The 57,671-nt window shown below is 47.5% G+C and carries 47 protein-coding genes and 2 tRNA genes (1 of these 49 running past the window's edge); 23 read left to right on the top strand and 26 right to left on the bottom strand.

Translation table 11 applies throughout. From position 1 onward, the window contains the following. The 11 genes from OXH00_05225 to OXH00_05175 form a co-directional block, all read left to right on the top strand. Nucleotides 1–1,169 carry the 3' portion of an NADH-quinone oxidoreductase subunit M gene (locus OXH00_05225; GenBank protein MCY3740400.1) on the top strand. 361 nt of this gene lie to the left of the window's left edge, so 1,169 of the gene's 1,530 nt are visible here — the last part of the coding sequence; its start codon lies off the left edge, out of view; its stop codon occupies nt 1,167–1,169. Between the two features lie 20 nt (nt 1,170–1,189). Next, nucleotides 1,190–2,680, top strand: coding sequence for an NADH-quinone oxidoreductase subunit N (locus OXH00_05220; protein MCY3740399.1), 1,491 nt, complete (start codon nt 1,190–1,192; stop codon nt 2,678–2,680). A 215-nt stretch (nt 2,681–2,895) separates the two neighbouring features. Next, nucleotides 2,896–3,501 (top strand): hypothetical protein, encoded by a 606-nt coding sequence (locus tag OXH00_05215; GenBank protein MCY3740398.1) that lies wholly within the window; start codon nt 2,896–2,898, stop codon nt 3,499–3,501. 32 nt (nt 3,502–3,533) lie between these two features. After that, nucleotides 3,534–3,604 (top strand) — tRNA-Gln (locus OXH00_05210). 43 nt (nt 3,605–3,647) lie between these two features. Beyond that, the gene (locus OXH00_05205; protein MCY3740397.1) at nt 3,648–4,082 is read left to right on the top strand and encodes a DUF1801 domain-containing protein; all 435 of its coding nucleotides are present in this window, start codon (nt 3,648–3,650) and stop codon (nt 4,080–4,082) included. Between the two features lie 45 nt (nt 4,083–4,127). Next, nucleotides 4,128–4,199: transfer RNA gene (locus OXH00_05200), tRNA-Glu, on the top strand. Between the two features lie 98 nt (nt 4,200–4,297). Next, nucleotides 4,298–6,361 carry a thioredoxin domain-containing protein gene (locus OXH00_05195; protein MCY3740396.1) on the top strand — a complete coding sequence of 688 codons (2,064 nt, stop codon included), beginning with the start codon at nt 4,298–4,300 and terminating at the stop codon, nt 6,359–6,361. A gap of 15 nt (nt 6,362–6,376) precedes the next feature. Beyond that, entirely contained in the window at nt 6,377–7,426 is a 1,050-nt protein-coding gene (locus OXH00_05190; GenBank protein ID MCY3740395.1) for a hypothetical protein, read from the top strand. Nucleotides 7,427–7,543: 117 nt separating this feature from the next. Next, nucleotides 7,544–8,902 (top strand): ATP-binding protein, encoded by a 1,359-nt coding sequence (locus OXH00_05185; GenBank protein MCY3740394.1) that lies wholly within the window; start codon nt 7,544–7,546, stop codon nt 8,900–8,902. 5 nt (nt 8,903–8,907) lie between these two features. After that, a complete protein-coding gene (locus OXH00_05180; GenBank protein ID MCY3740393.1) occupies nt 8,908–9,477 on the top strand; it encodes a hypothetical protein in 570 nt (189 codons plus the stop codon). A gap of 27 nt (nt 9,478–9,504) precedes the next feature. Beyond that, nucleotides 9,505–10,380 carry a phytanoyl-CoA dioxygenase family protein gene (locus OXH00_05175; GenBank protein ID MCY3740392.1) on the top strand — a complete coding sequence of 292 codons (876 nt, stop codon included), beginning with the start codon at nt 9,505–9,507 and terminating at the stop codon, nt 10,378–10,380. Between the two features lie 28 nt (nt 10,381–10,408). Here the strand turns inward: OXH00_05175 and OXH00_05170 are convergent, their stop codons facing one another. The 5 genes from OXH00_05170 to OXH00_05150 form a co-directional block, all read right to left on the bottom strand. After that, a complete protein-coding gene (locus OXH00_05170; protein MCY3740391.1) occupies nt 10,409–11,218 on the bottom strand; it encodes a phytanoyl-CoA dioxygenase family protein in 810 nt (269 codons plus the stop codon). 142 nt (nt 11,219–11,360) lie between these two features. Continuing rightward, nucleotides 11,361–12,626 carry a mandelate racemase/muconate lactonizing enzyme family protein gene (locus OXH00_05165; protein MCY3740390.1) on the bottom strand — a complete coding sequence of 422 codons (1,266 nt, stop codon included), beginning with the start codon at nt 12,624–12,626 and terminating at the stop codon, nt 11,361–11,363. Between the two features lie 12 nt (nt 12,627–12,638). Then, entirely contained in the window at nt 12,639–13,712 is a 1,074-nt protein-coding gene (locus tag OXH00_05160) for an alcohol dehydrogenase catalytic domain-containing protein (GenBank protein ID MCY3740389.1), read from the bottom strand. Nucleotides 13,713–14,028: 316 nt separating this feature from the next. Next, nucleotides 14,029–14,541, bottom strand: coding sequence for a tRNA methyltransferase (locus tag OXH00_05155; protein MCY3740388.1), 513 nt, complete (start codon nt 14,539–14,541; stop codon nt 14,029–14,031). A 47-nt stretch (nt 14,542–14,588) separates the two neighbouring features. Beyond that, nucleotides 14,589–15,365, bottom strand: a complete 777-nt coding sequence (locus OXH00_05150; GenBank protein MCY3740387.1) for an aldo/keto reductase — start codon at nt 15,363–15,365, stop codon at nt 14,589–14,591. A gap of 233 nt (nt 15,366–15,598) precedes the next feature. Between OXH00_05150 and OXH00_05145 the strand changes: the two genes are divergently transcribed. The 3 genes from OXH00_05145 to OXH00_05135 are packed head-to-tail and all read left to right on the top strand — an operon-like array spanning nt 15,599 to nt 17,979. Then, nucleotides 15,599–16,744 (top strand): amidohydrolase family protein, encoded by a 1,146-nt coding sequence (locus OXH00_05145; GenBank protein MCY3740386.1) that lies wholly within the window; start codon nt 15,599–15,601, stop codon nt 16,742–16,744. A 23-nt stretch (nt 16,745–16,767) separates the two neighbouring features. After that, entirely contained in the window at nt 16,768–17,154 is a 387-nt protein-coding gene (locus OXH00_05140) for a VOC family protein (GenBank protein MCY3740385.1), read from the top strand. A gap of 30 nt (nt 17,155–17,184) precedes the next feature. Continuing rightward, nucleotides 17,185–17,979 carry a phytanoyl-CoA dioxygenase family protein gene (locus tag OXH00_05135; protein MCY3740384.1) on the top strand — a complete coding sequence of 265 codons (795 nt, stop codon included), beginning with the start codon at nt 17,185–17,187 and terminating at the stop codon, nt 17,977–17,979. Between the two features lie 17 nt (nt 17,980–17,996). On the opposite strand, the gene OXH00_05130 is transcribed toward OXH00_05135, so the two are convergent. From OXH00_05130 to OXH00_05100, 7 genes are all read right to left on the bottom strand, one after another. After that, complete coding sequence (locus tag OXH00_05130) at nt 17,997–18,722, bottom strand: class I SAM-dependent methyltransferase (GenBank protein MCY3740383.1); 726 nt, start codon at nt 18,720–18,722, stop codon at nt 17,997–17,999. A gap of 2 nt (nt 18,723–18,724) precedes the next feature. Next, nucleotides 18,725–19,483 carry a sugar phosphate isomerase/epimerase gene (locus tag OXH00_05125; protein MCY3740382.1) on the bottom strand — a complete coding sequence of 253 codons (759 nt, stop codon included), beginning with the start codon at nt 19,481–19,483 and terminating at the stop codon, nt 18,725–18,727. Nucleotides 19,484–19,506: 23 nt separating this feature from the next. Next, on the bottom strand, nt 19,507–20,526 hold the full coding sequence (locus OXH00_05120) for a Gfo/Idh/MocA family oxidoreductase (protein MCY3740381.1): 1,020 nt from the start codon (nt 20,524–20,526) through the stop codon (nt 19,507–19,509). An 81-nt stretch (nt 20,527–20,607) separates the two neighbouring features. Continuing rightward, complete coding sequence (locus OXH00_05115) at nt 20,608–21,660, bottom strand: zinc-binding dehydrogenase (protein MCY3740380.1); 1,053 nt, start codon at nt 21,658–21,660, stop codon at nt 20,608–20,610. A gap of 65 nt (nt 21,661–21,725) precedes the next feature. After that, on the bottom strand, nt 21,726–22,013 hold the full coding sequence (locus tag OXH00_05110; protein ID MCY3740379.1) for a hypothetical protein: 288 nt from the start codon (nt 22,011–22,013) through the stop codon (nt 21,726–21,728). Between the two features lie 90 nt (nt 22,014–22,103). Continuing rightward, entirely contained in the window at nt 22,104–22,943 is an 840-nt protein-coding gene (gene fdhD / locus OXH00_05105; protein ID MCY3740378.1) for a formate dehydrogenase accessory sulfurtransferase FdhD, read from the bottom strand. 34 nt (nt 22,944–22,977) lie between these two features. After that, on the bottom strand, nt 22,978–25,044 hold the full coding sequence (locus OXH00_05100) for a tetratricopeptide repeat protein (protein ID MCY3740377.1): 2,067 nt from the start codon (nt 25,042–25,044) through the stop codon (nt 22,978–22,980). A 232-nt stretch (nt 25,045–25,276) separates the two neighbouring features. Here OXH00_05100 and OXH00_05095 point away from each other — a divergent pair, with 232 nt between their 5' ends. Then, on the top strand, nt 25,277–27,667 hold the full coding sequence (locus OXH00_05095) for a helicase-related protein (protein ID MCY3740376.1): 2,391 nt from the start codon (nt 25,277–25,279) through the stop codon (nt 27,665–27,667). Here OXH00_05095 and OXH00_05090 read toward each other — a convergent pair. The 14 genes from OXH00_05090 to OXH00_05025 all read right to left on the bottom strand — a co-directional run bounded on the left by OXH00_05090 (nt 27,664) and on the right by OXH00_05025 (nt 45,824). Continuing rightward, complete coding sequence (locus tag OXH00_05090; GenBank protein ID MCY3740375.1) at nt 27,664–28,623, bottom strand: hypothetical protein; 960 nt, start codon at nt 28,621–28,623, stop codon at nt 27,664–27,666. The genes OXH00_05095 and OXH00_05090 overlap by 4 nt on opposite strands. Nucleotides 28,624–28,651: 28 nt before the next feature. Next, a complete protein-coding gene (locus OXH00_05085; GenBank protein ID MCY3740374.1) occupies nt 28,652–29,026 on the bottom strand; it encodes a hypothetical protein in 375 nt (124 codons plus the stop codon). Nucleotides 29,027–29,203: 177 nt separating this feature from the next. Beyond that, the gene (locus OXH00_05080) at nt 29,204–30,193 is read right to left on the bottom strand and encodes a hypothetical protein (protein MCY3740373.1); all 990 of its coding nucleotides are present in this window, start codon (nt 30,191–30,193) and stop codon (nt 29,204–29,206) included. A gap of 71 nt (nt 30,194–30,264) precedes the next feature. After that, nucleotides 30,265–30,894 carry a hypothetical protein gene (locus OXH00_05075; GenBank protein ID MCY3740372.1) on the bottom strand — a complete coding sequence of 210 codons (630 nt, stop codon included), beginning with the start codon at nt 30,892–30,894 and terminating at the stop codon, nt 30,265–30,267. A 14-nt stretch (nt 30,895–30,908) separates the two neighbouring features. After that, nucleotides 30,909–31,820, bottom strand: a complete 912-nt coding sequence (locus OXH00_05070) for a hypothetical protein (protein ID MCY3740371.1) — start codon at nt 31,818–31,820, stop codon at nt 30,909–30,911. 56 nt (nt 31,821–31,876) lie between these two features. After that, complete coding sequence (locus tag OXH00_05065) at nt 31,877–32,761, bottom strand: hypothetical protein (protein MCY3740370.1); 885 nt, start codon at nt 32,759–32,761, stop codon at nt 31,877–31,879. A 133-nt stretch (nt 32,762–32,894) separates the two neighbouring features. Further along, the gene (locus OXH00_05060) at nt 32,895–33,503 is read right to left on the bottom strand and encodes a hypothetical protein (protein ID MCY3740369.1); all 609 of its coding nucleotides are present in this window, start codon (nt 33,501–33,503) and stop codon (nt 32,895–32,897) included. After that, nucleotides 33,500–34,129 (bottom strand): hypothetical protein, encoded by a 630-nt coding sequence (locus OXH00_05055; protein ID MCY3740368.1) that lies wholly within the window; start codon nt 34,127–34,129, stop codon nt 33,500–33,502. Before OXH00_05055 ends, OXH00_05060 begins: the two co-directional genes overlap by 4 nt. A 110-nt stretch (nt 34,130–34,239) precedes the next feature. Beyond that, entirely contained in the window at nt 34,240–36,696 is a 2,457-nt protein-coding gene (locus OXH00_05050; GenBank protein ID MCY3740367.1) for a carboxypeptidase-like regulatory domain-containing protein, read from the bottom strand. A gap of 197 nt (nt 36,697–36,893) precedes the next feature. After that, nucleotides 36,894–39,311 (bottom strand): TonB-dependent receptor, encoded by a 2,418-nt coding sequence (locus OXH00_05045; GenBank protein ID MCY3740366.1) that lies wholly within the window; start codon nt 39,309–39,311, stop codon nt 36,894–36,896. A gap of 315 nt (nt 39,312–39,626) precedes the next feature. After that, a complete protein-coding gene (locus tag OXH00_05040; protein ID MCY3740365.1) occupies nt 39,627–41,978 on the bottom strand; it encodes a TonB-dependent receptor in 2,352 nt (783 codons plus the stop codon). Nucleotides 41,979–42,178: 200 nt separating this feature from the next. Beyond that, nucleotides 42,179–43,192 (bottom strand): NHL repeat-containing protein, encoded by a 1,014-nt coding sequence (locus tag OXH00_05035; GenBank protein ID MCY3740364.1) that lies wholly within the window; start codon nt 43,190–43,192, stop codon nt 42,179–42,181. A 66-nt stretch (nt 43,193–43,258) separates the two neighbouring features. Continuing rightward, nucleotides 43,259–44,401 carry a DUF1501 domain-containing protein gene (locus OXH00_05030; GenBank protein ID MCY3740363.1) on the bottom strand — a complete coding sequence of 381 codons (1,143 nt, stop codon included), beginning with the start codon at nt 44,399–44,401 and terminating at the stop codon, nt 43,259–43,261. A gap of 37 nt (nt 44,402–44,438) precedes the next feature. Next, on the bottom strand, nt 44,439–45,824 hold the full coding sequence (locus OXH00_05025) for a DUF1800 domain-containing protein (protein MCY3740362.1): 1,386 nt from the start codon (nt 45,822–45,824) through the stop codon (nt 44,439–44,441). A 389-nt stretch (nt 45,825–46,213) separates the two neighbouring features. Here OXH00_05025 and OXH00_05020 point away from each other — a divergent pair, with 389 nt between their 5' ends. The 8 genes from OXH00_05020 to OXH00_04985 form a co-directional block, all read left to right on the top strand. Further along, the gene (locus tag OXH00_05020) at nt 46,214–46,798 is read left to right on the top strand and encodes a hypothetical protein (GenBank protein ID MCY3740361.1); all 585 of its coding nucleotides are present in this window, start codon (nt 46,214–46,216) and stop codon (nt 46,796–46,798) included. Between the two features lie 282 nt (nt 46,799–47,080). After that, on the top strand, nt 47,081–48,568 hold the full coding sequence (locus OXH00_05015) for an ABC transporter permease (GenBank protein ID MCY3740360.1): 1,488 nt from the start codon (nt 47,081–47,083) through the stop codon (nt 48,566–48,568). A gap of 74 nt (nt 48,569–48,642) precedes the next feature. Beyond that, nucleotides 48,643–49,386, top strand: a complete 744-nt coding sequence (locus OXH00_05010) for a DUF1080 domain-containing protein (GenBank protein MCY3740359.1) — start codon at nt 48,643–48,645, stop codon at nt 49,384–49,386. A 35-nt stretch (nt 49,387–49,421) separates the two neighbouring features. After that, a complete protein-coding gene (locus OXH00_05005; GenBank protein MCY3740358.1) occupies nt 49,422–50,153 on the top strand; it encodes a DUF1080 domain-containing protein in 732 nt (243 codons plus the stop codon). 134 nt (nt 50,154–50,287) lie between these two features. Next, nucleotides 50,288–53,194, top strand: a complete 2,907-nt coding sequence (locus tag OXH00_05000) for a sigma-70 family RNA polymerase sigma factor (protein MCY3740357.1) — start codon at nt 50,288–50,290, stop codon at nt 53,192–53,194. 564 nt (nt 53,195–53,758) lie between these two features. Then, a complete protein-coding gene (locus tag OXH00_04995) occupies nt 53,759–54,640 on the top strand; it encodes a hypothetical protein (GenBank protein MCY3740356.1) in 882 nt (293 codons plus the stop codon). 38 nt (nt 54,641–54,678) lie between these two features. Next, entirely contained in the window at nt 54,679–57,219 is a 2,541-nt protein-coding gene (locus OXH00_04990; GenBank protein ID MCY3740355.1) for a T9SS type A sorting domain-containing protein, read from the top strand. Between the two features lie 124 nt (nt 57,220–57,343). After that, nucleotides 57,344–57,671, top strand: a 328-nt coding sequence (locus OXH00_04985) for a hypothetical protein (protein ID MCY3740354.1), incomplete at its 3' end; no start/stop codon positions are given.

Raw genomic sequence — 57,671 nt, 5'->3', positions numbered from 1 at the left:
GGATGCTCGGTTTCTTCGCTGCGTTAGACCTGTTCCTGTTCTACGTCTTCTTTGAACTCACACTGTTGCCGATGTATTTCCTGATCGGTGTCTGGGGCGGACCGCGCCGAGAATATGCTGCCATTAAGTTTTTCCTCTACACTCTCTTCGGCAGTGTGCTGATGTTAGTAGCGATGATAGCGGTCTATCTCAACAGTAATATTGTGAACGGAGTGGCTGAAGGTGCTCGAACATTCGATATTCCTACGCTCATTACTTTAGCCGCCACACAAGGACATGCACTCGCCGATTCGGGCTTCCAAATGTGGGTATTTGTCGGTTTCTTTATCGGGTTTGCCGTTAAGGTACCCATCTTTCCCTTCCATACATGGCTCCCCGATGCACACGTCGAAGCCCCCACAGCCATCAGCGTTATCCTCGCAGGTATCCTCCTAAAGATGGGGACTTACGGGTTGGTTCGAGTGAACATGGCAATGTTCCCACAAGGCTTAGATCATTTTACCAACGGGATAGGTTTCTGGGGTAATAGTCTCGCACTACTTGGGTTCATTAACATCGTCTACGGTTCCTTCTGCGCACTGGCACAAACCGACTTTAAGAAACTCGTCGCGTATTCCAGTATCGGACACATGGGTTTCGTTATCTTGGGGCTTGCTGCTCGAAACGATAGCGGTATCACTGGCGCGATCCTCCAGATGTTCAACCACGGTGTCATCAGTGCAATGCTCTTCCTACTCGTCGGCGTTCTCTACGACAGGGCACACCACCGTGAAATCGAAGGGTTTGGTGGTTTGGGAACCAGAATGCCCATCTATACTGGCATCACAACGCTCGCTTTCATGGCTTCTTTGGGATTACCCGGCTTGAGCGGATTCGTCGGAGAGGCACTCTCCTTACTCGGTGCCTACGACAAATTCAAATTCTTGACCATCTTATCCACAATCGGCATTGTTGTCGGCGCTGCATATTTCCTCTGGACACTTCAACGCGTCTTCTTAGGAACACTCAATCCCAAATACGAAGAACTCCCAGAAATCAACGGACGTGAAATTCTGACACTTGTACCTCTCGGAATCTTAACGATCGTGCTCGGTGTCTGGCCCAACTTCGCCATTGACATGTTCAGAGAATCGGTTACCAATCTCATAGATGTCCTGAACGCGATATAGGAGGTTCGAGTAAAGAAAGTATGCAACCCTTAAGCAACATTGAAAGCCTCCTCTATTTCAGCCCGGAAATCCTACTTGTAATTTTTGCTGCTGCCGTTATTATCCTTGACCTCGTTGTGAAAAACAGGGAAAGTGTCGCTGTTGCACACCTCTCCCTTGTTGGGTGTCTTTGTACATTTGCCGCTGTCCTTTTCACACACTTCTCATTCGGTGATGAAGGTCCTGTTTCCCTCTTTTTGGGGATGATCCGACTTGATGTATTTTCCACCTTTTTCAAGATTCTGCTCCTACTTGCGACCACTGCAACGATCCTCTTCTCCCTCCGTTCTGAGGAACTCGACGCACGCTTGAAAGGTGAATACTACGCACTTTTGTTAGCCATCACCCTCGGTATGTTCCTCATGGCATCGTCAACGAATCTGTTGATGATATTCATCTCGCTGGAGACGGTAAGCCTTACCTCTTATATTCTCGCTGGGTTCTTGACGCATAGCCCCCGTTCAAGTGAAGCGGCGTTCAAATACATCACGTATGGTGCAGTTGCATCTGGAACAATGCTTTTCGGGCTTTCTCTCTTGTTTGGGATGACAGGTACAGGGGACCTGGCACAAATTAGCGGACAACTTACGGAACTCCTTGCCTCTGGAGAAGTAGCCCCCCTTGCTGTATTGATTGCAATAACTTTTGTCCTCGCAGGTGTTGGCTATAAGATAGCCTCCGTGCCATTTCATATGTGGTCTCCCGATGTCTACGAAGGTGCCCCTATCCCGATAACCGCCTTTTTGTCCGTGGCTTCAAAATCCGCAGGGTTTGCACTGTTCATCCGGTTCTTCTATGCCGGGTTCGGCAGCACCGAACTGATGCAAGCAGTTGATTGGCCCTTTATGCTGGCAATAGTCTCCGCATTGACGATGACTGTTGGAAATCTCGCAGCCCTTCCCCAACAAAATGTGAAACGTCTATTGGCGTATTCAAGCATCGCACACGGTGGTTACCTCTTGATGGGCGGCGTTCTGCTCTCCGCCGAAGGGGTCGGGGCGATTCTCTTCTACCTTGTCGTCTACCTCTTTATGAACCTGGGGGCATTTTATGTTGTTGTCCTCATCGCGAATGAGGTGGGTAGTGAAATGGTTGAAGGTTACCGTGGACTCTCCTCACGCGCCCCCTTAGTTGCTTGGGCAATGGTTATTTTCCTCGTCTCTCTGGCCGGGATTCCGCCAGTCGCTGGGTTCTTCGGAAAATGGATCCTCTTCACCGCCGTCCTTGAACAGGGATATTATTGGCTCGCACTTGTCGGTTTACTAAATAGTGTCGTTTCGCTCTACTACTATGCGCGTATTGTGAAAGCGATGTTTTTTGAAGAGGCAGGCGAGGAAACCGATCGCGTCTCCTTCTCTACCGGCACCTTTGCATTGCTGAGCGTATTCGTTATCCCAACGATTTTTATCGGATTCCTGAATATCTTCTATACTTTCTCCAATATCTCAGTCTCTGTGATGCCAATGCAGTAGACTGTCAACTCTCTATAGGCATTTAGTTTTACATATTTACTTGATGGATGTGTCTATCTTGCTGCTGTAGGAGCGAGTGTTTTTGCTTGGGGTGTTTCTTGTCGCTCGCGATATTGCGAACTCTCAAAAAAAGTTGACAACGCAACGCACTTAAGGTATACTTAAAAGTGGACAATACGCATTAGTTGCAAGCGCGAATTGAGGATTTTGCCATAATGAGTTATAGCAATTTCACCTTGGAATCAGTCGTAACAAAATTTGAATTGGAGAAGACTGAATCCATAGGCCTCTTTTCTGAAATAGAACCAATTACCCCGAGTGATTATCTCACAACAGGGCTAGCGAAAAAGGTGCCCTTGGCGGCCGCAATCGGGACTGAGAAGGCACGTTCTGAACTTATTGTCGCTGATATCCTTGTTGAACTCTGTGAAAAGTTCGATTATCGGATCAGTTTTTTTTCGGGAATCGACTTTAATGTTGATTTTGAAAATGATTTAACAGGCGTTTGCGATTTTTTAATCAGCCTGTCACCGGGACAACTTTTTTTGGAAGAACCTGTCATCGCCCTTGTTGAAGCAAAAAATACGGATATGAAGCTTGGACTCGGGCAATGTGTTGCCGAAATGATCGCCGCACAACGTTTCAATCAGGAAAAAGGGAACGATATCCCGTGCGTATATGGTGCCACGACAACAGGAGTCGATTGGCAGTTCCTCAAATTGGAGGAAAAGAATTTACAGATCGATATTGCAATCTATCCAATCCAGCAAAGCGATAAAATTCTTGGTATCCTCTCCGGTATGGTAAACCAAAGTGCCTAAGAATAGCACACGGCTACCATACTTTGTATTAATGCCCGGTCGTCTAATGGTAGGACGCATGGCTCTGGACCATGTAGTGAAGGTTCGAGTCCTTCCCGGGCAGTCATTTTGTTAAAAGGTCTTTCTGCAACCGAACAGGAGACACAGTGGAACGGGTAGAATCTTCACCTGATCATTATATAGCGAGCCAAGACCCAGATATTCGCGCAGTTTTAGAGGAACTTCATACACTGATTCAGACAGCGTTACCGGGTCGTGATTCCTGTATGTGGGAAGGTGTTTTCTGGGGTGGTAGCGAACAGCAGATCATCGGTTACGGTAATTATTCCTACCAGCGTTCTGATAAGAAGCAAGTCGAATGGTTCACCGCTGGGTTGACACGGCAGAAAAATTACTTCAGTCTGTATGTCAACGCTGTCGAAGGGAAAAAGTATCTCGCTGAGATTTACGGACCCCGGCTTGGTAAAGTCAAGACTGGGAAAAGTAGCATCAGTTTCCACAATCTGTCGAACGTGAATCTTGATGTATTAAGTGAGATGATCGAACACGCTGGCAGAATAACAGATGAAACTGAATCGTGAACATCAAGCAGCAGAACTGTCTCTGTAAGAATTTCCAATATATAAGCCGCTATCGTCTAGGGGTTAGGACGGATGGTTCTCAGCCATCAAACCGGGGTTCGAATCCCCGTAGCGGTATCTCTTCACTGGTAAGGGCGGGCGTGCATACAACCCGCCTATTGTCTTAAGCGCGCGAATGCTTCCGATATAGAATCCTATACATTGGAGAAACACGAATGCACGATACCCCCGCACACACCAACCGCCTTATCCATGAAACAAGCCCCTACTTACTCCAGCACGCACACAACCCCGTTGACTGGTATCCGTGGGGCGAAGAAGCAATAGCGCGCGCCAAACAAGAGCAGAAGCCTATTCTCCTGAGTATTGGCTACTCCGCATGCCACTGGTGCCACGTCATGGAGCGCGAATCCTTTGAAAACGAGGAAATCGCCGCTGTCATGAACGAACTCTTCATCAACATCAAAGTTGACCGAGAAGAACGTCCCGACTTAGACGAAATCTACATGAATGCCGTCCAAGTCATGACACGTCAAGGCGGATGGCCCATGACCGTTTTCCTCACACCGGATCTCAAACCCTTCTACGGCGGCACCTATTATCCACCCACTGATCGGTACGGCAGACCCGGATTCCCAAAGGTGATGGAAGCTGTAGCAGAGGCATTTAATGATAAGAAAGTACAGGTACTGCAACAGGCAGATCAACTCACGATACAACTCAATCAGATGAGCAATGTCGTCGATCCACATGAACGCGAACTCACGGAAGAACTGATGACGCACGCGTTCCAACAATACCGCTCGCAATTCGATGCCCAACACGGCGGATTCGGCAACGCTCCCAAATTTCCACCGAGTATGGGATTACCCTTCCTCTTGCGCTATTGGCATCATAGCGGCAACGCTAACGCCTTAGAGATGGTGGAACTCACCTTAGAAAAAATGGCACGTGGCGGTCTGTACGACCAACTCGGCGGCGGTTTCCATCGGTACTCCACTGATGCACACTGGCTTGTCCCACACTTCGAGAAGATGTTATATGACAACGCGCAGCTCGTCGTCGCCTATTTCGAGGCGTATCAAGCCACGCAAAAACCGTTCTATCGGGATATAGCCGTTGAGACGCTCGATTACGTCCTCCGCGAGATGTACGACGCAGAGAACGGCGGTTTCTATTCCACACAGGACGCAGATAGTGAAGGCGTAGAAGGCAAATTCTTCGTCTGGGAACCGAACGATGTCGAAGATGCCATCGGCGAGGAGAATGCCGAAATCTTCTGTGAGTATTACGACATCACGCCACAAGGTAACTTTGAAGGGGAAAACATCCTCCACGTCCAAGTGCCACCGGACATCTTTGCTCGAAAGCTGCAAATGGATCCCGGAGAACTGGAGACTCTCCTTACAAACAGCAAGCAGAAACTCTTTGAAGCGAGGGAAAAGCGGATTAAACCCGGACTTGACGATAAAATCCTGACGAGTTGGAACGGCATCATGATCCGCGGCATGGCGATGGGGTATCAACTTACTGGGAAACCTGAATACCTTGAGGCGTGTGAAAAGTCCGCAGAATTCGTCTTGACGACACTATCCCAAGACAACGGACTCCTCTTGCGTACCTACCGTGCGGGTAAAAGCCATCTCAACGCCTATCTTGAGGATTACGCCTATTTCATCGCCGGATTAGTCGCACTCTACGAAGCCAGTTTTGAACCGCGCTGGCTCACGGAGGCAGAACGTCTCGCACAGATCATGATTGACCAATTCGGAGATGACGCAGGCGACGGATTCTTCTTCACCGGTAAAGCACACGAAACATTGATCGTCCAATCCAAATCCGCTTACGACGGTGCCACACCTTCCGGTGCATCCATGGCGATCCATAGCCTCTTACGACTCGCCAAACACCTCGACAACCCCGAATTCCACGATAAAGCCGTTGCAACCTTGAAACTCTACTTCCACCAGATGGAAGGGATGCCAACAGGGTCAGGGCAGCTGCTTTGTGAGTTAGCGTTCCTACTATCAACACCAAAAGAGATCGCGATTGTCGGTGAAAAAGGCGATGCAAAAACAGAGGCAATGTTAGCAGTATTACACGGCACGTATCAACCCAATAAAATCGTCGCCTCAAGTGAATCACCAGACGGACAGACGTTACCCCTTCTCACCGGCAAAACCCAAGTTGATGACACCGCAACAGCATACGTCTGCGAAAACTACGCCTGCCAAGCCCCCACAACAAATGTTGAGGCATTCGTGGAGCTGCTAAGATAAAAGGAAATTCATCTTATGAATTTATCGGAAAATCAATCAATCGTGAATGCCCTTAAGCAGATTCTGGAATATTACGATTATCTTGAATATGATGAAAATCATTCTGCAGGTACGAATCAACTATGCCTTAAAGTTTCCGACTCGGACGCTAATTGTCATCTCGGAGTTATTAAGAATATTTGCGCGCAATTAGGATCGGAATATACTTGTGAACCTGAAAGGCCCACAAGATTCCACATCAGGATAATGGATCATCGTGATTATGCGAATATGCCGATTAGTCCATATCAAGATGAGGCACCCAGTGAGAAATGTGTTGATCCAGAGCCAGAGCCCGATTCTGCAATTGCCTACTACTATCGCGGGCAGATGAAGTGTCTCCTTAATCAATACGAGGCGGGCATTGCTGATTATAAAAAGGCACATAGCTTAAATCCAAATATTGTAGTACCTAACGTAAATAGCATTCAATTCGCTTCAATCCAATTCAATTTGATGGTCACAGAACAAAAAATTCGCTCTGACAGGGAACGATTCTATTGGGAACATCACAGTAAATTCCTTGAACGAGAAGCAAATCGGGCAGAAGTGAGGAAACGTCACGGCACTCCGGAATGGTTAGAAAAACAAGCAGAAGTGTTAAAACGTGACGGAATGCTTTGTGTCTGCGGAGATAGTGCAACCGAAGTTCACCATAAAACTTATGAGAATCTTGGTCAGGAACCCCTTTCTGATCTTGTAGCACTGTGTAGATACTGCTACAGAGGTATCCATTCGGGAGAAAAGATAAAGTTGTGGCAAGGTTCAAACCCGATGACCAACAAGGAGTATAGGGAAAAGTATCTTGAATCCCGTAATTGGAAAGAGAAACGGGAAAGGGTGTTAGATCGTGACCGTAATCTTTGTATCTGTGGGGAACGAGCGACGTACGTGCACCACAAAACTTATAAAAATCTCGGGGCGGAACCACTTTCTGACCTTATCGCTTTGTGTAGAAATTGTCACGATGGTTACCACCGTCGCCTTCCTGCCAAGTCTGAGTCTTTCTGGCACATGCGGGCATAAGAGATTTCTCAAACTAATCGAAATACGTTGTCTATGAATGTCTTTCAGTCGCCGTAGACTTGCCTTAAGGTCGTGGCCATTGTCGGCAATAACAATCTTAGAGGTGTCAGTATGAGTCTGACAATAAAGTTAAAAAACATTGGAATCCTAAAGCAGGCAGAATTTCTACTGGGTGATTTGACGATCATTTGTGGTGAGAATAACACTGGCAAAACTTATGCCGCTGCTGCACTGTACGGTTTCTTAAGTTCTTGGCGCAATTTTCTCCGATTCCCAATTAGCAACGCACAGATCCAACAGGCACGGACAGAACAAGTTAAGATTGAGTTGTCGGAAGCAACCGATGACATGCTTACGAAAGCATGCAAGAAATATACTGAGCAATTGTATAAAATTTTTGCAGCACCTGAAGACTCATTTCAGGATAGTGAATTTCACTTTGCGACAGATGAGATTGACATACAAAATAAAAAATTCAACAGCATAATCACAAGCCTCCAAAACCCAGCTTTTATATTTTCAAAAAGCAAGGGGAGCAAAGAGGCGATACTTACTTCGCGGATAAAAGAAAAACAAGAAGAGGAAATTGATACCGATAGTGTAAAAAGTGCCATTGATTTTATTATTATTGACGATATTTTCTTCGATGCCTTCCCCAGACCCTTTATTGCTTCAGCTGAGCGCACTGGTATCTCAACTTTTCGCAAAGAACTCAACTTTGCCCGAAGCCGACTGCTTGAGGAAATGTGGCATGCGGATCGAAATATTGATCTGTGGGAGTTGCGCTATTCTTCTCCAATCCGAGATAACGCGGAATTTATAGAAAAATTTGAGGATAGTGCTAAAATCAAGAGTTTTATCGCCAAAGAACATCCTGAAATCTTGGAAGATTTTGCAGACATTGTAGGGGGTGAATATGTCATTACACAAAACGACCAACTCTACTATATCCCCAAAGGTACGCGACGCAAATTGACAATGGTTGAAAGCTCAAGTGCTGTCCGTTCACTCTTGGATATTGGTTTTTATCTGCGGCACGTCGCTGAAAAAGGCGATTTGCTGATGGTAGACGAACCCGAATTAAGCCTGCATCCAGAAAACCAGCGTCGTATCGCCAGACTCTTTGCTCGACTCGTGAATTTGGGTGTTAAAGTCTTCATCACCACCCATAGCGATTACATTGTCAAAGAACTCAATACACTCATCATGCTCAACCACGACAAACCGCACCTGAAAAGGGTTGCCGAGGAAAACGGCTATCGGGATAACGAATTGATTAATGTTGATCAAGTCAAGGTATACGTGGCGGAAGAAGCGTTAATGCCGTTAGAGGAAGGTCAAAAGAGACGGAGAAGAGGTCACACACTTGTCCCTGCTAAGATTCATCCCAAGTTCGGGATTGGAGTCCACAGTTTTGATAAGACAATTGATGACATGAACAGGATTCAGGACGATATTGTCTGGGGAGAAGAGTAAGTTTCGTGAATGATATACAGATATTGCAAGAGATGCTCAATCCCAACCTCCAAGTTATGTTACAACCAGAACAGGGTAGACCTTCCGTTGAATTAATGGATATTCAATCTGGTGCTACTGCTAAAATAAAGGGATTACCTCCTAACTCTATTATTATCAGAGCGGAAGATTTTGAAAACCCTCTTACTGTTTTTAATGGGTCAAAAGGTGAACGCAAGCGAGCTGACTTCGTGATTGTATCCAACGACGAACGCGGAAGAAAATGGATTATCTGTATTGAAACACAAGAGATGGACTCTAAGCTGGCATCACACGTTGTCCAACAATTAAAAGGGGCATACTGTTTTGTCAGTTACTGCAGATGTATAGGAAAGTCGTTTTGGGAATTGGAAGAATTTCTTGATGACTATCAATATCGGTTTGTAAGTATCACAGACCTTAACTTTAACAGGAGCAGGCGAAGAACACAACCCTTTCACTCTCAGGGTGAATTGCATAATCGTCCTGACCTTTTTCTGAAAATTTCACGAAGTCCTACAATCTATTTTCGTAAGTTGATTGATCTGGCATCCTGATATATATAAAGGACAGAAGAAAAAACAATGGCACACACAAACGAATCACCAATTGACCTCAACTGGCATCCACTCTCAGACGAAGACATCCGCCACTTTGACGACAACGGCTATCTCATCGTCCGGGATGTGCTGGACTCCGATACCATCGACGAACTCATTGAGGCAAGCGACCGGCTCATCGCGAGCGATCGGCGCGAGAACCGTCAACAAAATTTCAACGGATTATACGACAGCTTCCGAAATAGTATCTCTATTGTCGATGCTTTCATCCCGCTGCTTACACAGAAGACCATCCTCCCCGTTGTTGTTCAGCTGCTCGGTGCGCACTTGCAACTCATGACTTCACACCTGATATACAAACACCCGGACCCCCAAGGCACACCCGAGACCACTCGCAGCCCCGGTTGGCATCGCGACTACGCCATGGCAACGACAACACACGGTAACAAGGTGCCACGCATCTTGCTAAAGTGTGCCTACTATTTCACCGATCTGAGTGAACCCAATTCCGGTGTGACGCTTGTCGCACCCGGTAGCAACCACCTCCTCGAACGGGTTCCCATTCCAAAAGGACAGGCGGATCCTGAAGGCGCACTTGAAGCGAGTTTACAACCCGGAGATTGCTTGCTGTTTGAAAACCGCACCTTTCATGCGGGAGCTGCGAACTTAACCGACCAGATCCGTAAAGGTATAATGTTCGGCTACGGATACCGGTGGTTGATGCCGATGGACTATCGGACACAAGAACAGACGTTGTTAGATAAACTCACGCCACTTGAGCAGTATTTGGTCGGTGAACCCTACACGAAAACGAAAGAATTCATTCCCAGCGGCAGTGAAAGTCCCCTTGCTGAATGGTGTGAACAGCACGGCGCGCCAGCAGTGAGACCCGTTCATTAAAGTTTGTAGGAGGGGTTTGTAACCTTGATTAGGTCAATGTAACAACATCCTGTTTGACAATCTCTTTCGTGTGATAGTGGTCTGCACGGGAGATGAGTTCCAGCGTCTCCGGCGAGAGCCGTCCCCTCACTTCCTCAGACACGCGACTCTCACCACGGTGTTGCGGTCTGTAGCGTAAGGTTAGGATACAACGATACCGATCCTTCGGTTTCCAAGGCAGCGCGCCGTGCGTCAGGAGTTCAGAGATAATCACTATATCCCCTGCTTTGGGTGTGATATTAAGGACCCCCGGTGGAATGTCATCGGCATCTTCGATCTTCCCGTTGTTGAAGAGGTGTTCCGGTCGATCGAAAAGCGTCTTGTGTGTACCCGGAACGACAAGCAACCCACCATCTCCGGGATGCACATCGTACAGGTATGGAAAAACGACAAAATCATCGCAAAAGATGCGACCCTCCCGGACTTCATAACGATTGCAGTGCCATCCAAAATCTTCGCGTGCGCAATGTAAGCGCAGTCCTTCTGCCGACTCCGACACACCCGCCCGATCCGCAATCATCGTGCCGCGAAAGAGTTGCGGTTTATCCCGCGTTAGCTCTTTGATGATAGGCCACGTTGATCGGTGCATTGTGAGTGCTTCTAAAGGTTTCGCAAACGCAAAACCGTTGGGGAGGTTTTTTTCGCTGGAGTCAAATCCGGGTGGGAGCTCTTCGGTGGGCGTATTGATGTATTCATTTGCTGCTGCTTGTGCCGCTTTCAGTTCTTCCGCACTCAGGACATTCTTCAGGTGGAGGTATCCAGTAACATCAAATAGATACCGTTGTTCAGGGGTCATCATCCTGCTTTTCTCCTTGTCTCACAAAGAAAATAAATAATACGTAGGTTGGGTTGAACGGAAATCACCAAAAACGCACAAAAAAGGATTGATTTTCGACTTTTCATGTCCCTTGAGGTCATCGGTATCGTAGTGAAACCCAACATTAAACCGATGCGTTCCACACGGGCCAGTCATTCTCCTGTAACCGCTTGAATAGCGTATCAAACGCTTCGCTACCGTCATCTTCCCACTCGTCGAGACGCACACTCGGCGCATACGATTCATCTACGCCTTGTTTCATGAGGCGTTCCGCCTGTTGCAGGTTTCGGTAGTAGTGCTTTATACCACCCGGTAAAGTGACAACAGAAATATGTCGTTCCCATTGCGGTTCAGGCGTTTGAGAATACCGTTTCACAGCATCTTCATCTAACGCAACTCCTAAACCAAGACCTTCTGGCACCTGCATAAATCCGCGCTGGACTTTGTGTGGCGTAATAATTAAGTCGTCTTCGTAAGCATGGCTGGCAGTAACACCCGGCAGTGTGGCAGTTGGCATCACCGCCCCCAGATGACACGCAAATGCTGCTGTGATACCGGTGCCGACATACTGCAATAGAATCGGTGTGTTCGCGGCAGCGAAAGCCCAACCCGATGCCAGGGCACTTTTCACGCTCTCGTGGCTACATAGCGCACCGTCAAAATCGCCTGCCCGGAGTCCGATCCAAGGACCAGAGGGTTGACGCGACGCACCTTCCCGAATAACACCGACACCATGCAAATAAAACGGGATACGAATCTCCCGATGCAATCGCCGCCAGCCCTCTACATCATACGCGAAAATCGGTTCCTCAAGACCCTTAACAACCGGAATTTTCTCCAATTCCCGCAAGATAGGCAGTGCCTTCTCAACGTTAATCAACGAACCATTAAAGTCAAACTCCACACGAAAGTCCGGTGGCGCAACCTCTTGAATTGCATTCGATTGCTCAATGACATCGTAAAATGCACGTGCCTTACACTTCAGACCGCGATATCCACGTTCAGCGGCAACCTGAATCTCGTCGGCAGTATCTTCGGGAGACATACAGGGCATCCACCAACCCATCGCAACCCATTGTCGAACCTGTTGTCCCATCAGTTTCCATGCAGGCAAGCCGAGGTGTTTACCCATTAGGTCGTAACACGCCATGTCAAGGTTAAAACGTCCCTCACCCATGACGTGGTCAAATGGGTTTGTACCGAGATAGGTATCCAACACGTCCTGATCAAACGGCGGTCCCGGATTTTCTCCGAGACCGACGAGACCCGTATCGGTATAGAATTTGTAGACGGTGACCAATTCGGTCATCGCAAAGTGGTAATATTTTTTCCGAATCCGCTCTTCGTAAGGTACCCGCAACGGAATCGCTTCAATCTCCGTAATTTTCATCTATCATCATCCTCACGGCACCAACTGTACCTTAATCGAATCCGAACCCTTCTGAACCATCTCAAATCCTGTAAGATAGTCCTCCAACGACAATTGATGCGTCACAATATGACTCACATCAATTAAATCGCGGTGGATATAATCAATCGCCAGCGGATATGCATACGGTCCTAAATGCGAACCGTGGATATTCAACTCTTTCGTATCGCCAATGATCGTCCAATCTACCGTTACAGGTTCTCGCATGACACTAAATTCGACAAACGTGCCTGCTTTCCGAATCATGTGCAGCCCTTGTTCAACCGCCTTTGGATGTCCCGTCGCCTCAATATAGACATCACATCCGTAGCCTTCCGTCAAATCTAACACCTCTTGGACAGCATCCGTTTCCGACGGGTTAATCCCAATATCCGCGCCCAACTTCTTCGCAACCTCTAACCGTTTCGGCATCAAATCAATAGCGATAAGCACACCCGGATTTTTCAACTTCGCCGCACCAATCATACCGAGACCGAGCGTTCCCGCACCTGCAACCACGACAACATCACCAAACTCAATGTTGCCCCGTTGCACAGCATGAATAGAACAAGCGAGTGGTTCAATCACCGCTGCATTCGCTATTGGAATATCGGAGGGGACCTTGTAGATGAGCGAACGCGCCGAAAACTTCATATAGTCTGCCATACCACCATTGACAACCGGTTGAAACCCGTAAATATTATGGATCTGGCAGAGCCAATACTTCCCAGTTCGACAATACCGACATTCCCAACACGGAACAATCTGCTCAGCGATAGCGCGGTCACCGATTTCGAGTTTATACTTCTCGGCTGCCCCCGGACCGAGTTCTACGACCTCACCGATGAATTCATGACCAGCGATAACAGGTGCCTCCACATACGGCAGACGGTGTTCATCGCCCCAGAAAAGCGGTGCACCTGTATAACATTTGATGTCGCTCGCGCAAACGCCGCAGGCATCCACCTTAATAACGACTTCATCGGGCCCCGCCTCCGGCATCGGGACCTCTTCAAGACGATAGTCCCACGGTTCGCGACACATAATCGCACGCATCGTTTTCGGCATTCAGAATCTCCTTATGGAATTCAGAGTAGCATTGTAGGTTGGGTTGAATAGACTCCATCAAAACCGTGAAAAGTCGTAGAAAAATGAAGTGCTCTCCATACATGCCACATCAAACAGAAAGGAAGTGAAACCCAACGTTTTTGTTTTAAAGTTCTTGGGACTTTGAGGGTATGAAGTTGGGTTTCACTACATTCTTGAGTATATCTAACAACATGTTGGATTTGCGGGTATTTGGAACCTCCGCATCTGTCTTCTCAATCCGTTCAACCCAACCTACAGAAACCGTTGAGACCTACGGTTGCGCGTAGACCCGCATCTAAGGATGGTGCAAAATGTGGTAGGCAGCGATACCTAAGGAGACATGAACGTTCAGCGATGCCCCTGCCCCATACATCGGCAGGAAAACTATCATATCGCAGACAGCAAGTGTTCGTTTCGTTACGCCGTGGTCCTCGTGTCCGACGATAAGGCAGATTTTATTTCGATAGTCCACCGCATCATAGCGAATCGATTGCGCTGTAACCTCCAAAGCACAACTCGTGTAACCCTCTGCTTTGAGTGATACAATCGCGTCCGCTGCCTGTTCCGTATACCGCCATTTTACCCGTCGATGCTTCCCGCGTGCGACTTTGCGAACAAGCGGATGCGGCGGTTGCGCGCTGATGCCTGTTAGGATAAGTTCTTTCACACGGCACGCATCCGCTATCCGAAATGCAGAACCAACATTAACCGGGTCCTGCACGTCTTGTAGGATAAAAACCAGTTCTCTTTTTGGCGGTTCTGTCTGCTTCAGAAAATCTTTGAGCGGTTTACCGCGTAATTGTTTCATATTTTATGAAAACATCAGGGTTACAAACTTTTCCCACAAGAGATAAGTTATGCAGCCTTGCGTTGTATCAAACGTCGCCTTGCACTGGCACGTGCCAGTCCAACATCCAACGTAATATGCGAGTAATCTGTCATACCGAGATTAATTGCGTGCGCCGTTTCGAGATTGAAACCCCACTCAATCCATTCCGGTATATCTGCCTCTGGAACATCACCCGCTACGACAACCTTCATGATACTGATACCTTTCCCGATGTTGTATGCGCGTTGGATGTACGCAAGATGCTTGTCAAGGGGGCCACCCTCTAACATCCGACCCTCTTTGTTCGCTGTCGCAAGGATAACCTCAATTTCAGGGTGATCAATTACGGCATCCATCACTGTACCTGTATGAATATGGGTAGAACAGCCGATGACTCGGATTTTGCCAGCGGCTTTTGCTTCTCGGAACGCGTCTAATGCCCCCTCACGGGACACCAAATCTTCAGGCGTGGAGATGCCATGCAATAATAAAACATCTAAGTAATCCGTCTGCAGCTCCTGAAGCGAACGCGTAATGCTCGCCTTGGCACCTTCATAATCTTTCGCACCGGTCTTCGTTTGAATGACGACTTCGTCCCGAAAAATCTGGCGGACAGCCTCTCCGAGATGCGGTTGCGTCCCGTAACCCTCGGCGGTATCCCAGAAGGTAACGCCTTCATCAAGTGCTTTCAACATCAATTTGCTACCGGCTTCAACGGTATCGCAGGTATCCTTAATTCGTCCCGCACCGAAGCAGAGCCGTGAGATTTCTAAACCCGTTTTCCCGTACGCTAAATATTCCATTGTGTCCTCCACATCCAGTCGTTGTTTTTTTAACAGATGTTTGTGTGACTATGATTCCCTAAACTGGTTCAGATGTTCTTTGATATACTTTAACCGAATTTCGCCCAAAAATGCAACCCTTTTTTCTTAGATGCCTTTTTTCTTGGTAACAAACCGCTTTTCAGGTATCATAGAAGATAAGTTCGCAAGCCTTACCAATTTTTTCAACACCTGTTTAGATGCATCAAAATATTATGAAACTCAGTGGACATACACTTTTCAATAACACACCCGTTGAAATCACCATCGCTGATGACCGTGTTCAGTCAATTCGTGAAGCGACCACCGCCAACAGCGAAATATGGATCGCCCCTGCCCCAATAGACATTCAGGTGAACGGCTTCGCAGGATTCGATCTCAATACTGCCACCGTTACACCAGAGGATGTCTGTGCGATGGTGCGTGCCCTTTGGCGTGTCGGCACCGGTTTCTTATGTCCAACAGTCGTGACTGCCTCTTTTGAAGGAATTAGCAACTCCCTGCGTGCCATCGTAGAAGCATGCAAAGCGGATGCTTTAGTTGCCCACTCCGTGCTTGGAATTCATCTTGAAGGACCGTACATATCTCCAGAGGACGGACCACGTGGGGCACACCCTCTCGAACATGTCAGAGAGCCGGATTGGAACGAATTTCGGCAGTGGCAGGACATCGCCGAAGATAATATTTCCATCGTAACCCTCGCACCTGAGAAAAACGGGGCGATCCGGTTTATCGAAAAACTGGTTGCGAATGGAATTGTGGTCGCATTGGGACATACGAACGCTTCAGCGGATGATATCCAAGCCGCAATTGATGCTGGGGCGAAACTTTCAACACACCTCGGTAACGGTGCACACGCTCTCATCCGACGGCACCCCAACTATATCTGGGAGCAACTCGGTGCCGATGAACTCTGGGCAAGTCTCATCGTTGACGGACATCATCTACCACCTTCTGTCGCCAAGTCAATGATACGCGCGAAGACGCTTGATCGATGCGTCCTCGTCAGCGACGCAGTGGCCTTGGCTGGCATGGAACCGGGTACATATCAGTTTGCTGAAAGATCTGTAGAATTAACAACAGATCGGTGTGTCCGCTTGGTCGGCACGGAATACCTCGCTGGCTCCGCTATCGAATTGGCACGCGGTGTTGAAAATAGTGTCCGATTTGCTGGCATTTCGCTTAAAGAAGCCGTATCACTCGCCACGTTACAACCGATGCATCTGCTCAACGCAAAAGCACAAGTAGAATCAGAAACAAACCTAATCCTCTTTGAGTGGGACGCAGCACAATATGAAATCAATCTGATAGCAACAATTGTCGGCGGCGAGTTAGTCTATCACACAGAGGCATCACAATAATATAATATCGGAGGGAATACACAATGGACGGTTATTACGGCATTGGAGAAGTATTCGTTAAAGTTGCAAACCTTGAGCGTGCAGCGGAATTTTATCGAGATATACTCAGTTTTGAAGTGGTAGAACGGAACAATCGGCAACTTTATATCTACTTAGAAAACGGACATCTTGTCCTCAAGGAAGCCGGAAGCCCTGGACATGATGCAGGGGGTCCCATGCACTTCGCCTTTGTGACAAGCACCGAACGAATTGAACAACTTGTTACGCAATTCGCTTCCTTGCCTTATCGGACTCGCGGCCCCTTTGATTTTGACGACCCGCGCGGCAAATGTCGGGCTTTCTTTATCTTCGATCCAGACGGAAACGAAATCGAGTTTAATGACCTCTACTATCCCGACAACTCCGTTTAAAAAACCGCCATTATTTTGCGAGGAACCGAAATGCTAACGCCTGCAGAAATCAACGCCTTCGTTGAAGATGGTTATATCATCCGTAAAAACGCTCTATCCACAACAGACATCGAATCCTACCGAAGTGCTATTGATCGTGTACTCCACAAGTGTCGTGCTGAAGGGTTACACGCGGATCACCTACGCTACATAGATGGTGAACGCGATGACATTTGGGGTGTCAATAATATTTTTCATCCCAGCATTCGTGAACGCGCACTTGTGGACGCACTTGCGCATCCACAGATACTCGACGTTATCGAAGCACTTATTGGGAAACGGTTAAGGTATCATCTCTGTACCCTGCTTGTCAACTCCGAGCGGAAACCCTACCACATCAGATGGCATCGAGATACCGCAGCTGACGGAGAAATCCCGCTTGAACGTCTCCTGAGCGGTTTGAGAAACCACGTGCAGCTCAACGGTGCACTCTACGACGATGAAACCCTCTACATCGTTCCGGGCAGCCACCGACGAGAACTAACAGATGCCGAACGCAAGGTACTACAAGAGACACCAATGGCAGAAATGCCTAACCAACTCGCTGTCGAACTAAAAGCAGGCGATATTGTCTTTTACAATTCGAGGATAATTCACAAAGGCTACAACCTTACAAACGCGAAGCGACAGACCTTACACTACGCCGTTCTCGTAGCACCACCAGAAGGGACACCGCCAAACGATAAAGGGGTAGAAAGTCAAACATGGCTCAACGAACCTAATTTTCTGGGCAGCCTTCCGCCTCGACTCAAGCCGCTCTTTGACAACTGGTTAAAATACGGATAGCCACTATGAACAGCGCACTAATCTTTCTGGCAGATCATTGCCGTGATCCAACATAGCCGCTTGAGGAAGGGAAGGCATTTAAGGAGAGATGTATCAATCGCTTTGAACAGACGGAGGGACGCTCTATAAAAGGTTGGAATAACGATGCACTTCTGCCAGAACAGCGCGCTCACCGCCGAGAGATGAAACTCCCGATGTTCCAACCTCTCAAATTCAGCACCAACGGTCTCAATATCTCGGACTGAGAAATAGCGTAATTTTCCCGAATACTTCAGAAACACCTTGCGATAGAACCAAACCATCGGGTGATAGCGCATATTTTCAATGAAAATCGCCTTTCCACCGGGTTTGAGGACGCGGTAACACTCTTTTGCAGTTTGCGCATGCTCTGTAAATACCAACACAGATTTGGAAATTATGAAATCGAAGGTATTGTCTGGAAACGCGAGGTGCATCGCATCCATCAATGCAAAGTCAACGGACTCGCCAACGTCGTGTTCCGATGCTCGCGCCTGTGCTTCAGCGAGCCGAAAAGGGAGTAGATCGATCCCGACAACAGATGCGCCCCGTTTTGCTAACAGCGTCGCAGTACCACCTGTCCCAGTCCCTAATTCCAGTATCTTTTTTCCTTCCAAAGTCCCCATTTTCGGGAGCACATACTCGAAAACAGGGACGTAGAAGTCTTCCCACCAGAGCAAGAGGTCTGATTCAACAGTGTCGGCACGACCATCGGATGCAAGCAAACTTAAATTTTCCCCATCTTTCGTAGAGCGTCAATGCAACGTTCAGCACACTCAATGGGTGGGTAGGGGTAACTCTCCTGCTCAACAATGTACCACTCGGTGCCACCGACGGTTTCACAGGCATGGAATACATCGTCCCAAGGGATCTCACCTTCACCAATGAGTGCCTCGCCATTCGTGGCGGAGTATTCTTTGATATGGACCAGTTTCGACCTACCCGGATAGCGTTCAATAAACGATACAGGGTCAGAACCGGCACGCAATGTGTGACCAATATCAATTTGCATCACGACATCATCGCGGGTGTTACTCCCGAACGTATCCCACGGAACTTTACCCTCCATTGATTCAAATTCAACGGTGTGGTTGTGGTAACCGGAAAACATTCCTTGGTCAGCAATTTTTTCGGCAATGCCGTTGAAGATTTTCGCTGTGTTGAGCCATGCCTGCTGCGAATTGCGATATTCTTCGGATAACCCCGGCACAATCAGATACGGATTACCGAGGACTTGATTGAACTCGACCGTTTTGGCAAGTTCATCACCGAGAAGCGTGTTCAATCCCGTGTGCGTCCCAGCAACTTTCAATCCAAGGTCATCACACATATCTCTTAATTCTTCGGCAGTCCGGTCATAGTAACCCGCAAACTCAACACCTTCATAACCCATCTGTGCAACTGCTTGGAGCGTTAAAGATAGGTCGCCAGCACAATCGTCTCTGACGGAATACAACTGTAATGCAATCGGAATTCTATCGCTCATTGCGTCTTGTTTCTCCAAAATTTTTATGATATCGGCAAGTTAACGACCTGCCCACTATCTGCTGATACCAATCCCGCTTCAAGGATTTCTTGCGCATCCCGACTCACTTTGGGGCTACACAAGCCTTCAATAGGCGCGCCTGTCTCTAAGCAGTGGATAAAATATTCCGCAGCGTTGCGCTGACCTTCTGGAAGTTGCTCAGGCGTTACCACCTCGGCATCACTACCTGCGGGATGCAAATGCACTTCGTTACCACTGACCATCAACGCACCCTCAGTGCCATAAACCACTGGATTCGGTGTAACATAACCGACCTTTTGTGTCCAAGACGCTTCTGTAATTCCGAAAGCGTTCCCGTATTTCATGACGATGACAGCGTTATCATCAGGAATCGGATAATCTTTCACAAAAGTGCCGCGGAACGCCGTCACCTGCTGAGGGGTACCGAGGAGGTAGGCACACATATCAGCACAATAACAGCAATAATCCATCAACGCACCAGCCCCATTTTTCTCCTCATCGTAGAGCCATTCGTAGAAGTAACGAGAGCATCCGATTTCCTTCGGTCCATTGTGCGCAGAACGCCACTTAAAGTAGAAAATGTCACCAATAGCACCATCCTGGATGAGATTCATCGCCGTATTGAGTGCTGGACTCCACGCCGTGGGCCAATTCACCATCAGTAAAGTACCGGCACTCTCTGCGGCAGCAACCATCCGGTCCGCCTGTGAGAGGCGCGCAGCCATCGGCTTTTCTGAAACGACGTGGACTCCCTTTGCTGCTGCAGCCTCAACGATGTCGGCTCCAGCGTTATTCTCTGCCGATGCTTGGACGACGTCCAATTCCTCTTTCTCTATCATCTCTTGCCAAGAGTCATAGATGTTCTCAACACCTGTTTCGTTACTAAACTGTGTGCGTAATTCCGCATTGACATCGCCTGCCGCGACGATTTCAACGTTCGGATGTGCTTTCCAGTGACGAAGTTCGCCCCAGACATGGTCATGCACGAGGGACGCGAAGCCAATGCGATATGTTTTTGACATCAATAATGCCTCCTATAGGCGCGCTGAACCAGCACGCAATGTATGTGTGCTTAAAAAAAGCGTGTCTACAATCAAATTTTTCTATTCTTCAGCCCGAACCGCTATTTTAATCGCTGTTTCACCGTTAATACGATACCCACCATCAAGTGCTTTAAAACCGTCTTCAACCTGTGAAAGTGGCAGCTGGTGACTAATCATGTCGGCAAAAGGCAGTCCGCTCTGTTCAAGGAGGGGCAAACCGCGAACGAAGTGTTCGTAACTACTCCCCCAGATCGCTTCGACCCGAAGGTTTTTACGCATCAGCAACTGGTTAATGTTGAAGTCAATTGACCCCATATCCACGAAGTGACCGACCTCAACAAAAGTACCGCTGCGTCGGGTGTAACCCAACCCTTCTGGCGTAGCCGGGAGAAAACCTGCACATTCAAAAACAACGTCCGCACCTTCCCCACGCGGCGTTTCAGCTCTCACAAGTTCCGTCCGCTCTTCAACAGAGGTGACTTCTTCAATATCAATCGTCACGTCCGCACCGAGCCGTTTCGCAAGTTCCAATCGTCCGGCGGGTCCACCGACCATAATCGCTTTCGCGGCACCGCTCAATTTTGCACACGCAAGCGTTACGAGTCCAATAGCACCGGAACCCTGCACGACAACGGTATCGCCGAGTTTGATTTCACCGCGCATCGCGGCATGAACACCAACAGTAAACGGTTCCGTGAGCACTGCAACCTCAGGAGAAGCGTCGGTTTTCATAAAACAGGTATTCGGATAGTTGAGATACATATAATCCGCAAACCCGCCGCGAAAGTGTGGTCCCTCGTCGGGGTTCCACTGAAATCCGTAAGCACCGTAGTTGGTTCCCGGTGCAAAAATAACTCGGTCACCCTCTTTAACAGGTTTCCCTACATAATCGGTCTCTACACCTTCACCGAGTCCCTCAATAATACCGACGTTTTCATGACCCAACAAAACTTCTTGTTGGAAACCGTTCTGCCAGTTATGCAGGTCCGTCCCACAGATACCTGCAAGTTCCTGACGGAGTAATATCGTATTCGGTTCAGGTTCTGGGACCGGATATTCACGAATCTCAAAATCTTTGCCGTGCGCAACCACGGCTCTCCCCGTCCGACGCATATCAATCTCTCCTTCGGTTGGTTTTGCTGGGCACACTTTCTAAGTGCACCCGCGTTTGATTATACTCAGACATACTTCCGCTTCTTCCGCGAGATAAGTACAATCGCTATAATAGCGACGATGACAATTGGCAGCCAAAACGCTTTAACGAATCCCCAGAAAATGGTAAATCCGATCCAAAGCAGGACTTCAATCCCAACGATCAGTGCTGTTTTGTTCCATGGAAAGTCCGTACTATACTGCTTTTTCAACCGATGTGCGTATAACCACGACACACCTAAAGTGCCAATAATAGCTATCAGGAATAGCAAATTAACAAGGTTTTGGATGCTCTCTAAAATGAAATTTACCATGACAATGTTGCTCCTTATTAAGTTTTACTTGCTATTGTAGAGACGCGCCATCTGAAAAAGATAGTAAAATGTGCACTTTCTCTCGTTCGCTCAAGACTCACGGAGAACACGCTCCGGGCAAGTATAGACCGCCATACTCTGTCCCCGCATGAAACCGATCAGCGTCAGGTTTCCTTCTTGCGCAAGGTCAACCGCAAGTGTAGATGCGGCAGAAACAGCAACGACAACCGGAATGCGAGCAAAGAGTGCCTTCTGGACAATTTCAAAACTCGCGCGACCGCTCACCATCAAAATATACCGCTCAAGCGGCACCAAATCAGACAGTAACGCTTGACCAATAACTTTATCGACAGCGTTGTGCCTACCTATATCTTCTCTAAGAATCAGGAGTTCGCCTGTCTCATCAAACAACCCAGCGGCGTGAAGCCCCCCTGTCTTTTCAAAAACCGATTGTGCCGTCCTTAATCGGTCATTAAGTTGATAGAGCACCGCTTGATTTATATGGAACCCTGAATTCAGAGGCGACACCTGTTGCCTCACAGATTCTATTGTCATCTTACCACAGAGTCCGCAGCTTGCATTCGCGTGAAAGTTGCGCTGCCAACCCGATTGCGTATCAAGATCCAGTTCTTCTGTGAGTTGAACATTGACTATGTTCTCCAATGACGACAAACCGCCATCCTGTGTCTCCGTAACATCTTCATCGCAATAGGCAATAATTTCAATGTCATCGCCGGAAGTTATGAGGCTTTCTGTATAAAGGAAACCCGCCGCGAGTTCAAAATCGTGCCCCGGAGTTCGCATCACAACGATTACACTCTGCTGTCCGACCCGGATCTCAAGCGGCTCTTCAACAACCAATTCATCTTCGACCCGCATAGGTTCCGCAGCTGCCCAGCGCGTAATAAGTTTTGTGGATGTCGGTTGCATGATTTTTAAGTCCGTGCACGCCCGAGAACAGGACTCATTGGACGCTCACTGTTGCTAAACCGTTGTTAGTCGCTATCCATGCCCTATTGTTTACGACGATAAGCGCATGTATTATTAATTCACCCGACACTATTTGTGGAGTCGTTGTATACTCCCAGTCATCAGAAGAACGCGTGTGATGCGTGTAAAAGAGATCATTCGTCGCTATCCACAGCACTAAAGGCGTAGGCGGTGGTGGCGGTAGCGGGGCTTCCTCCTCCGATGCTAACGCTTCTGTTTCGGGAGAAAATTCGGATGTTGGTGGATCCGGTGTTTCTACAGGCAGTATCTCATTTACCTCCGTGACTACCGGGGTCTTGTCCAAAATCCCTCTGATGTAAATGTTTCTTAAGTCCTTCTCATCCTCTACACCCGTGTGAAGCGTCGTTGATTTTCCGTTCAGTCCATCCAAATCTGCCCGAAAATAACCGTTAGTCTTTTCAGCGGCATTATACCATGTAAAAAGCATCTGATCTTCTGCAGTATCAAAGCCAACGATCGTCGTGCCTTCTTGGATTTCAGTAGAACGATAGAGGGGATCCCATTCCTCGTCTTCTCGGTCAAATGCTACGATGTCTCCTTTCGCCGAGGCACCCCAGACGGTTGTAGGCATCAATAACAAGGTTTCAATGTCATCTGCCGGAATGAAACTTTGTCGCTTGTTGTAAACAAACAGCGGATCAACTGTACCCCGAATTTTACGAACAACACCTTCATCGGTAGCAAACCATATCTCACTGTCATCCATCTTGATGTCCTTGACCCAAGCAGGGAAATCAATCGGGGCACTTGGAGGATACATCTGGATTTCGCGCGTTAACTTGTTGTAATGAATCGCGCCTTGAGAACGCGTGCCGACCCATACCTCTTCTGAGTTCACCGCAATGGCTTGCACATCTGGAACCTTTGCCGTCGAACTGTTAATCAGTTGCGGCAGGTCGTCTGGAATCGGTATCCAATTATTGAAGGCAGTCTCAAATAGCATCACACCGTTTGGGGTACCCACCCATAACTGCATATCATCAAAAGCGATCGCCTGGACATGGTTGTCGGGGAGACCATCCGCCACTGTGTAAACCTTCCATCGCGTCTGATCCAAAATCCGTTTTGCGTGTTCCCTTATCGTCTCATCCGCGCTCTCCTCAAGGACCTGAGATGCTTGATTCCCAGCTTCTGCCGTTCTACCCAATTTCAAGTTGACCTCAGCACGGATGAGATGTGCCTCATAAACCCATTCGCTTACTGGGTAGCGCATAACAAATCCTTGTAAAGTATGAAGCGCATTTTCCAACTGACCGATTTTTGCCTGCACTTTTCCAATGAGAAAAAGTGCTTTTTCATGGGATGACAGGTTCGGGTACTGTTCAATTGCCGACTTCAGAACAGGCAGCCCTTCACTATACGCCTCTAATTCCTCAACGAGCAGGAACCCAGTGATATAACTCAATTCCGGTACAGACGCATGTTCTGGATAATACTTTAGGATCAGTTGATAGTTATCTACGGCTTCCGCATAAGCCTCACTGACGAGGGCAGCGTTTCCAAGTTCCTGAAAATGTGGCACCAAGTCAAAATTCACCGCATCAAGGATTGCCACAGAACGGAAGCGTTTCAACACATTTGTATTGTCGCCATTTGCCTTGTAAAGCAAGCCGAGTTGATAGTGTGCAGCCGGATACCGCGGGAACTCTTCAATAGCGGCTTCAAAGCGCTTTTGTGCTAATTCCGGGTGCTCTAACTCCAACAGTGTGAGTCCATTGCGATAATACTTCGCAGCCGTGCGATCCTGGACATTCGCTATCTCGGATGTGACCGTAATGGTATGTCCCATGAATGAGAGTCTTAAAATTTGTCCTTGGTATTCAATTTCAAAGTGAGTATCAGTGGCACCGCGCCAAATACCGGTGAGTCTATCGCCGTTTTCGCTGTCAACGATGACGTATTGCTGACTATGTGCCAAATGTTGGCAGAAAAACAACCCGGTAAACGTTATTAAGGCAAAGAGGTGGTAAGTTTTTTGTTTTTTTCTTTTTATCTGTTTTAGGAATTTTTGGTACAGCATGATTTACCTTCAAAATACGAACTTTAGATATGATGGTTATAATATCAGAAACTTCTGGAAATGTCAAGAATGTTTAGCCATGCTTCTGTAGGAACAAACTCCGAGTAGCACTTCTACTGATCGCTGACTGATAACTGAAGACCATTCTTCTGACAACTCTCACTGCGAGACAAACCGATAACTGAAGACCTCTGACTTGATACCAATACCACTATCGGCTATAATACTTATTATGAACAAAACCGACCTCCCGATTACAGAGTTAAAGGCGACATTCCACAATGCGATTGCGACGGGTCCAGTGGTGATTGTGGCACCGACTGGCAGCGGAAAATCAACACAAATTCCAGCTTGGTGTGCCGCGCGATCAGACGCACCTGTACTCGTCGTGGAACCGCGTCGCGTCGCATGCCGATCACTCGCACGATGGATAGCACAACAGCATGGTGAACCGTTGGGGCGTTCAATCGGTTATACTGTTCGCTTTGAAGATGTCAGTTCTGATGCCTTAACGCGTATCCGTTTCGTCACGCCCGGTGTCGCTTTGCGATATGCAGCGGGACCAGAACTGGATCAATATGGCACAATTATCTTGGACGAATTCCACGAACGCGGTGTGGAGGCAGACCTCTTTCTCTCTATCTGCCGAAAGAAACGGCGCGATGCGAGACTTATCATCATGTCTGCCACGATAGCAGCACAACAACTCGCTCGATTCATTGGTGGACAGGTACTACGCGCGGAAGGGCGCGTCTATCCTGTTGAAGTCCGATACCTTGGCAAGGCAGTGGTACCTACATCTCATAATTTAGTAGAACGCGTCGAAAAAGGAATTAAGCGTGCACTTAAAGAGACCGATGGAAATATCTTGGTGTTCCTACCCGGTAAGGGTGAGATTAACGCATGCCATGACGCGCTTCGCAAGATACGGCATATCGACCTTATCCCGCTACACGGTGATCTACCACCCGATGCACAGGACAAAGCATTTGATAACATGCAATCCCAACGCCGCGTCATTCTTGCGACTAACGTCGCTGAGACCTCAATTACACTTCCCGGCATCACCGCCGTTGTCGATACCGGTTTAGTGCGCCAACGTATTCATCAAAACCGACGTATCGTCCTCGCGCTATGTCCTATCTCGCAAGCCTCAGCCGAACAACGCCGCGGACGCGCCGGTCGTCTCGAACCGGGAACCTGCTATAGACTCTGGGAGGAACACGGTCAACTTGAGCAGGAAACGCTGCCAGAAATTCGACGGGAGGACTTGACGCAATTTGTGCTCACTGTCGCTGCAACGGGTTACCGTCCCCAAGATTTGACGTTTCTCGATGCACCGCCCGACTTCGCCGTGGAACGCGCACAAACTGCCCTGAAAAGCTGGGGTGTTCTCTCAGACGCTGGCACACTCACAACGGAAGGCGCGAAAATCTGCGCCCTACCTGTTAATCCACTTCATGCACGCTTATTGGTAAAAGCACCATCTTCTCTGCGACGCGATCTGATTGATCTGATTGCCACGTTGGAACGTCCGGCACCGTTATGGCAGCGCATCGACCGTGTGCCACCTGAACAGCAGGACACAATTCGAGAAGCCCGCCAAAAAGAACTTTTTCGCGATAGTTGTGATGCCACGACAGCAATCCGAACGCTGCGACACGGCGACAACAAACGGCATCATCTTCATAAAACTGCCCTTGCAGAATGCCGCAGAATCGCGACGCAGCTGAGAGACTTCTTCGAGTTACCACCTATAATGAAAGATAAAACACCCGCACAACCCGACCGCGCAGCACTAATCGCCTACCTCTTAAGGGAGTGGGACGCTTGCGCTTACGTCCGAAGAAGAAAAGGGAAGGGATGGGGAAATGGACAGGAGGAAGTCTTGCTCGATTCAGATTCACTTTTATCGGAAGAGCGGCACGCTGCCTTGATTCTGGAAACCCTCGGTATCGCAAAAGGCGCGCGCGTGCAATTGATGGGACGGACTGCTATGCCTTGCTCATTTGACGACTTGGTCAACGCTGGAATCGGAACGACGCAACTTACTGCGCCGAGACTGGAAGGCGAAGACATTGTCGCAGAGGTGGTAACTGAATACGTAGGACGCGAGATCGGACGCAGCCGCCAACCGTTGCGTGGCACATTGCTGAGAGACGCGTTGGCATCCCTTATTCTCTCTGGTTCCCTACTCTCGGAAGTCGGTGAGCAACTCACCCGCGCGATTGACGCTTGGAGACTTCACTGCGCGCTCAATCCTGATATAGAGACACCCGAAACAGCGGATTTGACCCCACACACGTGGTTAAGTTCACAGCTCAATGTTTTGGGTGTAGAGGTCGCTGAGGACTGGCAACTTCTCTCACCAGAGGATTTGGTCTTTACTGAGATAGACCCCAACACTATCACTGAAATTGAGGCGCAGTATCCGAAAGAATTTTCTGTTAACGGTGCTAAATTCGACGTGGAATATGATCCGGCGCAAAAATTGGTCACGCTGCGATGGCAGCGCGGCATTCGACAACCGACGCTGAGTACAGTCCTACTGCCGCGCTGGAATAATTGGAAAGTGCAAGTTGATATCCGGGGGCAGCTACGGACGGTGCGTCCTGTTTCTTAATCTACTTTGATTTTTCCCCATACTGTCGTGAACAACTGTGGTTGTGGTGTAACAGATAAAACTGTTGGATCAAACCAATCTGGATCGAAATTTGCCCCATTGTTTGTGAGTTGTTCAGGTTCATGACTGCCCAGAGCAATTTTGAAGATTTGCGGAACGTTAAATTTTATATGCGCAAGCTGCAGCGGAATGGAATCTTCATAAAGCAGCTCGTCTCCGTGTGGAGACCAAATAGGTCTGCTTCCTGGTGAAAAAAGCTTTTGTCTTCCGCTTCCATCACGATTTACACTGTAGAGGGTACTGGTATCTGTTGCTTCATCCCACCAAGAAAAGGCGATTTTACTGCCATCTGGCGACCACGATGGGTTATAAATCCACTGACCTGCTTGTGGAAACAGCATTTTTTCCGCGAGCGTTTGGACGTTGATAAGCACTAATTGATAGCCGTCTGGTTCCTTTCGGACGAAGGCGAGCTCCGATCCGTCGGGAGACCATGCTGGCGACCCACCCCTCTCACCAACCTTTGCGATTTGCTCCTCCATTTCACCATCTATCGTTGCAGTGTAGATTGCCTGCCGTTTCACATAAGCGATCTTTTTACCGTCAGGCGACCAACTCGGATGTTTCCTCTGTGCTGACACTCTAAATACTTTCCGCACATTTGCTCCGTTTGGATCCATTAGGTAGATATCCAAAATTCCAGTCCGGTCAGAGGCAAAAAGGATGTGCTCTCCTTTAGGCGACCAGACAGGTTCTCTGTCGGTTGAAGGATGCTTGGTTAAGTTTCTCTGTTGGCTGCCATCAGACATCATTGTGTAAATCTCTGCGTTGTCATCGCGTAATGAGAAAAATACAATTCTGGCAGTTGTCGGAGCTCTCGCGAACACTATATGACCACTGGCGAGCACTAATATCAGACTCAGTGCCGAGAAAAAGTGGAAAGGGATATTTTTCATAACACTTCATTTGCCTCCTATGCAATTATTACCATTTTTCAGTCCTGCGCCGGTAATCTACCTTATATATAATACCCGGATTGTTCACATAGACATAGACATGGTAGTAATCGTCGTGCCCGGTATCCGTTTCTCCGAGTGTTGCTAATATTTCGGCAACAATCTCAGCTTGGGACTCAATGTCATAAACGAAAGTATGCCTATAGTTACCTTGACCTATAGGCGTTGACTGTCTCGGATCAGGGTTTTCCTGCAGAAATTCTTCAAAGGGCTGATTCAACCAAGGGCTATATAAAGCTTCAACATCTCGATCATGTTCGATAGTGTGTGTCGCACATCCGATGACTGCAAGTGTAAACATACAAAAGATAAACAGTGTCATATATGCATATCTGCAATTCATGGGTTCCTCCTTGTGAACGAGGTCGGAAACCTTTTGAGTGGTTGTGTAAACATAAATGAAAGGGGTTATTTCAGAATCGTCATTTTCTTCAGCATTAAACGTCAATCATGTTTCCTGCGTTTACATCACCACTTTTGAGAAATACCGGAAACCCTTTATTACCTATTTACGTCAGTTCTAATTAGTTTTGGCCTTGATCTTACTCCACGTCGTCAGGTGTGAGTCCAGTCGCGGCGCAACAGATAGAACCGCTGGATCAAACCAATCCGAACTATAGTTGCTCCCAGCCTGTGTGATCTGTTCCGAAACAAGACTCCCTAAAGAGATTTTAAAGAGATGGCGTTCCTTTCCAGAAAGTTGACTGTAGATTAAGGCATCGCTTTGTGGTGACCACGCCGGGTCGTCAACTTGGGATCCGTCAACAACGATTGCCTCTATCTCGGTTCCATCGCTGTTGACAGTATCAATCGTCTGTGCTGGCGCGGCATCTTTACCGTCAAACAGACCCTTTAGAATAAACAAGAAAATGTTGACACGCGTGAAAGCGATCTTGGTTCCATCCGGTGACCATACAGGATCGGAAAGTAACGATTTTTCCATCGGAACAACGACTCTTTCCAAACGAGTCTTTACGTCAATAACACGAATATCAAGGTCTTTCGCAAGTGAAACAAAAGCGATCTCGTCACCATTCGGTGACCACGTCGGGTGCCAACCACTGACCAGACGTTTTTCATTCGCCCCGTCAATTGAACCGATATAAATCGCTTCCTCGTCTCCACGGAAATACGCGATTTGCCTACCATCGGGAGACCACGCAGGATTTGTTCTATTCGCCCATTTTTCAAAAACCTTTCGGACATTCGTGCCATCTGCGTTCATGCGGTAAAGATCCCTGACCCCGTCCCGGTCTGACGTAAAAAGAATATGTCTTCCTGAAGGCGACCAAGTCGGTTCCGAGTCATTTGCATTATGGCGGGTCAAATTGACGCGCCCAGTCCCGTCAGGATTCATGACGTAGATATTATTACCACCTTTCACTTTCGCGTTCAGACTCGATGAAAACACGATTTTAGCAGTCGGCGGTGCTGCTGCCAACGCCTGATCCATAGCGAGCATCACTATTGAAGTCACACAACAGAGAATAAAGACGCAGATACTTTTCATCAGAAGGTTCTCCCATTAGGCCCAGAGCGATTCAATTGTCACAAATCACTTTCCACACACCTACACACAAACTACTCAATCCGCCGAAACGAACAGCGGATATTCCCACGGCGTAACCACCCGTCAGGGCTTAATACCATGCCAAGATCCAATGCCAAATCCAGTCTCGCCTCTTTCACGGAGACTTTCATGCTTTTTGTCGCTATCTGCGTGGTAAAAACTTCGCCATCACCGGTAAGTACCTGCCTATGTACACCCCTTGTGAAATTGAATATCAAATCCGATATATGTGAGCCAGAAATCGGATAAAACCGAAGCGATGCAGTCTGAGGTTCGTCTCCTCTATAGACACTCCGCGTTGCGTATGTCCCATAAGACTTACTAATCAGGTTTTCAACACGGTAATAGTAAAGGTCACCACTTCTCCAAAATCGCAGTCTGAATCCTTTGAGTTTGGACGCGGCGAGCGCAGCTTTCGTTTTCAAAATGTCTTCGCTTCCACCGCGTTCCTCAACAACGAGTTCAAGAAATTGCCACTTACCGAGCAGATCATCCGATAAAAAGTCTCGGCTGCGTTTGCGAAATTCTTTTCGTCGGGCATCCTCATACACTTCACGACGGGTGTCGCGTTCGTTCTGCATCTGCTGGTACTCTACAGAAGTGCAACCCGTGAATGTCAGAATCAGAATGCTTAATGACATTAAAGTTTTCGCCTTTATTCGATCCGTTTGAAAGTGCATCTCAACCCCCCAGTTCGCATCCAACCCGTTGGGGTTAATTCCATATCCCCATAGAGGACTAAAGAGAGTGTATCATCCGTCACCGTAATACTTGCCATTGAAGCGATTGCGTAAGAAGCCTGTCTTGCAGCAGCTTTCCGCGCCCCTTGTATTCCCATTTTTCTGCTCTGTATCATCCTGGCTCGTTTCTGTTTTTCCTTCGCAGCTATCTGTTTTACAGGTTCAGAACCGAAAAGGAATTCAAGCAACTCTGGTCCCGTCCGCTGATTAAAACGGATAAATGTCATCGGATCGTCTCCGTATCGCTTCGTGGTAACATAACACTGCCCTGTGACGTTCGTGCCGCGATTGCTACCACTGTAATAGTAAGAACTGCGATCCTCTGAAAATTCAAGTACAAGATTTTTGCGAGTAGACGCAACAAGTGCCGCTTTCGCGCCTAATATCCGTTGATTCGATTTCTCATCTCTAACCTCAATAGATGGCAGGCGCGCCGCACCTTCAGCCGAACTTTGTCCCTTTTCTTCCATTTCTTTCGGCACTATCGCTTCTTGCGCAGGAACGTTCGGTGTTACTGTCTGTCCATCGGAACTACTCTTAGGAACTCCGACGACCGCAGCATTTGGCAAATCCGCAGCCTTCAGCGGCATTGACTTCGTCCGATTTGCGTAAACATCCCCCTCCTCAACCTCTAACTCGACATACTGCCACTTACCGACAAGAAGATCCTTTACAGCCTCTTTAACCCTTTCCGGGTTGTGTCGCTCGCGTGCAGCGTCACGCATCGCCAGCAAACGCCGTCGCTCTTCCTGTACCTCTTGCGGCGTAAAGATCGCACAACCTGTGAAGACTATTGCCATAACACCCAATACTATTAACATTTTCATTTTTAATTTTCTCCTCTATTTTAAAGCAAATGCTAACCTTGCAACAAAATCCCTGTTTATTCGATGCGTTTAAAGGTGCATCGCAAACCACCGGTTCGGATCCAACCTTTGGGGGTTAACTCCATATCTCCATGTAGAATCAGACAAAGCCGGTCGCCCGTCACCTCAATCCCGATTGCTGAAATTGGTCTGTAAGAAACCGATTTTGGGGAGGCTTTCGCGCCACGTTTTCCGCTGGTATTTACAAAATTTTTTCCTTCAACCCGCTGTATATTTTCAACATAGGTCTGCTTCCTTCTGGCGGACGCACGTCTTGCAGGATCGGAACTAAATAGAAACTCGAGCATTTTCGGTCCCGTACGCCGTCTGAACTGGACAAACGGCACGGGTATATCCCCAAATCGCGAAGTGATGACACTAATTTGCCCTGTGACATTCCTGCTGCGGTTGCTGCCACGATAATAGTAGGAAGTGCGCTCCTCAAAAAACTCAAGCGTTAGATTTTTACGGTTGGCGGTGAGTAAAGCCGCTTTCGCCGCTGCTATCTTTTCGTTGTCTTTGGTCTCGTGGACTGTGATCGGCGGTAATTGCACCTCATCGCTTTCAGACATCCGCTCATCCGTGTTAGACTGGCGTGATTCAAGCACCGTTGGCGTTTGTGTGCTCGTATCAGAAGGCAAGGCTGTTTGGTCCCTTTCTGATGCTGAGTTTATCCCTTGTGCGTTGATAGTTCCTTTTTCTACTTCTATGCCCATAAATTGCCATTTGCCGACCAACTGTGCCTTTATTTCATTTTTGACTTTTTCTGGCTCGTATTTCACACGCGTATCTTCGTAATTCTCGATTAAACTCTTACCTTCCTGCTGTAATTCTTGGTCCAGTAAGTTGGTACAACCCATAAATACTAACACGAAGATAGTGAGCAGTTTTAACAGCCTCATGTTTCCCCTCCTTAATATGAGTCCGTTCAAGTGCAAGTGCCCTGACAGCAGGTTCACGGTTAAATGAAGTCTAAAGAAGTCTTCAGGTAATCTAAGATTCAAACCCGTCCTACAAGAAAAAGCCTCTACAGTCTTATTTAATCCGTTTGAATGAATACCTGATGCCGTCGCTCTGGACCCATCCATCAGGTGTCGGAGACGGCGATACCCCCGCGCCTAATGTCAGATGAAGTTGATTCCCCTGCACAGAAATTAAAACATTGGATGATCCGGGCGGACCACCGAATACTCCCGGATGATTGAATAAAAACTCCCCAGGCCTAATGCCTGAGCTCTGATTCATGCCAAGCTCTGGATATAGAATCTCAGCGATCCGTTCAACGTAGATCGAGAATTTACCGGTAACCCGAATACTACCGTTGTTACCCTCGTAAAAACGCATGCCATTCTGTTCAAAAAATCGGATCGTCAAGTTTTTACGACTCGCTTCATCGAGTGCAGCAGCAGCGCGCACAATTTCATTACTCAAATCGCTTTCTAAGACCTCTATACCAAGGAACTGCCATGTGCCAAGCACTTCGCCCGCAACCCTGTTCTTGACGCTCCCTCTATCATTCTTTACCCGCGCTTCCTCATAAGCCGCGCGAAGTCGTTCCCGCTCGTTCTGCATCTGCTGGTATTCCACAGAGGCACAGCCTACGAAAACCAGTATAATCAAACCAAAGATACCTAATATTTTCATTCCTCAACCCTCTCAAAATAACATCGCACACCACCGCTCTGTACCCAACCACTGGGTCCTGATTGCATCTTACCGTGCATTGTGAGGTATAGTCTGTCAGGTGTAACTGAAATACTCATATCCCTCGCTGCATCCAATCCCGGCGCGCTCGACAATCCAAGTGCCCTGCCATCCTCAGTTGCTGCGAAAAGCAATTTTTCCACCTCTGGACCGGCGCGCCTGATGAACCGGATAAACGGGAAGGGTTCATCGCCGTACCGAATCGTAATCACAGTCCATTGACCGAAGACCTCTGTACCGCCTTTTTTGCCTCGGTAATAGTAGATACCTTTTTCCTCAAAGAATTCAAGTGTGAGATTTCTCAATTCAAGGGCGTAAAGCGCAGCTTTGGCTTCCGCAACCTCTTGGGTAACAGCGCTCTCCGCCATTTCAAGGTTCAGAAATCTCCACTTTCCGAGGGCTGTATTGATTATACTATCTTTTACCTTCAGTTCACTGTTCTCCTCGCGGAGGTCTTCATAATTCTTGAGGAGTTGATCCCGTTCCGCTCGCATCTTTTGGGACTCAACAGTTGCGCAGCCAGCAAGCATCAGAACACAGATACCACAAATAATCCAGATTTTCATACCTACTCCTTTTGTCGTCCGCTTACGCTTCTTTTGTAGGGGTTAGGTCACCTAACCCCTACTACAGCGGTATTATATCAGAGGAACATTTAAATCACAAACCTCTGCCCTCAAAATTCAAGGGTTAGCCCAAGATAAATAATACGCGGAAGTTGCGAAACTTCCTCGGATTCCCATTCTTCAATTTCAACTTGCTCTCCCTGTACTTCAATCGTTGCCTCTTTAAAAGAGAATTTTATCGTATTTTTGCGGTTGTATACGTTCAAAATATCAAGGAATCCACCTATCTTCATCCCGCGAATGTTCCATTTATGACTTATTCTGAAATCTAACTTGTGATACGGTGTCAATTCGGCAGTTAATTCTTCGTCAAGACTCGCTAACAACGGATTCAAACCTCGTGTCAGCGGATCTTGAATGAGTACCAGAGAACTGATAGGTACCTCAGAGGTGCCACTCAAATACTGCCATTTTGCCCCAATCTCAAAATTGGAGGTGAAATTATAGTTAGCGACGACGCTAACTATATGTGTGTTATCAAAAAGATAAGGTTGGTAAGCTACCTCCGGAGAGTCACGCTGTTCAGCGTGCGTATAGGCATAAGAGATCCATCCAAAGAATTTATCAGGAATCCGGTGCCGTAGGAATACTTCCACCCCGCCAACATACCCAACCCCTTGATTGAGATAATTTGAAACCTGTGCCTCTGTTGCCAATCTCCCACCCGTAGAAGCAGGTTGCGCTTCGGAAGGTGTTGAAGCCTCATCTTCCGTTACTAACTTCTGGCTACCTTTGTAATAGGTAGCAAACTTAAATTCCGTCTGAGAGGTGAGTTCATGCTCTATTTCCATGATATAGTGGCGTGTAAGACTCGATTTCAAATCCGCGTTTCCGTTCTCTGATAGTATCTGATACGGTTTAGGACTCTGTTCATAATGTCCGTAAGCAAAACGAAGATTAAAACCGCTGCGGAGTTTGAGACTTATGCTCCCGCGCGGTTGAACGGAGAGTTGCTCAGTTAAATTAAGGTAATCTAACCGAGTCCCAAGTGCTATTGAAAGGAAAGATAATGGATCATATCGTGCTTGTAGATAACCTTCGGTCCGGTAAAAATCGTGTCCAAACTCGTAGTGTGTCTCTTCCAATTCTGTTACTTCGTAGCGTGCCGGTCGCCTTGTTACGCTTTCTCCAATCACCTCTCCATTCTCAACAATCGGAACACTTATCTCAATATCCGCGCCGACGGGTTCATATTCATAAATATTGCTGTCCTCAAAACTATTCGCAGGACTAAACGATAAAAGGGAACCCACTTCAAACTGAAGCGCAGATGTAAACTTATAAGATACATCTTCACGGAGTGTGTAGACCGGCACCTTGACCTTCACATCATAGGAATTGTAGATGATCTCTTCCGCTACTAATTTACCGTCCTCCAGTTTAAAATCGCCGTTTTCCAATTCGTAAGACACCACATCAGGATCTTTAAGGTCTACATTCAGGAAATTGAAGGCGCGTGTAAATGAAAAATTGGATGTGAAATTATCGGTAAAATTTGAATGGAGGTGGATGCCTTGCCCGTTAAAACCATTTTTGAAATAGAAGGTAGCTCTTTCAAAGTGTGCGTCTATATCATCTTCTATTTCTCCCTCTTGAAAGTCAAAATGGTCTGTTGCGGCAAATGCGTTAAGTGTAAGATGATGCTTTTCAGTGAGCGGATAAGCAAACTTCAACTGATAATCGGAAAAATAAGGGAATTGTTGCTCTGATCCTGTCTGGCTTTCAATAATCGGGCCTACGATGAAATCAAAGTAGCTTCGCCGTCCAGAGACAGAAATATAGCCGTTATCTCCGATCCTACCTTCAAGCAACCCTTCAGAATAGAGGATATTCAGGTTGAACTTTCCATCTAATCGTTCCTTGATGCTATCGCGGGCGTGGATGTCAAGCACGGCTTGCGAATCTAATCCGAACTCAGCACCGTATCCGCCCGCGTAGATGTCAATTCTTTCAATAGTTTCTGAGCTGATTGTCGAAAGCAAGCCACCCCAATGGAATGGATAACCCAACGGCGTTCGATCCAGATAATAGAGGTTGGAGCCCGGTTCACTACCTCGGATATAGAGAACCCCAAAATAATCGTTTGGAATGCCGATACTCGGCAGTGTTGTTAGTCCTTTGAGTGCGTCGTTGGCAGCACCTGGAATCCGTAGAAGTTCACTACCGCGGATGTCTTTGCGACTGATCGTCGGCGGAAGACGTTTCCCCTCTACAACAATTGTTTCTAACTTTACTGCCTCGCCTAAGTAAATTTTAATTTCGGTGGTATCCCCGCTGCTGATCGCAACCGAGATTGAGGTAGGTGTGGTTTCAAGCGGATGTGTAACAACAAAGGTATAGGTGCCTTCGGGGAGTTCTGTGAATTGGAAGACACCATTTTTATCAGTTTTTTGAGTGTGTTTTGTTTCGGTAATACGGACATCAGCGGATGCGAGGGGTTTCCCAGTACTTCGCTGATAAACGGTTCCCTGAATATCACCGGTTTGCGCAAGAACAGATGTAGACATGGTAGTAAATGCAAACAGAACTATGACGAATTTTAACTTCATGCAGTGGTTAGTCCCTCACTTGTTGTACTAATATTATCTAACGTTTAATCGGATTTCCGGTTGACATAAGATTCATTGTAGAAAAGCATCAAATATGGTGAAACATACACTTTATCAATGCAAAAACAGATAACTTGATTTAATCCTGGATTCGATTAAAATTCAAGCGTCAACCCAACATAAGGCAGCAATGGAAGTTGCCTCGCTGTTCCGACCTCGTGTTCTTCAATTGTGACTTCCTCGCCTTGTACTTCAAATGTTCCTTCATTCTGGATAAACTCAATGGTATTTTTGCGATTGTATACATTGAGAATTTCAATAAATCCGCCTACCTTCATGCCCATGAAGTTCCATTTCCGACTTATTCGTAAATCCAACTTGTGATAGGGGGTCAGTTTAGCACCTAAGACACGGCTAAAACTTGCGAAGAGGGGGTTCAATCCGCGCGTCACCGGATCTTGGATGAGAACGATAGAGCTGATAGGTGCTTCGGCGGTGCCGCTGAGATACTGCCACTTCGCGCCGATCTCAAAATCTGGGTTAAAGTTATAGTTTGCCACAATGCTAACGATATGTGTGTTATCGAAAAGGTAAGGTTGATATGTAACATCAGGATTTTCTCGACGCTCGGCGTGCGTGTAGGCATACGAAATCCAGCCAAAGAATTTATCTGGAACTCGGTGGCGTAGGAACAATTCAGCACCACCGACGTACCCAACGCCTTGATTGAGATAATTTGAGACATCATCGAGTGTTATCAGTTTCTGCATGTCTTTGTAGTAGGTAGCAAACTTGAATTCGGTGCGTGATGAAAGTTCGTGTTCTATTTCCATGATATAGTGGCGTGTGAGACTTGATTTTAACGCTGCGTTCCCATTCTCTGATAGCAGCTCGGACAGTTGCGGACTCTGCTCATAATGTCCATACGCGAATCGGAGGTTAGAACCGATCGGAAGTTTGATACTTATACTCCCACGCGGTTGAATGGAAAGCTGCTCTATCACATCCAAGTAATCGACCCGGGCACCGAGTGCGACTGAAAGCGCGGGTAGCGGGTCGTATCGTGTTTGTAGATAGCCTTCGGCGCGTTGTAAATCGTGTCCAAATTCGTAGTCTCTGGTTTCAGTCGTGCGTATCCGCGGGGTTCCATCATCGTCAAACGTTACTTTGGTGGGATCCGTCTGCATTAATTCGCTCACTGTCTCGTCATCTGGCACTTCTTCTTCAAATGCCGGAAAACTGGAATGCTCCGTACTGTTTGCTGGACTGAAGGCGAGAAGAAACCCGGGTTCAAGCTGGAGCGTAGGTGTTAGCTTGTAGGACACGTCTTCGCGAAGGGTATAGACTGGGACACTAACCTTTAAGTTATACTCGAGAGAATCCTTGTATTTAGTGATGAGTTCACCGTGTTCACCTGTAACAGTAGTCTCTGAGACAATCGCATTTAAGTCTATATCGAGAAAATTAAATGAACGCGTCAGTGATAGATTGGATGTGAGATTTTCGGTGAATTTTGAATGCAGATGAATGCCTTGCCCGTTAAATCCATTTTTGAAAAAGGCAGAGGACTCAAAAGGATCCTCTATTTCCATTTCATCATCTTCTTCCTGTTCCTCTGTCTCAACATGAAAATGGTCAGTTGCAGCGAATGCATTAAGTGTGAGATTGTGGTTTTCAGTCAGTGGATAGACGAATTTGAGTTGATAATCCGAGAAATAGGGAAACTGTTGTGTCTCCCCCGTCTGGCTTTCATAAATCCGTCCAGCGATGAGATCGAAGTAACTTCGCCGTCCCGAGACAGAAACATAGCCTTTCTCTCCGATTCTTCCTTCGAGCAACCCTTCAGAATAGAAAATATTGAGATTAAATTTCCCATCGAACCGTTCGTCGATGCTGTCGCGGGCGTGGATGTCAAGCACCGCTTGCGAATCCAACCCGAATTCCGCGCCGTATCCGCCAGCGTAGATGTCAATTGTTTCAATAGTTTCTGAACTGATGGTTGACAACAGACCGCCCCAATGAAATGGGTAACCGAGCGGTGTCCGGTCGAGATAGTAAAGGTTGGAGCCCGGTTCACTGCCACGGATATAGAGGACACCAAAGTAATCGTTTGGGATGCCGATACTGGGGAGCGTCGTTAGTCCTTTGAGTGCGTCGTTGGCAGCACCGGGGATACGCAGGAGTTCGCTGCCGCGGATTTCTGTGCGACTGATCGTCGGCGGGAGACGTTTGCCTTCAACGATAATCGTTTCTAATTTAACCGCATCGCCTAAATAAATTTTAACTTCGGTGGTATCCCCGCTGCTGATGGAAACAGAAATTTTTGTAGAAATGGATTCAAGTGGGTGGGTAACGACGAACGTATATGTGCCTTCGGGAAGGTCTGTGAATCGAAAGACACCGTTTTCATCGGTTTTTTGGGTCTGTTTTGTTTCGGTAATACGGACATCTGCTCCTGCAACGGGTTTCTCTGTGCCTCGCTGATAGACCGTTCCTTGAATATCACCGGTTTGGGCAAAGACAGGTAAAGCGGTAAGCATCAACAAGAATAAAATAGATAATGGCTTTTCCATGATGGAAACATTAACCTCCATTTCGTTTGATTGTGTTCAAGTGAATATAAGTTTTGGGCAGCGTTCGGATTCTAACTCGCCAAAAGATAGGTCGGAGTCAGCAAATCCGTAACACAAAATCAACAACGCCTTTTCTAACGTAATCTTCAAATTTTTAGTTGACATAAATTTATTTTCTTGTTAGAACACAGAAAAGCCAAGGGTGTAGATTGCCTCGGGTGTGTCTATGGGGTTAGCCGTCGGTTGGAAAAGGACGAGGATGGGATCCCCACCAGCAGTAGTGGAAGCGGGTTTAATGGTATTAGATTCTTGGATTCAGAACTCGATTGTTAAGCCGATGTAGGGGATGATGGGAAGCTGGGGTGCCTCCTGTACATCGTCACCCGCAGGATTATAGAGCTTGATAATATTTTTACGATTGTAGACATTCAGAATCTCGAGAAATCCACTCATTTGCCACCCTTTACGATGCCATGTTTTGCTCACACGTATATCTAATCGGTGATAGGAGGGTAATGATGCCAAAGATATTTCATCTGCGTCCTGAACATCAGTGAAAATCGGTTGCATGCCACGTGTCATCGGATCTTGAATGAGAAGAATTTCGCTCACATGCGCGCCTGCTGTCCCGCTTGAACACTGCCACTTCGCACCAATCTCTAAAGTTGGACTGATGTTATAATTACCGACAATACTGATAATGTGGGTGTTATCAAAGATATAGGGCTCATAAGGCGCGTCAGGATGTGTGCGATGCTCTCGATATGTCCATGCGTAAGAGAACCAACCGAAGAACTTTTCATTGACGCGGTGTCGTAGAAACACCTCTGCACCCCCAATGTATCCCGCCCCCTGATTATGGTAACTAACTGTCGTTTGCAAGCCGAAATCATTAGTGAATTCAACTACATTTGTTGTTACCAGGTCAAGTAGACTTTTGTAGTAGGTCGCAAACTTCAACTCTGTCTGTGATGAGAGTCGGTGTTCAAACTCCATAATATAATGCCGCGCCAGACTCGATTTTAAGTCTCTGTTTCCATTCTCCGCAAGTACCTGATACGCCAACGGACTCTGTTCATAACTTCCGTAAGCAAAGCGGAGTATCGCGTTATTCGGCAACTTTACGCTTACGCTGCTACGCGGTTGAACAGAGAGTTCCTTGGTAAGATTGAAATAGTCGAGTCGGACCCCGAGCGCGAATGAAAGAAACGAAAGCGGATCATATCGTCCCTGGATATACCCTTCTGAGCGTTGGAAATCGTACCAGAATTCATCATAAGCTGCTTTAAAACGAACAACTTGGTAAGTCCGATTGTCGTGAGTTAATAATTCCGCATCTTCATTCAACATGGAAGCCACATCTGAATCGATGAGCACTTTATAGCGTATGCCCCGGTCTTCAAAACTATTTGCCGGACTGAATGTGAAAAGAAACCCCGATTCAAGTTGAAACTTAGATGTCAGTTTGTAGGATATATCTTCGCGGAGTGTATAAACAGGAACATTAGCCCTTATGTTGTCGTACGTGGACTTTTCGGATATAAATTCTGATTCTAATTCCGTACCGATATCTTCTGAAAAAGATCGGACGAGAACTCCGCTGAAGTCCATATTGAGAAAAGTGAAGGCACGGGTAAAAGAAAAATGAGAGGTCAAATTTTCAATGAACTCGGACCGGAGATGAACGCCTTGTGCTTCAAAACCGTTTCTAAAGTAGGCAGAAAAATCAGTCGCTCCTTCTGTAACAGATATAATATTAAAGTGATCGTTTGTGCCAAAGACGTTAAATGTGAGGTGATGTTTCCTTGTAAGTTCATAAGCCAATTTAAACTGATAATCTGAGAAGTACGGAAGCTGAAACTTCTGTTCTGTCCGCCATTCAATAATCGGTTTCGCAATGAGATCCAGATAACTCCGTCTGCCTGCGGCATAAAAGTAGCCTTTATTTCCAATCCTACCTTCAAGCATTCCCTCAGAATAGAGGACGTTAAGGTTAAGCTTACCGCTTAGCGTCTGCCCATCAGTTTCGGATCGGGAGAGGAGGTCAAGCACAGTTTGTGAATCTAATCCGAATTCAGCACCGTAACCACCGGCATAGATACGGACGTTGTCAATGATGTGGGTACTAACAGTGGAAGCAAGTCCACCATAGTGGAACGGGTAACCGAGCGGCGTTCTGTCAAAATAGTAAAGCGTGTCCCCGGGACCACTGCCGCGAATATAGAGGATGCCGAAGTAGTCGTTTGGGATACCGATGCTTGGGAGCGTTGTTAATCCTTTGAGTGCATCGTTGGTGGTGCCGGGAATGCGTAGCAGTTCACTACCACGGATTTCCGTGCGGCTCACCGTCGGTGGGGGACGTTTCCCTTCCACTACGACTGTCTCAAGTTTAAAGGCTGCGCCGAGGTGTATCTTAACTTCGGTCGTATCGCCACTGTTGATGCCTATGGGGACTTTTGTTGATGTCGCTTCTGAGGGGTGCGTTATGATAAAAACATAAGTCCCTTCAGGGAGCTCTGTAAAGCGAAAACCCCCGTTTTCATCGGTTTTTTGGTGCTGGTCGGTTTTGATAATGTGAACGTCAGCACCCGCGAGTGGTTTTCCAGTGCTTTGTTGATAGACGGTTCCTTGGACATCACCGGTTTGCGCAAAAATGGACAGTGGCATAGTGATGAATATAACCAGAACTATAAAGAATTTTGGCTTCATGCAGTCGTTTTGACCCCCACTTTAGGTATTAGCACAACAATTCAACGTTTGATTGGGTTTACCTGAGATCTATGCCACACAAAAAGCCAAGCGCATTTACGAACACGCTTGGCTCTATTAAAAAAGTGTAATTCTGTGCTCGCTGCTTTACCTATATCTCATTCTTGATGCAATGTAACGGATCGACGCGGTGGGCTAAATTCCTGCTCTGTCAACGGCACCGCCATATTCTGATAAACCTGAACTCGATACGATCCGAAGTCCGGTACAAACATCAATCCCTCGTCACTAACTGCAACGGATTTCGGTTGACGCAAGTATTTCTGCGGTTCCAGATCCGCCATATCTCGCATCCTATTTGGACTCGCGTTCGTCATCATGTAAGCCTGAGACACTTTTGATAGGGTAGCATCGCCGAGGAATTTCTGCACATACCGCCCTTCGGCGTTGAAGAGTTGAACGCGGTCATTCCCTCGGTCAGCAATATAGACATCCCCGTGTAGATCAACGTCAATTCCGGCAGGACGGTTGAATTCGCCGTTATCACTGCCAGATTTACCGAATGCGAAGAGAAATTCTCCCTCAGCATTGAACTTCTGAACCCTATCGTTTCGCCAATCCACAATGTAGACATCGCCGAGTTCATCTACAGCGACACCCCACGGCATGTTGAATTCACCTTCACCGTCGCCATGACTGCCCCACCCGAAGAGGAATTTGCCGTCTTTCGTGAACTTCTGCACCCGGTGGCTTAAACTGTCAACGACGTAAAGATTTTCCTCTGGATCGAAGGCGATACCTGCGGGTCCGTTGAGTTGTCCCGGATCGGTGCCGTGTTCGCCCCATGTCCCGATATGTTCACCTTCGCTGTTAAAGGCAACAATCCGATGCAGATATTCATCAGACACATAAATATTCTCTTCGCTATCGGCGATAATTGTTACGGGCCATGTGAACTGCCCCTCGCCCTGTCCGTAACCGCCCATTGTCCCGCGGTCCTCGTCCTCAACGGTATATTTTCGGATCATCGCCGTACCGTCGCTCCGGCACATAATATATATACGTCCCTCTTTTCCGATTGCGATATCGATCGGAAAATTCGTTGTGCGCCGCATGCTTAGGGTCTTGTAAAATGGAAACCCAGCACGCAGCAAGCCATAAGGTCTGCCCATGATATGCCTCCCCCGTCGTCCTACGTCATTTAATAGCAAGTTTGTAGGGGTTCGGTAACCGAACCCCTACACTGAAAAGGGATGAATCTGTTCAAAGTTCCCGCCGACAATGTGCGTCGGGTCTACGCCCATCCACTGCTCTAAAAGTGTCCCATATATGCCGCGGAAGTCGATAGTGTGCTCAAGGTCTTCGCCGTGTACCCAGCGGGACGGATCGAGGGACGGATATTCCGAGTAGAGTCCGCCTTTCACCCGATCGCCGATAATGAACGCACCGCCACCAGTGCCGTGATCTGTACCGCTGGCATTGTCTCGGATACGCCTGCCGAATTCTGTGAAGACGTACATCATGATTTCTTCGGAGGCGTTTTGGGACCGCAAATCGGTGAAGAACGCTTGAATCGCCTCTGTCAGATCCTTCAGGAGGCGTGGGTGCGCCGGGACCTCGTTAGCATGGTTGTCGTAACCACCGTGTTGTGTGTAAAAAACACGCGTGCCGAGATCCGCAAGGTGGACACGGGCAACATCCCGTAGACTTTTCGCGATGGAGCTCTGTGGGTACTCTACCTCAGAGGTATACATCTCCGGTGCCTTCTTAAGCTCGTCCGCGCCCTTGATGACATCTAATCCGGTTTGGCTGAGGTAGTCCATCACGATGCCGCTGCCGACCGTGCTGCTATACATCTTCTTGAATACGTCAAGTGCTTGTGTGCGCTGTGCTTCATCACCGATGCTGGTCATCAAACCGTAGTTATCCAAATCACCAACAGAGGTAACAGGAATACCAGCAAGTGCACAGGCGCGTGGGAGCCCCTGTCCGAAACTGACACCCGTTAAGACGTTCTGACTCTGCGGATCAAGTTCTCGGACGAGCCTGCCGACCCAACCTTCATCACCGATTTTCAGGGGTTCACAGGTGTGCCAGATGTCCATCGCCCGGAAATGTGAGCGGTTTGAATCGGGGTAACCGATTCCCTGTACAACGGCGACATCACCGGCATCAAACATTTCTTTCAGAGGGGCGGCGTGCGGGTTCCAACCGAGCGTATCATCTACATCTAAAGGTATCACGTCTTCTGCTTTAATCCCGACAACTGGTCGAGAGTCGTGGTAAATCCCGCTTGTATAGGGTATGAGTGTGTTCATGAAGTCGTTGCCACCTGTGAGTTGTACAACGACAAGGACTGGGGCTTTCTTTGTCGTACGCATGTCAATGTCTCCTCCATTTGGTCCAAGGACAAAAAAACTAACCGAGTTGATACTCCCTTGATGCCACGATTAACTGGAGCATACTGACGAGCAGGGTCTGGTTCTCTTCTGCAGCAGCAGCATCTCTAAAATCAATCTCACCGTTCGCCTCAGCGAATTCGGTCAAATACTGACGCGTGGTATCTCCTATCGGCAGCGGACCCGCAAATTCAAGGCAACTCTCCACAAATGCTTCTGGCGAGAGCGGATTTCCATTATTCTTCAAGCGTGTAATAATATCCTGAATGCCGGGCTTCGACGCATCGCTGACTTCACGAACGGCGAAGTTGACGCGAGCGGTAAGCAACCCGCCATCAATCCACTCTTTGCCGGTGTGCCATCCTTCTACAGTGGGAGGATCGAGCAATTTCTGCCCCATTAATTGGGTAGCACTCGCATATTGCGCCATCCCGGGTTGCGGACCTTGGAACGTCCCTACCAGTTTCAAGATGCCTGTGACAAGCTCCGTTGGGCTTTTTACTTTCTTGAATCGGGCTTCCTTGAAAAAGTCAGCATTGAAGAGGACACTGAGCACATGGGATATATGGCCATCGGACACCATGAATGCGTCTGCGAGTGTTTCAATAGCATCCGGATCCTGTGGTGGTGTTACATTCCACGACGGCACTTGTGGTTCATCTGCGACAAAGAAATTGTAGAGATGTCTGGAGATGAATCTGGCACAAGCGGGTTGCTCAGCAATGATGTCGATGATGTCATCGCCGTTGAGATTCCCGGTATGCCCCAAGAAGGTTTTTTCGCTGTCGTCGTGTTCCTCTTCAACGAATAGGAACGGAGGCGCGTAGTAACCATGCGGATACAACGGAATCGGTTGTCCGAATGTCCAGCCCGTAAAAGCGAGCGCACAGTTCTTAATATCATCTTCTGTGTAGTTGCCTACACCCAGTGAAAAGAGCTCAAGGAGTTCTCTCCCATAATTCTCGTTGGGTTCACCTTTGCGATTTTCGTTATTGTCGAGCCAGAAGATCATCGCCGGATCTTTGGAGAGTTCGAGCAGAATGTCTCGTATTTTCCCCATACCGACGCGTCGCAACATATCAATCTGATCCGTGGACGCGAGGATGTGCTGATTTTTGCCTAACCCCGTTGCAAAGACATGATGCCAGAAGAGTGCCATCTTCTCTTGAAGTGGGCATCTGCTGTTCAGCATCCGATAGATCCAAGTCCCGACATAACCGCCTTCACTGCCGAAATAACGTTCTAAAATATCTTCATCAATGGGGATCCCGCGTTCGGGATGGACGAGGTCGTCAACTACATTTTCATAGCCTTTTTCGACGTAGGCTTCCAGTTCGGTGCGGGTTGTGCCAAACCCTGCGCGGCGCATGAGGTGCGCCATCAACGCAACATCGTTCTGTGACATGTTCACCTCCGATACGTTCACTGTGAGGAGGGACCTCACGTTAGTAACTTTCGATGGAATACCGTTCTCACGCTTCGGTTTCGTTGGATTCGGAGAAACCGCTACAAGATTGCCTATATCTTATAATGAAAGTAAAAAAAATGTCAAATGTTTTGTGCTTTTCTCTATTTCTCATCTCTTCAAGCAATTTTGCCAATTTTTAGATTAAAATCTAAACTTTTTTCATTTTTTTTAAAATTATGCAAGCATTCCGAGAAAAATTGTGTCTTTAACGGATAAAGGATATTATGCCCACGTTTAAGTCGGTTTAGCCTTTGATAGCTATCTGCTATCATTAAGCGGCAGCTTGGGCTATGAAGGCAATCACTATCAACCAAAGCGAGAAAATTATGAACAGTATGAATTACTGGAAACTCCTCGGCAGGACAGCCATTTTGATGACCGCACTTTGTGTCGGGATTTATTTTTACGCCAAGTGGGATGTCCAACGTTTCAAGGAATCCCTTGGTGAACCCTATACACCTGCTCCACAAAAAATTGAACCAACAGTGAATTTTACGAAACAGGCACTCCCTGAAACACCAACGATATCTGAAACTGAAACGGGATCTGACCTTGAAAGACAACAAGAAGCTGAACCCGAAATAACCGACACAGCGGGAGGAGACGCATCGCTTGACGAGTTCTCGGAGCTCCTTGACGGACTTGGAGACAAGGAACTTACCGCACTGCTTGGGAACCCTGACACAACAGATACTGAAACTGAGGCTCTCGCGGATTTTCTGCAGGAACAGATCGCTAATTCTTTGGAAAAGGATTCAAGTTTTATAGTGATTGACGAGTTGAAAACTACACAGACATCCGAGTGGATAGAGTTAGGAGATCGTCGCCTAAGCGACGTAATCGATATTAAAGGCCTCAGTAACGGCGACAATGTTATCATTATAGATGGAACTGGGACCTTAATTGAATAGGGTGGGTGCTTACCATATTTGTTTTCAAAACTTTTCAGCGTAAATCGTGTAAGATAAAAAAAGAACCGAAGTTCTACCTATATCACTTTACCAACATTACACGATCGTTTGCTTCAAATTTTACGATACTCAGGACTTCTGCATGCTACTCTTCTGTAGCATAGGCTGTTAGCCTGTGCCAAGAGACCATCTGCGGTCTTTCCAAGCACCCCACTTAACAGTGCGTGCTAAAATCAAAATTGCGTAAGTCCTAACACTTTACCATGGAATGAGGGTGCGCTCATGTTAATGACCTTAATTCAGAAAGAGATGATGCATCACATCCTGAGTGCGCGGTTTGTCGCGCTGCTGCTGATGTGTGTCCTGCTCATCCCGCTTAACTTGCATATCAATTACCATCATTATCTCAAACGCCAAATCGACTATCAAGAACAAGAAATTCTCAAGGACGAAGACGCTCTTGAAGACGAAAATGATAAGGAATCGGCAGGTCCGAAACACAGCTTTAGTTTTACTGCAAAAGGGTCAACGGATCCGAATTTTGAAGTTTCTAAGCTGATTCTTAAACCGACACCTTTAAGTGTGTTTGCGACGGGTTTGGAATCCGCGCTCCCGAGTTATCTCGGTATGACACGCAACGGAATAACGCGGGGCGAAGCGTCACTGTCCACCGCGCCAATAGCCTTTCTTTTGGGGCATCTCGACTTCGTGTTTGTCGTCAGCACCGTCTTTAGTCTACTGGCATTATTGTTTACGTTTGATGCCGTTGCGGGCGAAAGAGAAGCCGGAACACTTCGGATAACCCTCGCCAATGCGCTGCCTCGCGATATCTTTTTGTGGAGCAAACTCATCGGTGGATATTTCGTCTTCATCCTTCCGTTCTTAATCTCGGTAATCATCGGTTTACTCGTGCTCGTTTTGCAAGGCTTTCCACTATCTGAATCGGACACCTTTCTGCGAATCCTGTGTCTTATCTTTGTCTCGCTGCTCTACATTGCGGTCTTTTTTGCAGTAGGGGCGGTGATCTCAATCTATTTCGACAGTGCCAAGACAGCACTTATCGTTGCATTTACCGTCTGGGTGTTCGTTGTCCTCATCTTACCGCGGGTTGGGTTTCTGGCGGCACAAATCGTCGCACCGACTTCAACAGCGGAGAGCGTCTACAGGGAAAAAACAGCGAGGCGAGCAGAATTGCGGGCCGGCCTTGAATCGGAAAGAGGGAAAATGATGAGTGAAGTGTTGTCGGAAATGATGAAATCTAACCCCCCGCAGGCGCAGGGAGGGACTGCCGTCTTTACAATGGGGCCGGAACACTACGAGAAAATGAATGAGAAGATGGCACCTCTTGAAGAGGCGGCTCGGGTAAAATACCGGGACCTCGCGGCGCAACTCGATAGACGTTATCAGCGAGAGAGAAAACACCAAGACACAATCGGTATAAATTTTTCCCGAATCACACCGACAGCATCTTTCATTTTTCTCGCAACGGATGCCACACAAACTGGTCAAGCGAAAAAAAATACCTACTTCCAAACAGGAACTCGCTACTACGAGACACTTGATACGGAAATATTCAGCAAGATGTCAGAAGACCCAGGGGATTTTAGCCACAGAGGAGAAATTCCGCCTCCGATGCCGCCACCGCCGCTCGCGGAGTTGACCTTAGGAGAAACCCTCCAGCACGCTGCCCTGGATCTACTGCTGCTCTGTTTCTTCGCAATCGTGCTAACAACTGTGGCGTTTCTGAAATTCTTCCGTATGGATATTTAAGGTTTTAGCACTCTGTGTGAATTCAATTCCTGCAAACTGCACAGCGCACACAAAAACGGAGGGCACCAAAAGGTATGAAATTGATAGTTGTTGGACTGAGTGTTTTTCTCCTTACTTTCTCTGTATGGGCAGGTAAATTTTTGGAGAAATTTGATGACAGAGATTTAGAGGAATGGCGAGAATTAATCTGGCTTGACTCGGATATCGGACAAACTTCTTGGGAAGTCGTTGAGGGTACGCTTGAAGGTGCCACGCGCTCGGCACTAATCCGTTTACTCACGATGGGGGACGAGAGATGGAGCAATTATGATTTCGAATTTGATGTCAAGCCTCTGGAAAAACACCATGAGGGTAATATTACGATTGCAGCACGGGTTAAGGGAAACCGAACGGTCGTCTGTATAATTGGAGACAGTCCGAGGTTCGAGAAAGCGGGAGAAGCATTCGCGGCTGTGCCTGAACCCATGGCGACATGTATGGGTGGGAATTTTCACATCGCTACAGGAATGCGGATTTTCGCACAAGAACCGAGTCCGCTCTTGAAATTCAATAAGTGGTCGAATCTAAAGGTGGGCGTCCACGGTGATACCCTAACTTTCTGGATTAACGGAAAGGCGGTTTTGGGGCCGGTAGTTATGGAGCCGAAAGAAGGCACACCACCTCTTCTTACAGGTAAAATCGGCGTAGGTCTCGCAAGTTATACAGCGAGATTCGACAACCTTGCTATCACCGGTAATAGTGTCAGAAATAACGGAGGATTCTCCGTATCATCGAGGGCAAAACTCGCAACGACATGGGCAAGCCTTAAGCGGTTCTAAGATGCTTTAACGGAGAAGAGAGAAAAGGAATCTTCATGAAATTATTACTCACCGGCTGTGTTATTTTTCTCTTAACTTTCTCCGCATGGGCTGGCACATTTCTTGAAACCTTTGATGCGGCTGACTTGGAGGAGTGGCAAGAACTGATCATGCTTGATGCCGAACCCGGTTCGTGGGAAATCCTTGACGGTGAACTTCAGGCAGTAAGTCATGGAGGACTCACCCGCTTGCTCATAACAGGGGATAAAACGTGGAAAGATTACACGATTACAGTCGATATAAAGCCTCTGAAAAAACACGGTCCGGGAAATATCGCGATTGCAGCGCGGGTTATGGAAAACTGGGCAGTGTGGTGTGTGATTGGGAACCTGCCTATCCTTGAACCTGATTCAAGAGCCATCTGTCACTATGGCAATTTTCACGACGACGATAATCTTCGGCTTCTTAAAAGCAAACTCAGTCCATTTTTGAAATTGAATAAATGGTCTACTATGAAATTGCGTATTTCTGAAAATATTCTCACCCTCTGGGTTAACGACAAGCAAATTCTGGGGGTCATGGAAATTCCAGAGCCTATAGTAATTCCTGGACGCTTAGAAGAATTTCCTGAATTTCTAACAGGTGGCACCGGTTTCGGTCTCACAAATTATACGGCACGCTTTGATAATATTACTGTCACCGGCGATACAATTCCAAACAGGGATGGGTTCGCCGTAACGTCCCAAGGAAAACTCGCAACAACATGGGGACAGTTGAAGCGGTTCTAAAATAGCCCTGTATATACACGAGAATTTACTGGAAAAACAGCAGCTGCATTGCTATGATAATAGAAGTAGCGTTTCACCATGTTACGGGGTATATTCAAACGATCAAAACTATTCACTAATCATGGAGAATCCTAATGGAAAGAGATGACGTTCAACTGATTCACAGCATCTTGTCAGGCAACGATGAAGCATTCAGTGCCTTAGTCCATAAATACAAAAAGGGCGTGCATGCGCTTGCATGGCGGAAGATCGGTGATTTTCACCACGCCGAAGAAATTACGCAAGACACCTTCCTCCAAGTCTACAAAAAACTCCCGACACTCAAGAACCCCAACCAATTTGCCGGATGGCTTTATGTTATTGCGAATCGACTCTGCCTGAATTGGATGCGTAAGAAAAAACCTGCGATGCAATCTTTGGAGGGCACATCCGCGGAAGACACAGAAAGATTCTCCTATACCCATTATGTATCCGAGCAGCGTGAGACAGAAGCCTCCGAACATCGGAGCGAAATTGTCAAAAAACTTCTGACAAGACTCCCAGAGAGCGAACGGACGGTAATGACGCTCTACTATCTCGGCGAAATGCCAGCCAAGGAAATTGGTAAATTCTTAGGCGTGTCTGTGAAGACAGTGCATAGCAGGCTCCACCGGGCACGAAAGCGTTTACAGACGAAAGAGGAACTCTTGATTAGCGAAGTCCTTGGGGGTGTTCAATTACCCGCCAGTCTAATGGAGAACATCACAAGGCAAGTTGCCAATATAAAACCGACACCGTCTCCAGCTGGAAAACCGTTGCTACCATGGGCGGCTTTTGGTGCAGCTACGGTCTTGATTATACTGTTGCTGGGTGCGAGCAATCAATACCTCCTTCGGTTTCAGCAGCCCTATAGTTTTGAGGCGCAATCCGAACCCACAATTGAAATCGTTGACGCATTCATTGTGGTTGATATCGACGCAAAACCGGCTGTGCGAAATCAGGTTGGACGTGCCGCTACCCCCGGTAAAAGCGGCAGTACCGGTCTGCAAAGTACTGAAACAACTTTAGCATCTAATACACAGAACGATCTCGCTAAGTTCTCTGCTTCGCAGTGGACCCAAACAAATGGCCCCTACGGTGGTGCTGTGCATAATATTTTCGCTACATCCGACAGAACCCTCTACGCTGCTGCACAATCCGGCATCTATAAACGGGCAGTAGGTGAAACCGTATGGACACTTACCAATAGCGATATATCGACCAATGGATCTCGGATGCCGATGGCAGCACATGATGATACCCTCTATATCGTTTCTACTGATAAAATACTCGCTTCAATTGATAAGGGCGAGACATGGCATGTCTTCTGCGCCCGACCAAAAGGACACGCTATCGGACTTATCATCACCGATGAAGTACAAGAACATAATTCGCACTCACATATTGTAATGTATCTTGCCCTTCAAGATGAAGGTGTTTTTCGATCTACGGATGCTGGCACACAGTGGGATCTCTTGAAAGATGGGTTAGCAGATGAAAGTATCCACGCAGTCACTGCAATTAGAAACATAGTGTTCGCAGGTACAAGCAGCGGCATCTACCGTCTTGATTCAGATATTTGGCAACACTTGTCGGCAAGTCCGTCAGAACCTGTCTACTGGATGACTGGGTTTGAAAACAGCCTCTATGTTGGAACGGGTTCCGACCTTTCTCGCTGGGAATGGATTGAACCAAACCAAAAGTTTACAGCAAATATAATAGCTGATATCAATCCAAAAAGTTTAGGCGGAATTTTTCACTCGACTGACTTCGGAGCATCGTGGACTGAGATAACACACGGAAATGAATCGGACCTTATGAGACCAGAGCTTGGGATGAGTATTCCGGCGGATACCGGCAAAATACTTTTATCACAAGGGATTGTAACTGTGGACAAAAATACTTTTTATAGAGCCAGTTCATCCGGTGTTCATCGCACAACTGACGGTGGTAAATCATGGCACGCATTTACAAGCGGAATCAGGGAAACAACAATACAGTATCTGGTCGCAGTCAACAATAGACTTTATGGGTATACCCGTGGGGTTCTTGTCCAATCCATTGACGGTGGTGAAACGTGGGAAACTGTCCAGATTGACTGCGATAGCCAAATACGTGAAACAATGGAACAGAAATTTGCTTACCTTAACCTCGCTTCTCAGTTAGCAATTGCTAACGACGTTCTCTACGGAATGGCACCTGAAAAAGATAGCATGATCGATCTCCAACTATCTGAAATTACGTCTATAAAGGACTATTTGCGCATTTTCCAGTTATCTGCAGAGGACAATATACTTGTGCCAGTTCAGGGGGCACCCACTTTTGAACGAGAATCTTCGTTCGTTGAGTTGTGGACAGAGGACCCTTCGCCGAATAAACCTGAAAAAAATGATAACTTATCAGATACAACTTATCTTATTGATAAATTTGAGGGAATTGGTGGGTTTGCAGTCACTGGACAGACGTTCTATGCCGAGTGGAAGCAAAAACTTTTCAAGTGGAAATACGGCGATCCAGAATGGACAGACACTGGTTTAATGGATACCACTGAACCCCTTAACAAAGCACTTGATACAGGCTTCAAATTAGCCGCATCAGCAGATACCGTCTACGTTGGCAAACGGGACGGCAAACTCTTTCAGTCACTTGATGGTGGAAAGAGTTGGAAAAATATTACACCCACCCTCCCGTTTCATTTTACCCGTTTCAAAGAGATAATCTTTGCCGGTTCAACGGTTTACGTCGCAACTGATGCGGGGGTCTTGAGTTCACAAACCGGCGCGCACTGGAGTGTGCTAACTGATAGAACAGGTAAACGGATGATGATAGACAACCTTGCAGCAGAAGGGACCACAGTTTATGGTGCCGGTGATGCAGGTGTCTATCGCTTGGATGCTCATGGCAAGTGGGATCAGATTTCTCCCAACATTCCAGATAAAATTGTCTCACTGGTCGTCAGTAATGATAGACTTTACATTGCTACACAACAACGCGGGATATTTCATATTCCGCTTGAAGCGTAGCTGTAAAGTCTATCTTCCAAAACAATTTGCTGGCGAGGTGCCTTGGGAAACACTCAAGCAAAACACCTCGCCTTTTTTTCTCACCTAAGATTGCATTCACCCTTCTTCTGTAGGAGCGATTTCCCAATCGCGACTTTTTCTTTCCTTGGAATTCCGATGGCTTTTCAGTTGATCGTATTGTAGGAAGGATATCCGAATCCTGACTCTTAACTGAAAACCGATAACCAACAACCCATCGGCAATTTCCCAACTATATCTGATTAAAATTCAAATTTTTTATTTTTTTTCAAATGATGCACAATTTTTTCCCGAAAATTGTGTCTTTAATTATAAGAAATACGATAGACAACAACATTTAAGACAATTGCAATCGTCCGAGGCTCGGATCGAGAGGCATTTCGCAGCTATAGCCGTAAACCGTGAAAGGATGTTGGACGTTAGATATTTTGATTACACGGGAAAGGTTCTCAGCGTGTCGATCCAACAGGGAAACTTGTAAAAACGTGCGGGCGATTAAAAAAGGCAGTCATTGAATTTTCAATACTTACAGTAACAGGAGAAAAAATGGGACACCGACAGATCCTTGCATGCCTCTTTTTACTGGCACTCATTCCACCGAGTGCCAAAGCGTTGCCACCGCCATCACCCGCAGGTGGAAATTATTTAGTTCTTGACGGGGTTGATGACTACGCCGTTTTAGACTTTGAAACCTTTGGGTATCTCTTACCGGATGGCACGGACGAATTCACCTTCGAAGCATGGATATATCCCACCACACCGCCTGACAACAAGGACACGGTAGTGACGATACTCTATCAACAGGTGGATATGATCATCGTGAAAGATGGAGATAATTGGGCTAAGGTGCTAAATATTGAGCCTCCGAAGGGGGATCTAATCTTGCTAATGAGTTCCTATATTGAGGGAGGGCTCGGTCGGACAATATCTTTCCCGATCTCGCTTGTACCGAACCAATGGCAACACATCGCTTATCAGTTAAATAGGAATCAGATAACAATGATCGTCAATGATTTCGTAGCGACAAATCAACACGGGATACCTCTCGGACACGATCGTGATCCTCGTGGTTTGCGTCCAAAGGACTTCGTGCTGGGAGGCTATGGAAAAATAATTGTGCTACCGGGTCGTCCGCCAGCCAAAGCGTTTTTGGATTCCTTCACTGGATATATTGATGAGGTCCGCATCTCAACGGAGGCTCGTTACGATGTCAACAAAAAAGGCTTTATGCCAGACGACAAGTTCAAAAATGACGCAAAGACGGTTGCCTTATGGCATTTTGATGAACCGGGTGGCACCCAACAATTTTCAGATGCATCGGGCAACGCACATCATCTGGAGGGTAAAAATGGTGCAAAGATCGGAAACGCGCTTGCTGTCAATCCACAAGGAAAACTCACCACTACATGGGCACAACTTAAGCAATAAAACAATGAATATGGTGAACTTATAAGGAGAAATTACGCGTGAAAACCACACTCTTTTGGATTTTAGTTGCACTTTTGGCAGTATTTATTATTCTGCCAAACACCTTTGCACAAGACTACATAACTTTGGGATTACCCGAAGGTGCTAAAGCACGTCTCGGCAAAGGTAGGATAAATGAAATAAAGTATTCCCCAGACGGCGCACGTCTGGCAGTAGTAAGTATTATCGGTATTTGGATCTACGACGCACAGACAGGCGAAGAACTTGAACTCATCACAGGGCATACGTCTGCGGTCAACGGCGTAGCGTTTAGTCCAGATGGTACAACCATCGCAAGCGCGAGTGAGGACACCACCATCCGCCTCTGGGATGCAAACACAGGCTCACATCTCCGCACGCTCAGCGGACATACGTTTGGGGTCAACAGCGTAGCATTTAGCCCGGATAGCACAACCATCGCAAGCGGGAGTGAGGATGCCACCGTCCGTCTCTGGGATGTCAACACGGGTAGCGAGCACCGCACGCTCACCGGACATACAAAGCAGGTCAACAGAGTTAGGAATGGGGTCACCAGCGTAGCGTTTAGCCCAGATGGGACGACGATCGCAAGCGGGGCTGCGGACAAAACCATCCGTCTCTGGGATGCAAACACAGGCTCACATCTCCGCACGCTCACCGAGCATAGGTCTGGAGTCAATAGCGTCGCGTTTAGTCCAGATGGAAACACCCTCGCAAGTGGGAGTTGGGACAGCACCGCCCGTCTCTGGGACGCAAACACGGGGAACCCGCTACACACGCTCACCGGACATTGGGCTGCGGTCTTCAGCGTCGCGTTTAGTCCAGATGGAAACACCCTCGCAAGTGGGAGTTATAACGACACCATCCGCCTCTGGGATGTCGACACAGGTTCACATCTCCGCACGCTCGCTGAGCATACGGGTTGGGTCATCGGCGTAGCGTTTAGTCCCGATGGCACAACGCTCGCAACTGGGAGTTATGACGGCACTGCCCGCCTCTGGAACGCAAACACGGGGAACCCGCTACACATGTTCACCGGGTATACGTCTGCGGTCATCGGCGTAGCGTTTAGTCCCGATGGTAGCACCGTCGCAAGTGGGAATGAGGACCGCACCGTCCGTCTCTGGGACGCAAACACGGGGAACCTTCTACACACGCTCACCGGGCATACGGATTGGGTCAACAGCATAACGTTTAGTCCCGATGGCAACACGCTCGCAACTGGGAGTTATGACGACACTGCCCGCCTCTGGGATGCAAACACAGGGAACCTTCTACACACGCTCACCGAGCATACGGATTGGATCAGAGACGTAGCCTTTAGTCCCGATGGCAACACGCTCGCAACCGCGAGTGGTGACAACACTGCCCGTCTCTGGGATGTTAACACGGGTAGTCCTCTCCGCACAATCACCGGGCATACGCATTGGCTCAGAAGCGTGGCGTTTAGTCCCGATGGCAACACGCTGGCAACCGGGAGTTATGACAACACTGCTCGTCTCTGGGATGTCAACACGGGTTCACATCTCCGCACGTTCACCGGGCATAGTAATGGGGTTACCAGGGTAGCGTTCACTTCGGATGGCAACACGCTGGCAACTGGGAGTTATGACGACACCGCCCGTCTCTGGGATGTCAATACAGGAGACTCGCTACACAGGCTCACCGGACATACGGATGCGATCGTCAGCATAGCGTTGAGTCCAGATGGTGCCACCCTCGCCACTGCGAGTTGGGACAACACCGTCGGTCTCTGGGATGTCAACACGGGCTCACATCTCCGCACGCTCACAGGGCATGGGGATGAGGTCGACGGTGTAGCGTTTAGCCCGGATGGCAATACCATCGCAACTGGGAGTAAGGATGGCACCATACTCTTATGGGAACTCAATCCTTCCACTCCATCAGATGTCACTGAACCTCTATCAGATGCCACTAAATCTACAAGACGCAGAGAGGATGTCAACGGGGATGATATTGTTAACATCCAAGACCTTGTATGGGTCGCATCAAATCTTGGGCAATCGGGAAGCAATCCAGCGGATGTTAACCGTGATGGGATTGTCAATATACAGGACCTCGTCCTCGTTGCAGGTGCCTTAGGTTCAAGTGATTCCGCGCCCGCTATGAATCCTCAAGTCCTTCAAACGTTCATTACTGCAGATGTAGAAAAATGGCTTCAGGAAGCCCGGCAATTGCCCCTAACAGACCCGGCTTTTCAACGCGGTATTCTCATTTTAGAACAACTCCTTGCAACATCAACACCGAAACAGACGGCTTTATTGCCGAACTACCCGAATCCGCTTAACCCAGAAACATGGATACCATATCAGTTGGCAAAACCCGCGAATGTCAAAATCTCTATCTATGCCGCAGATGGGAAGTTCGTCCGGAGGCTTGCGTTAGGCACCCAAGGAGCAGGAATCTATGAATCGCGTAGCCGTGCGGCGTATTGGGATGGCAGGAATACAGTCGGCGAACCCGTCACCAGTGGTCTCTATTTTTACACGTTTACCGCCGGGGACTTCTCAGAGACGCGGCGAATGGTGATTTTGAAGTAGCGGCGTTATAGGTGTACGTGAGTGCACTCGTATCTGCAATTACTGTCCACAAGTTAGGGTGAACTCAAAGCAAAACGCCGAAACCCACCTTAAAAAAACTTAAATAATAAGGAAAGAAATTTCGATGAGAAAGTTTTACCGGTTCGCGTTCGTTATAGGGATCATGTTCGCGCTGTTTCTGAACGTCTCCCATCTCGCATTCACGCAAGGGGAGGTTAACATGAAGGGTGGTCCTTTAAAAGAAGCGGATTGGTTCAAAAGCCCAGCCGAAGACGCTTTGAACGAAGACCATTCAAAGAATAAAAACTGGATCAGGAAGTATTACGGACCTAATGGGAACTACGAGAATAGTGGATTCCCCGGCTCCGCCCGGAAAGACTTTATTGAGGAAGGCACAAAGGGTAAACTGACGCAGCCCAAACTTTCGACTATTGAAGGTTTAAAACTGACGC

The organism is Candidatus Poribacteria bacterium, from assembly GCA_026706025.1.
Classification (GTDB): Bacteria; Poribacteria; WGA-4E; order WGA-4E; family WGA-3G; genus WGA-3G.
The sequence above is the reverse complement of the archived record's forward strand: the minus strand, read 5'-3'. Positions and strand labels throughout refer to the sequence as shown.

What these genes read in the sequence shown, in the direction of transcription:
- OXH00_05070 (MCY3740371.1), bottom strand. Translation starts at nt 31,820, where the DNA reads ATGAAAATGTTAATAGTATTGGGTGTTATGGCAATAGTCTTCACAGGT.
- OXH00_05040 (MCY3740365.1), bottom strand. Translation starts at nt 41,978, where the DNA reads ATGCCACTGTCCATTTTTGCGCAAACCGGTGATGTCCAAGGAACCGTC.
- OXH00_05165 (MCY3740390.1), bottom strand. Translation starts at nt 12,626, where the DNA reads ATGAAAATTACGGAGATTGAAGCGATTCCGTTGCGGGTACCTTACGAA.
- OXH00_05135 (MCY3740384.1), top strand. Translation starts at nt 17,185, where the DNA reads ATGCTAACGCCTGCAGAAATCAACGCCTTCGTTGAAGATGGTTATATC.
- OXH00_05035 (MCY3740364.1), bottom strand. Translation starts at nt 43,192, where the DNA reads ATGGGCAGACCTTATGGCTTGCTGCGTGCTGGGTTTCCATTTTACAAG.
- OXH00_05020 (MCY3740361.1), top strand. Translation starts at nt 46,214, where the DNA reads ATGAACAGTATGAATTACTGGAAACTCCTCGGCAGGACAGCCATTTTG.
- OXH00_05150 (MCY3740387.1), bottom strand. Translation starts at nt 15,365, where the DNA reads ATGGAATATTTAGCGTACGGGAAAACGGGTTTAGAAATCTCACGGCTC.
- OXH00_05215 (MCY3740398.1), top strand. Translation starts at nt 2,896, where the DNA reads ATGAGTTATAGCAATTTCACCTTGGAATCAGTCGTAACAAAATTTGAA.
- OXH00_05100 (MCY3740377.1), bottom strand. Translation starts at nt 25,044, where the DNA reads ATGCTGTACCAAAAATTCCTAAAACAGATAAAAAGAAAAAAACAAAAA.
- OXH00_05065 (MCY3740370.1), bottom strand. Translation starts at nt 32,761, where the DNA reads ATGAGGCTGTTAAAACTGCTCACTATCTTCGTGTTAGTATTTATGGGT.
- OXH00_05075 (MCY3740372.1), bottom strand. Translation starts at nt 30,894, where the DNA reads ATGTCATTAAGCATTCTGATTCTGACATTCACGGGTTGCACTTCTGTA.
- OXH00_05145 (MCY3740386.1), top strand. Translation starts at nt 15,599, where the DNA reads ATGAAACTCAGTGGACATACACTTTTCAATAACACACCCGTTGAAATC.
- OXH00_05220 (MCY3740399.1), top strand. Translation starts at nt 1,190, where the DNA reads ATGCAACCCTTAAGCAACATTGAAAGCCTCCTCTATTTCAGCCCGGAA.
- fdhD (MCY3740378.1), bottom strand. Translation starts at nt 22,943, where the DNA reads ATGCAACCGACATCCACAAAACTTATTACGCGCTGGGCAGCTGCGGAA.
- OXH00_05120 (MCY3740381.1), bottom strand. Translation starts at nt 20,526, where the DNA reads ATGTCAAAAACATATCGCATTGGCTTCGCGTCCCTCGTGCATGACCAT.
- OXH00_05195 (MCY3740396.1), top strand. Translation starts at nt 4,298, where the DNA reads ATGCACGATACCCCCGCACACACCAACCGCCTTATCCATGAAACAAGC.
- OXH00_05110 (MCY3740379.1), bottom strand. Translation starts at nt 22,013, where the DNA reads ATGGTAAATTTCATTTTAGAGAGCATCCAAAACCTTGTTAATTTGCTA.
- OXH00_05005 (MCY3740358.1), top strand. Translation starts at nt 49,422, where the DNA reads ATGAAATTATTACTCACCGGCTGTGTTATTTTTCTCTTAACTTTCTCC.
- OXH00_05115 (MCY3740380.1), bottom strand. Translation starts at nt 21,660, where the DNA reads ATGCGTCGGACGGGGAGAGCCGTGGTTGCGCACGGCAAAGATTTTGAG.
- OXH00_05175 (MCY3740392.1), top strand. Translation starts at nt 9,505, where the DNA reads ATGGCACACACAAACGAATCACCAATTGACCTCAACTGGCATCCACTC.
- OXH00_05140 (MCY3740385.1), top strand. Translation starts at nt 16,768, where the DNA reads ATGGACGGTTATTACGGCATTGGAGAAGTATTCGTTAAAGTTGCAAAC.
- OXH00_05015 (MCY3740360.1), top strand. Translation starts at nt 47,081, where the DNA reads ATGTTAATGACCTTAATTCAGAAAGAGATGATGCATCACATCCTGAGT.
- OXH00_05160 (MCY3740389.1), bottom strand. Translation starts at nt 13,712, where the DNA reads ATGCCGAAAACGATGCGTGCGATTATGTGTCGCGAACCGTGGGACTAT.
- OXH00_05125 (MCY3740382.1), bottom strand. Translation starts at nt 19,483, where the DNA reads ATGAGCGATAGAATTCCGATTGCATTACAGTTGTATTCCGTCAGAGAC.
- OXH00_05080 (MCY3740373.1), bottom strand. Translation starts at nt 30,193, where the DNA reads ATGAAAAGTATCTGCGTCTTTATTCTCTGTTGTGTGACTTCAATAGTG.
- OXH00_05010 (MCY3740359.1), top strand. Translation starts at nt 48,643, where the DNA reads ATGAAATTGATAGTTGTTGGACTGAGTGTTTTTCTCCTTACTTTCTCT.
- OXH00_05085 (MCY3740374.1), bottom strand. Translation starts at nt 29,026, where the DNA reads ATGAATTGCAGATATGCATATATGACACTGTTTATCTTTTGTATGTTT.
- OXH00_05055 (MCY3740368.1), bottom strand. Translation starts at nt 34,129, where the DNA reads ATGAAAATCTGGATTATTTGTGGTATCTGTGTTCTGATGCTTGCTGGC.
- OXH00_05095 (MCY3740376.1), top strand. Translation starts at nt 25,277, where the DNA reads ATGAACAAAACCGACCTCCCGATTACAGAGTTAAAGGCGACATTCCAC.
- OXH00_05170 (MCY3740391.1), bottom strand. Translation starts at nt 11,218, where the DNA reads ATGATGACCCCTGAACAACGGTATCTATTTGATGTTACTGGATACCTC.
- OXH00_05050 (MCY3740367.1), bottom strand. Translation starts at nt 36,696, where the DNA reads ATGTCTACATCTGTTCTTGCGCAAACCGGTGATATTCAGGGAACCGTT.
- OXH00_05155 (MCY3740388.1), bottom strand. Translation starts at nt 14,541, where the DNA reads ATGAAACAATTACGCGGTAAACCGCTCAAAGATTTTCTGAAGCAGACA.
- OXH00_05025 (MCY3740362.1), bottom strand. Translation starts at nt 45,824, where the DNA reads ATGTCACAGAACGATGTTGCGTTGATGGCGCACCTCATGCGCCGCGCA.
- OXH00_04995 (MCY3740356.1), top strand. Translation starts at nt 53,759, where the DNA reads ATGGGACACCGACAGATCCTTGCATGCCTCTTTTTACTGGCACTCATT.
- OXH00_05030 (MCY3740363.1), bottom strand. Translation starts at nt 44,401, where the DNA reads ATGCGTACGACAAAGAAAGCCCCAGTCCTTGTCGTTGTACAACTCACA.
- OXH00_05190 (MCY3740395.1), top strand. Translation starts at nt 6,377, where the DNA reads ATGAATTTATCGGAAAATCAATCAATCGTGAATGCCCTTAAGCAGATT.
- OXH00_05045 (MCY3740366.1), bottom strand. Translation starts at nt 39,311, where the DNA reads ATGGAAAAGCCATTATCTATTTTATTCTTGTTGATGCTTACCGCTTTA.
- OXH00_05060 (MCY3740369.1), bottom strand. Translation starts at nt 33,503, where the DNA reads ATGAAAATATTAGGTATCTTTGGTTTGATTATACTGGTTTTCGTAGGC.
- OXH00_05090 (MCY3740375.1), bottom strand. Translation starts at nt 28,623, where the DNA reads ATGAAAAATATCCCTTTCCACTTTTTCTCGGCACTGAGTCTGATATTA.
- OXH00_05000 (MCY3740357.1), top strand. Translation starts at nt 50,288, where the DNA reads ATGGAAAGAGATGACGTTCAACTGATTCACAGCATCTTGTCAGGCAAC.